Raw genomic sequence first — 57,671 nt, forward strand, 5'->3', positions numbered from 1 at the left:
CCCCGGGTCCCATTGGACCCGGGGCGCCGCCCTCGTACGCGTACGGAACGACCGGACGATCAGCCCTCGCTGACGCCCAGCTTCTCCAGGATCAGGTCCTTCACGCGCGCCGCGTCCGCCTGGCCGCGGGTGGCCTTCATGACCGCGCCGACCAGGGCGCCGACCGCCGCGACCTTGCCGCCGCGGATCTTGTCGGCGATGCCCGCGTTGGCCGCGATGGCCTCGTCGACGGCCGTGCCGAGCGCGCCCTCGTCGGAGACGACCTTCAGGCCGCGCTTCTCGACGACCTCGTCCGGGCCGCCCTCGCCCGCGAGCACGCCCTCGATGACCTGGCGGGCCAGCTTGTCGGTGAGGTCGCCGGAGGCCACCAGCTCGGCCACCCGGGCGACCTGCGCCGGGGTGATCGGCAGCTCGTCCAGGGCGGTGCCCGACTCGTTGGCGGAACGGGCCAGTTCGCCCATCCACCACTTGCGCGCCTGGTCCGACGGAGCGCCCGCGTCCGTGGTCGCGACGATCAGGTCGACCGCGCCCGCGTTGAGGATCGACTGCATGTCGTGCTCGGAGACGCCCCACTCCTCACGGAGCCGGTTGCGGCGCACGCGCGGCAGCTCGGGCAGTCCGCCGCGCAGCTCCTCGACCCACGCGCGCGCGGGTGCGATGGGCACGAGGTCGGGCTCCGGGAAGTACCGGTAGTCCTCGGCGTTGTCCTTGATCCGGCCCGAGGTGGTGGAGCCGTCGTCCTCGTGGAAGTGACGGGTCTCCTGCACGATCGTGCCGCCGGAGGTCAGCACGGCCGCGTGGCGCTGGATCTCGAAGCGCGCCGCCCGCTCCACCGAGCGGAGCGAGTTGACGTTCTTCGTCTCCGAGCGGGTGCCGAAGGTCTTGGTGCCGTTGGGGCGCAGCGACAGGTTCACGTCGCAGCGCATCTGGCCCTGGTCCATCCGCGCCTCGGAGACGCCCAGCGCGCGGATCAGCTCGCGCAGCTCGGCGACGTACGCCTTGGCGACCTCGGGGGCCCGCTCGCCCGCGCCCTCGATGGGCTTGGTGACGATCTCGATGAGCGGGATGCCGGCGCGGTTGTAGTCGAGCAGGGAGTGGGACGCGCCGTGGATACGGCCGGTGGCGCCGCCGACGTGCAGCGACTTGCCGGTGTCCTCCTCCATGTGGGCGCGCTCGATCTCCACGCGGAAGATCTCCCCGTCCTCCAGCTGGACGTCCAGATAGCCGTTGAAGGCGATCGGCTCGTCGTACTGCGAGGTCTGGAAGTTCTTCGGCATGTCCGGATAGAAGTAGTTCTTCCGGGCGAAGCGGCACCACTCGGCGATCTCGCAGTTCAGCGCGAGACCGATCTTCACGGCCGACTCGACGCCGATCGCGTTGACGACCGGGAGCGAGCCGGGCAGACCGAGACAGGTGGGGCAGGTCTGCGAGTTGGGCTCGGCGCCCAGCTCGGTCGAGCAGCCGCAGAACATCTTGGTCTTCGTACCGAGTTCGACATGGACCTCAAGGCCCATGACGGGGTCGTACGCGGCCAGCGCCGCTTCGTACGACAGCAGTTCAGTGACAGTCACGGTGGAACTTCCCTCTCAGCCCAGCAGGACGTCGTCGTCGCCGAGGCGCTTCAGCTCGCGGTACAGGATCGCGAGGCCGGTGACGATGGCGGCGGCGGACACGACGGCGTCGACGAGCTTGAGCGTGTCGTGCTCGGCTCGGGCCTTCTTGACCTGCTTCATCACGGTGACGGCGCCGAAGGCGGTGGTGCCCATGGACAGGTACGTACCGGCCTTGGACTTCTTGAAGCCCTTGGCCTTCTGCAGTGCACTGGTACTCACAGCGACGGAGCCTCCTCGAGCAGCGGGTGTCCCCACTTTTCCACGAAGGCGGCCTCGACGGCGGCTCCGACCTTGTACAGCCGGTCGTCCTTCATGGCGGGGGCGATGATCTGCAGGCCGACCGGCAGGCCGTCCTCCGGCGCGAGGCCGCAGGGCAGCGACATGGCGGCGTTGCCGGCCAGGTTGGTCGGGATGGTGCACAGGTCCGCGAGGTACATCGCCATCGGGTCGTCGGCGCGCTCGCCGATCGGGAAGGCGGTGGTGGGGGTCGTCGGGGAGACGATCACGTCCACCTGCTCGAAGGCCTGCTCGAACTCGCGGGTGATGAGGGTGCGGACCTTCTGCGCCGAGCCGTAGTACGCGTCGTAGTAGCCGGAGCTGAGCGCGTACGTACCGAGGATGATGCGGCGCTTGACCTCGTCGCCGAAGCCGGCCTCACGGGTGAGGGCGGTGACGTCCTCGGCCGACCGGGTGCCGTCGTCGCCGACGCGCAGGCCGTAGCGCATGGCGTCGAAGCGGGCCAGGTTGGAGGAGCACTCGGACGGCGCGATCAGGTAGTACGCCGACAGGGCGAGGTCGAAGGTCGGGCAGTCCAGCTCGACGATCTCGGCGCCCAGCTCCTTGAGGAGCTCGACGGACTCGTCGAAGCGCTGCACGACACCGGCCTGGTAGCCCTCGCCGCGGAACTGCTTGACGACACCGACGCGCATGCCGGCGACGGAGCCGTTGCGGGCGGCCTCGACGACCTGCGGGACCGGGGCGTCGATGGAGGTCGAGTCCAGCGGGTCGTGCCCGGCGATGGCCTCGTGCAGCAGGGCCGCGTCCAGGACCGTACGGGCGCAGGGGCCGCCCTGGTCGAGGGAGGAGGAGAAGGCGACCATGCCGTAGCGGGAGACGCCGCCGTAGGTCGGCTTGACGCCGACGGTGCCGGTGACGGCGGCGGGCTGGCGGATCGAGCCGCCGGTGTCCGTGCCGATGGCGAGCGGGGCCTCGTACGCGGCGAGCGCGGCCGAGGAGCCACCGCCGGAGCCGCCGGGGATCCGGGTGAGGTCCCAGGGGTTGCCGGTGGGGCCGTAGGCGCTGTTCTCGGTGGAGGACCCCATGGCGAACTCGTCCATGTTGGTCTTGCCGAGGATGACGACGTCGGCGGCCTTCAGGTTCTTGACCAGGGTCGCGTCGTACGGCGGGAGCCAGCCTTCGAGGATCTTCGAGCCCACGGTCGTCGGCATGCCGGCGGTGGTGAAGATGTCCTTGAGCGCGAGCGGGACGCCGGCGAGCGGGCCGAGCTTCTCGCCCTTGGCGCGCTTCTCGTCCACGGCGCGGGCCTGGGCGAGGGCGCCCTCGCGGTCGACGTGCAGGAAGGCGTGGACCTTCTCGTCGACGGCCTCGATCCGGGCCAGGTGGGCCTCGGTCACCTCGACGGCGGTGAGCTCGCCGGAGGCGATCTTCGCGGCGATCTCGGCGGCCGTGAGCTTGATGATGGTGCTGTCCGTCATGTGATTAGTCCTCCCCCAGGATCTGCGGCACCTTGAAACGCTGCTGCTCCTGGGCCGGGGCGCCGGAGAGCGCCTGCGCGGGGGTGAGCGACGGACGGACCTCGTCCGCGCGCATGACGTTCGTCAGCGGCAGCGGGTGGGAGGTCGGCGGTACGTCTTGGTCGGCGACCTCGGAGACGCGGGCGACCGCGCCGATGATGTCGTCGAGCTGACCGGCGAAGTGATCGAGCTCTTCGCCCTTCAGCTCCAGACGCGCCAGCCGTGCGAGGTGGGCGACCTCCTCGCGCGTGATGCCAGGCATGCGATCCTCACGGGGTGAGTTTGATGGTGTTGGGCCCAATCCTATGGGGCCCGCACCGCCACCCCCCGCACCGGACCGCCCGGGGCCGGTGCACCGGACCGCCCAGGGCTACTGCACCACCTGGCCCGAGGGGTGGTCGAGGTCCACGGGCGAGGCGGCCTGAGCGGCCTCCAGGGCCTGGAGGGCGGCCGCCTCCTCGGAGGGGCGGCGCCAGCCGTGCTCGCCGCGGGCACGCAGCCAGGCGGTGGTCTCGGCGGGCGGCATCGCGGCGGCGACCAGCCAGCCCTGGACGGCGTCGCAGCCCATGTCGCGCAGCCGCTCCCAGGTCTCGTCGTCCTCGACGCCCTCGGCGACCACGAGCAGGCCGAGCGAGTGGGCCAGGTCGAGCGTGCAGCGGACGATCTCGGCGTCCTCGGCGTCGACGGCGAGCCTGGCGACGAAGGAGCGGTCGATCTTCAGCTCGCTCACCGGGAGGCGGCGCAGGTGGACGAGGGAGGAGTAGCCGGTGCCGAAGTCGTCCAGGGACATCTTCACGCCGTGGCCTGTCAGGCCGGCCATGGTGTCGGCGGCGCGCTGGGGGTCCTCCAGGAGCACGTGCTCGGTTATCTCCAACTGGAGCGCCCCGGCCGGGACGCCGTGGCGGGCGAGCCGGGCGGCGACGGCGCCCGCGAAGCCGGGGGTGTGGACGTCGCGGGGCGAGACGTTGACGGCCACAGGAACGTTCAACCCCTGGGCCCGCCACCGGGCGACCTGCGCGAGCGCGGTCTCCAGGACGTACTCGGTGAGGTGCGGCATCAGACCGGAGGACTCGGCGATGGCGATGAACTCGTCCGGGGAGACCCGGCCGCGCTCCGGGTGCACCCAGCGGACCAGGGCCTCGAGGCCCGCGACCTGGCCGTCGAAACGGACCTTGGGCTGGTAGTGCAGTTCGACCTCGCCGGCGTCCAGGGCACGGCGCAGGTCGCCGAGGAGCCCGAGCCGGTCGGGGGTGTTGGAGTCGCGCTTCGACTCGTACACCTCCACGCCCGTACGGTCCCGCTTCGCCTGGTACATGGCGACGTCGGCGCGGCGCAGCAGCCCCTCGGCGTCGAGCGCGTGGTCGGGGAAGACGGCGACGCCCGCGCTGGCCTCCAGGACGAGGGTGAGCCCGTCGAGGTCGAGCGGCGAGGAGAGTTCGGCGACCAGATGGCGGGCGACGCGCTGGGCGCTGGTGGTGGAGTCGGCGGTGGGGAGCAGGACGGCGAACTCGTCGCCGCCGAGGCGCGCGGCCTCCGCTCCGCGGGGCAGGGCGAGCTTGAGCCGCTCGGCGATCTGGAGGAGCAGCCGGTCTCCGGCGAGGTGCCCGAGCGTGTCGTTGACCGACCGGAAACGGTCGAGGTCGATCAGGACGAGCGCGGAGCGGGCGCCCTCGCCCTCGGCCTGCTCCAGGGCGGTCCAGGCCCGCTCAAGCAGCCACTGCCGGTTGGGCAGGCCGGTGAGCGGGTCCTTCAGCTGCTCCTCGGCGCGGGCGCGGGCGATCCAGAGCGTGGAGTCGAGGGCGATGAGCGGGACGGCGAAGAGCGGCAGCAGCAGCGGCTGGGAGACGGCGACGACGCAGATCAGCGGGGCGATGCCGAGCAGCGCGACGGCGACGAGGCCCTGGCGGAGCAGGGCGGTCCGGGCGACCGTCGGCAGCCCGCCGCCCTGCGGCGCGAGGGCGTACCACAGGAGCAGCCGGGTCACCACGAGGTAGGTACCGGCGGCCAGCGCGACTTCGGGGATGTCGGCGATCCCCCAGGCGGGGGGATGCCAGGGGGTCTCGACGGTCGGTACGTCTCCGAAGGCGGCGAGCACAAGCGCTGCCGCGCCGACGCCGAGGACGTCCACGGAGCCGTGCAGGAGGCCCTGGCGCCAGCGGTGGCGGCGGGCGGCGCCGACGAGGACGACGACGGCCATGGAGACGAGTCCGGCGGGCACCCAGCCGTAGAGGAGCAGGACGGCGAGGGTGAGGGCGGCGCCGGAGCCGGTGCCGCCCCACCAGCGGTCCCGGCCGAGGGCGACCAGGTGTCCGACGATGAGTCCGGTGAGGACGGCGAGGGACCAGCCCTCGGCGCCGCCGGGGAAGAGTCCGTGGCCGGTGCTCACGGCCCGGGCGATCCCGGTGACGAGCACGACGGCGGCGAGGGCGGCCACGGCGCCGGGGAGCCCGGTGGTGATCGCCACGCAGGCCGCGCGGCCGCGCGCCCGGGAGAGCGGGGCGGCGGCACTCTCGGTCGGTTTCATTCCGTCCCTCTCACAGCCGGCGGTGCCGTCGCAACGCGGTGGGCCGTTGTCATGCCGCCACGACCGGCAGAGCCCACTCGGCCGCGCGACAGACGCACGGTCTCAACAGTAGGCCGCGGAGGGCTCCGACGGGCAGCGCTCTCCATCTCTTGCCCGAATGCGACCTGCCCACCCGTAACGATCTGGTATGCGCCGAACGGGTGACGCCGACGGGTCTCCCGTCGGCGTCTCCCGGGCTATGCCTCGGCCGGGACGGCCGCCTCCCGAGCGGCTTCGGGCCCCTGTTCGAGCAGGACGGCGAAGCCGTCCTCGTCCAGAACCGGAACCTTCAGCTGCATCGCCTTGTCGTACTTGGATCCGGGGTTCTCGCCCACGACGACGAAGTCGGTCTTCTTCGAAACGGAACCGGTCACCTTCGCACCACGGCTCTGGAGGGACTCTTTTGCGCCATCCCTGGTGAAGTTCTGCAGCGTGCCGGTGACGACGACCGTCATCCCCTCCAGCGGACGCGGCCCCTCGTCATCGCCCGCGCCCTCCTCTTCGAGGAGGACCCCGGCGGCGCGCCACTTGCGCACGATCTCGCGGTGCCACTCCTCGGAGAACCAGTCCTTCACGGCGGCGGCGATGATCCCGCCGACCCCGTCGACGTCGGCCAGCTCCTGCTCGCTCGCCTGCTCGATGCGGTCCAGCGAGCGGAACTCGCGGGCGAGCGCCTGGGCGGCGACCGGGCCCACGTGCCGGATCGAGAGCCCGTTGATGAACCGGGCCAGCGGACGGGTCTTGGCGGCCTCGATGTTGGCCAGCATGGCAAGCGCGTTCTTCTTCGGCTCGCCCTTCTGGTTGGCGAAGACGGTGACGACCTTCTCCTCGCCGGTCTTCGGGTCCCGCTTGGGCAGCCCGCTGTCCGGGTCGAGGACGTACGCCTTGATCGGCAGCAGCCCCTCGATGGTGAGGTCGAAGAGATCGCCCTCGTCGACCAGCGGCGGCTCCGCCGGCTCCAGGGGGCGGGTGAGGGCGGCGGCGGCCACCGAGCCGAAGTTCTCGATGTCCAGGCACTCGCGGCCGGCCAGATAGAAGAGCCGCTCCCGCAGCTGGGCGGGGCACGTCCGCGCGTTCGGACAGCGCAGATCGATGTCACCCTCCTTCATGGCCCGCAGCGGCGTCCCGCACTCGGGGCACTCGGCGGGCATCACGAACTCCCGCTCGGAGCCGTCCCGCAGGTCGGCGACCGGGCCGAGGATCTCCGGGATGACGTCACCGGCCTTGCGCAGCACGACCGTGTCGCCGATGAGCACGCCCTTGGCCTTCACCACCTCCTGGTTGTGGAGCGTGGCGAACTCGACCTCGGAACCGGCCACCGTCACCGGCTCGACCTGCGCGTACGGCGTGACCCGGCCGGTCCGGCCGACACCGACCTTGATGTCGACCAGCTTGGTGTTGACCTCCTCCGGCGCGTACTTCCAGGCGATCGCCCAGCGCGGGGCGCGCGCGGTGGAGCCGAGCCGGCCCTGGAGCGGGATCTCGTCCAGCTTGACGACGACCCCGTCGATCTCGTGCTCCACGGAGTGCCGGTTCTCACCGAAGTACGCGATGAACTCCCGTACCTCCTCCAGGGAGTCGACCACCTTGTTGTGCCGGGCGGTCGGCAGGCCCCACTCGCGCAGCAGCTCGTACGCCTCGCTGAGCCGGTCGATGGCGAAGCCCTCGCGGGCGCCGATGCCGTGGACGACCATGCGGAGCGGGCGCGTCGCGGTGACCTTCGGGTCCTTCTGGCGCAGCGAACCTGCCGCCGCGTTGCGCGGGTTGGCGAAGGGCTTGTCACCCGCCTCTACAAGGCGGGCGTTGAGGCCCTCGAAGTCCTTCATCGGGAAGTAGACCTCGCCGCGGATCTCGACCAGTGCCGGGACGCGGTCGCCGTGCAGCCGGTCCGGGATGTCGGCGATCGTACGGACGTTGGGCGTGATGTCCTCGCCGGCCCGGCCGTCGCCGCGGGTGGCGGCGCGGGTCAGCCGGCCGTCCTCGTACGTGAGGTTGACCGCGAGGCCGTCGACCTTGAGCTCGCACAGCAGGTGGTGGTCGGGGGTGCCGACGTCACGGGCGATCCGCTCGGCCCAGGCCGCCAGTTCCAGGTCGTCGAAGGCGTTGTCGAGCGAGAGCATGCGCTCCCGGTGCTCGACGGAGGTGAACTCCGTCTCGTACTGCCCGGCGACCTTCTGCGTCGGCGAGTCCGGCGTGCGCAGCTCGGGGTACTCCTCCTCCAGCGCCTCAAGGGCGCGCAGGAGCTTGTCGAACTCGCCGTCGCTGATGACCGGCTGGTCCTTCACGTAGTACCGGAAGCGGTGCTCCTCGACCTGCTCGGCCAGCTCCGCGTGCTGCTCCCGTGCCGCGGCGGGCAGGGCCCCCTGTTCGACTGCCACCGTTACTCGTCCTCCCGTTGCCTCAGACCCCGTCACTCAGGGTTGTCCGCGAGCGATCTCGCCGCCCGGGCGCAGTGGGCGAGGGCCGCGCGGGCGTAGGCGGGCGAAGCGCCCGCGAGCCCGCACGTCGGGGTGACCACGACGGACTCGGCGAGAGTCCCCGGATTCAGCCCCAGCCTGCGCCACAGCGTCCTGACACCCATGACGCTACCGCCCGGGTCGGACAATGCCGTGTCGGTGGACGGCACCACGCCCACGAAGAGCCTGGTGCCGGCCTCGACGGCCTCGCCGATCGGCTCCTCGTCACGTTCGGTGAGCAGCCCGAAGTCGAACGAGACCGCGTCGACGCCGGCCCGCCGGAGCAGCCCGAACGGCACGTCGGGGGCGCAGGAGTGGACGGCGACCGGGCCGTCGTGGACCGCGAACACCTCGCGCAGGGCGCTCTCGACGACCTGCCGGTCGACGGCCCGGTACGTGCGGTAGCCGCTGGCGGTACGGACATGGCCGCGAAGGACGGCGGTGAGGGAGGGCTCGTCGAGCTGGAGGGCGATCCTGGCGCCGGGGATCCGCTTGCGGAGCTCGGCGAGGTGGACGCCGAGACCCTCGGCGAGGGAGCCCACGAGGTCCCGGCAGGCGCCGGGGTCACCGAGGGCGGCCTCGCCGCCGTGCAGTTCGAGCGCGGCCGCGAGCGTCCAGGGGCCCACGGCCTGGACCTTGAGGGGACCTTCGTACCCCTGGGTGAACTCCTCCAGGGCGTCGAGGTCCTCGCCGAGCCAGGAGCGGGCTCGCCGGGTGTCCCGGCCGGGCCGGTCGCTGATCCGCCAGCCGCTGGGCTCCACGTGCGCGTACATGTCGACGAGCAGCCCGAGGGTCCGGCCGATCATGTCGGCGCCGGGTCCGCGGGCGGGCAGCTCGGCGAGGAAGGGGAAGTCCTCGAAGGCGCCCGTGGCGGTCTTGGCGGCCTCCCGGGCGTCACCGCCGGGGAGGGAGCCGACGCCGGTGGCGGGCCCCCAGACGAACGCGTTCGTCTCGCTGGTCTCGGTCACTGTTCTACGTCCCTACCGTCTCTAGGTCCCTATCGTCCCGGACGGACCGTCAGGTCGTTGATCTCCGCGTCGCGCGGCAGATCGACGGCCGTCAGGATCGCGGTCGCGACCGACTCGGGGTCGATCCAACGGGAGGGGTCGTACTCCTTGCCCTCCTGGGAGTGGACCTTCGCCTGCATCGGGCTGGCGGTGCGGCCCGGGTAGACCGAGGTGACCCGCACTCCGTTGGCGTGCTCCTCGTTGCGCAGGGAGTCGGCGAGGGCCTTCAGGCCGTGCTTGGACGCGGCGTAGGCGCTCCACTCGGCGTGGGCGTTCAGCCCGGCGCCGGAGTTCACGAAGACCACGTGGCCCTGGGAGACCCGCAGCTGGGGCAGGAAGTGCCGGGTGAGCTCGGCGGGGGCGATCAGGTTGACGTTGAGCTGGTGGCGCCAGGTCTTGGGGGTGAGGTCGCCGACCGGCCCGAGGTCGACCACGCCCGCGATGTGCAGGAGCGTGTCGACCCGTTCGGGCAGGCTCTGGTGCGAGAAGGCCCAGGAGAGCCGGTCGGGGTCGGCGAGGTCGCCGACGAGCGTCCGGGCGCCGGGGAACTCGGCGGCGAGCTCCTTGGCCCGTCCGGCGTCGCGCGCGTGGAGCACGAGGTCGTCCCCGCGCGCGTGGAGCCGGCGGGCGACCGCCGCGCCGATGCCGGAACCCGCCCCGGTGATCACATGAGTAGCCATGGGGACCATGCTCGCATCACCGGGCGCGGACGCCCGCGGCGGCAGCCGCTGATGTCTCAGCCTCCAGGTGGGCGAGAGCGGACACGCCGTCCTCGGCGAAGAAGACCAGGTCGGTGAGGGGAATGGGGAGGAAGCCCTCGGCCTCCATGCGGTGGAACTGGGTCTTCAGGCCGTCGTAGAACCCGGCCGTGTTCAGCAGGACCACGGGCTTCGTGTGCTTGCCGTGCTTCCGCAGCTCGAGGACCTCGGTGGCCTCGTCGAGCGTGCCGGTGCCGCCGACCATGATCACGACAGCGTCCGACCTGGCCAGGAGCAGGGCCTTGCGCTCGGCGAGGTCCTTGGCGAAGACCATCTCGTCCGCGCCCGGGCGGGCCTTGGCGGCGAGGAAGTCGACGGAGACACCGACGAGCCGGCCGCCCGCCTCCTGCACCCCGTCCGCGACGACCTTCATCAGACCGGAGTCCGAGCCGCCCCACACCAGGGTGTGGCCCGCCTTGCCGAGGCGCTCGGCGAAGTCGCGGGCGGGGGCGGTGTAGCGCTCGTCGAGGTCGGCGGCGGAGAGGAAGACGCAGATGTTCATGGCGCCCACGGTAACTCTCGCCTCCCGGGTGCCTCCGGGTCCCTGCTCTCAAGATCTTCTCGTAATTTCCGTGCCTCACCGATGAGTTCGGCGCACGGGGTCGGTCAGCACTGCCATGGACGAGACGAGCGGCACATTGGGCAGGGTCCGGGGGCGGGTGCGCTCCGCCGACGGGACACCGGTCGCGTACGAGCTGCGCGGGGAGGGGACGCCGGTGATCCTGGTGAGCGGCGCCCAGGGCACGGCCGAGAGCGGGCGGCCCCTGGCCGATCTCCTCGCGCCTCGGTACGCGATCCTGACGTACGACCGGCGGGCGTCGGGGGTCGAGCAGGACGAGATCGACGATCTGGCGGCCCTGATCCACGAGGTGGGCGGCCAGGCCTTCGTGCACGGGGTCGGGTCCGGCGGGGTGCTCGCGCTCGCGGCGGTGGCCGCCGGGCTGCCGGTGGAGCGGCTCTCGGTCTTCGAGCCGCCGTTCTCGGCGGAGGCGGCCGCGCGGCTCGGCCGGGTCCACGCGCGCGTGCTGGTCGTGGACGGCGGCGCGAGCCCGTCCCGGACGCGCCGGGCGGCCGTGGCGCTCTCGACGGCCCTCCCCCGGGGCCGCCACCGCACCCTGACGGGCCAGACGCACGAGGTGGCCCCGCACGTCCTGGCGCCGGTCCTGGAGGGCTTCTACGAGGAGGAATGAGCCGGTCGGTCGTCGAGCCGTCAGGCCGTCGAGCCGTCAGGCCTTCAGACCGTGGCCGCCGTCTCCGTACTCCGTACCGTCGTCGCGATCGTCGCCGAGCCCACCACGCGCGTGCCGTCGTACAGCACGATCGCCTGCCCCGGGGCCACGCCCCGGACCGGCTCGTCGAAGGTGACCGTCAGCTCGCCGTCCTCCAGGGCCGCCGTGACCGGCGTCTCGCCGCCGTGGGCGCGCAGCTGGGCGGTGTAGCGGCCGGAGCCCTCGGGGGCCGTGCCGCACCAGCGGGGCTTGATCGCGCTCAGGCCGGTGACGTCGAGCGCCTCGACCGGGCCGACCGTGACCGTGTTGTCGACGGGCGAGATGTCCAGGACGTAGCGCGGCTTGCCGTCCGGCGCCGGGTGGCCGATCCGCAGGCCCTTGCGCTGGCCGATGGTGAAGCCGTACGCACCCTCGTGGGTGCCCACCTTCTCCCCCGACTCGTCGACGATGTCGCCCTCCGCCTTGCCGAGCCGGGAGGCCAGGAAGCCCTGGGTGTCGCCGTCGGCGATGAAGCAGATGTCGTGGCTGTCGGGCTTCTTCGCCACCGCGAGCCCGCGCCGCTCCGCCTCCGCCCGGATCTCGTCCTTGGTGGTGAGGGTGTCGCCCAGCGGGAACATCGCGTGCGCGAGCTGCTTCTCGTCCAGGACACCGAGGACGTACGACTGGTCCTTGGCCATGTCGGAGGCCCGGTGCAGCTCGCGCGTACCGTCCTCGTTCAGGACGACCGTGGCGTAGTGGCCGGTGCAGACCGCGTCGAAGCCGAGCGCGAGCGCCTTGTCGAGCAGCGCCGCGAACTTGATCTTCTCGTTGCAGCGCAGGCAGGGGTTGGGCGTGCGGCCCGCTTCGTACTCCGCGACGAAGTCGTCCACGACGTCCTCGCGGAAGCGCTCGGCGAGGTCCCAGACGTAGAAGGGGATGCCGATGACGTCGGCGGCCCGGCGGGCGTCCCGGGAGTCCTCGATGGTGCAGCAGCCGCGCGCACCGGTGCGGAAGGACTGCGGGTTCGCGGAGAGCGCGAGGTGGACGCCGGTGACGTCGTGCCCGGCTTCGGCGGCCCTGGCCGCGGCGACGGCGGAGTCGACGCCGCCGGACATGGCGGCGAGGACACGGAGGCGGCGCGCGGGAGTCTCGGTCTGCTGGGAAGTCTCAGTCATAGCCCTACCAGGGTACGGGGCCCGGGAACCAGGGTCGCCTGAGTAAGCGTTGTTCTGGACATGGGGAGCGAGAACAAGAAGCGGGGGGTGGGACGGCGAGCCGTCCTGCTCGGCGGCGGCGCGGCCGTCCTCGGTACGGCGGCGCTGGCCCGCGAGGAGCTGGCGCGTGCCTGGTGGCGGCTGCCCGGCACGGAGCAGGACCGGGTCGACGGCGTGCTCGACCACAAGGGCGCGGACTGGACGGCGGCGTCCCGGGCGAACTGGCGGCGGGCCGACCGGCCGGCCGACTTCACGATCGACCGGGTCGTGATCCACGTCGTGCAGGGCAGTTACGCGACGGCCCTGAAGGTCTTCAAGAACCCGGGGCACGGCGCCGCCACGCACTACGTCGTCCGTAAGGACGGCCATGTGGCGCAGATGATCCGCGAGCTCGACGTGGCCTTCCACGCCGGGAGCCGTGACATGAACGAGCGGAGCGTCGGCATCGAGCACGAGGGCTTCGTCGACCGCCCGCAGGACTTCACGGCGGCCATGTACACGTCCTCGGCGCGGCTGACGGCCGGGATCTGCGCGCGGTACGACATACCCGTCGACCGGGAGCACATCATCGGGCACGTCGAGGTGCCGGGGACCGACCACACGGACCCCGGTCCGCACTGGGACTGGGACCGGTACATGAAGCTGGTCAGGGAGGCTTCGAAGAAGCCGGCGTGAGGTTCCGCGTCCCTAGACGAGGCCCGCGGTCCTCGCCCGTTCCACCGCCGGGCCGATGGCCTCGGCGACGGCCGCCACGTCCGCCTCGGTGGAGGTGTGGCCGAGGGTGAAGCGCAGGGTGCCCCGGGCGAGGTCCGGGTCGGTGCCGGTGGCGAGCAGGACGTGGCTGGGCTGGGCGACGCCGGCGGTGCAGGCGGAGCCGGTCGAGCACTCGATGCCCTGGGCGTCGAGGAGCAGGAGCAGGGAGTCGCCCTCGCAGCCGGGGAAGGTGAAGTGCGCGTTGGCGGGGAGCCGGTCGTCCGGGTCGCCGCCGAGGATCGCGTCGGGGACGGCGGCGTGGACGGCCGCCACCAGCTTGTCGCGGAGGGCGCCGACCTCGGTCGCGTACTCCTCCTGGCGCTCGGCGGCGAGCCGGCCGGCGACGGCGAACGCGGCGATGGCGGGCGCGTCCAGGGTGCCGGACCGGACGTGGCGCTCCTGGCCGCCGCCGTGCAGCACGGGGACGGGGCTGTACTCCCGGCCGAGGAGCAGCGCGCCGATGCCGTAGGGGCCGCCGATCTTGTGGCCGGAGACGGTCAGGGCGGCGAGCCCGGACTCGGCGAAGTCGACCGGGACCTGACCGAAGGCCTGGACCGCGTCGGAGTGCAGGGGGACGCCGAACTCGCGGACGACCTCGGCGAGTTCGCGTACCGGCATGATCGTGCCGATCTCGTTGTTCGCCCACATGACGGTGGCCAGCGCGACGGTCTCCGGCGCGCGTTCGATCGCCTCGCGCAGCGCGTCCGGGTGGACGCGGCCGTACCGGTCGACCGGGAGGTACTCGACGGTGGCGCCCTCGTGCGTGGCGAGCCAGTCGACGGCGTCGAGGACGGCGTGGTGCTCGACGGGGCTGGCGAGGACGCGGGTGCGGGCCGGGTCGGCGTCGCGGCGGGCCCAGTACAGGCCCTTGACGGCGAGGTTGTCGGCCTCGGTGCCGCCGGAGGTGAAGACGACCTCGCTGGGCCGTGCGCCCAGGGCGGCGGCGAGGGTCTCGCGGGCCTCCTCGACGGTCCGCCGGGCGCGCCGCCCGGCCGCGTGCAGGGAGGAGGCGTTGCCCGTGACGGCGAGGTGGGCGGTCATCGCCTCGATCGCCTCGGGGAGCATCGGCGTGGTCGCGGCGTGGTCGAGGTAAGCCATGATTTCTCGATTCTACGAGGGCGCGCGCGCACCTCTGCCGCCTGGCCTGCCTACGCCACCACCGCACGCCTCCGCATCCCGGATCCCCACGGGTCTCTGACCCGCCGAACAGGCCTTAGCCGCGCGGAGCGCGGGCCAGTTGGCGGGACTGGGCCACCAGGCGGTCCGCGCTGTCCCAGACCTCGGCGTCCTCCTCCAGGAAGCCGCCGGCGAGGTTACGGGTGGTGATGGCGACCCGCAGCGGGCCCGGGGCCGGGCGGCAGCGGACGTGGGTCGTCAGTTCGACGGTCGGGGTCCAGCCCTTGAGGCCCAGCTCGAAGGAGGTCGGCGGGAGCGCGTCGACGGTGAGGAGCAGGGAGAGCGCGTCGGGCTCGCGGCCGTCGGCGAGGCCGAACCACGCGCGCATCTCGCCCTTGCCGGAGGGCGCGCCGATCGCCCAGCCGACGGTGGCCGGGTCGAGCTTGAGGGCGAGGCGGTCGGTGATGGCGCTGGAGCCGGGGATCGGCGGCCGGGGGCCGTCGGAGGCGCCGAAGCACTGCTCGATGGGGGCGAAGGCGGGCGGCGTGGCGGTGGTGCGGACCTCGTCGGTGAGCGCGTCGAGGTCGCCGTAGGAGGCGAGGACCCGGATGCGCTCGACCTCGGTGCCGTCCTCGGCGTACTGGAAGAGGGACGCCTGGCCGGTGGAGAGGGTGCGGCCGGTGCGGACGGTCTCGGTGCGGATCACCGCCGGGCCCGGCACGGACGGCGTGAGGTAGTGCGCCGAGATCGTGAACGGGTCCGGGTGCGGGAGGTGGTCGCCGAGGGCGCGGCCGAGCAGGGCGAGGAGGTAGCCGCCGTTGACGGCGCTGATGATCGTCCAGCCGGCGGAGAGGTCGGCGTCATAGACGCCGGGGGCGCGGAGGGTGACGGCGGTGTCGCGGTCGAACTCGCTGACCGTCGTCGTCTCCGCCATCGTCTCGATGCTCGTGCTCATGGTTCCGACGGTACCGCAGGAGGCTACTGAGCGGTAGCTTTTTCTGGCTCCTCGCGGGCGGAGGACCGGCGGTTCCAGGCGCGGGGCGCGCGCCAGTGGTAGCGCATGGCGAGCAGCCGCATCACGAAGGCGGTGAGGACGGCGGCACCGCTGGTGTACGCGTTGAGGGCCTCGAAGCGGATGCAGAGCACGACCATCGTGGCGCCGACGATGGCGGGCACGGCGTAGAGGTCGCGGTCCCAGCGGAGCAGCGAGGGCACCTCGTTGGCGAGCACGTCGCGCAGGACACCGCCGCCGACGGCGGTCGCGAGGCCCAGGGCGGCGGAGGAGGTGAGGCCGAGGCCGTACTCGTACGCCTTGATGGTGCCGGTGACGGCGAAGAGGCCGAGGCCTGCGGCGTCGAAGACGTTGACGGCGGTCTGGGTGCGCTCGACCTCGGGGTGCAGGAAGAAGACCAGCACGGTGGCGACGAGCGGCATGAGGAAGTAGCCGAGATCGGTGAAGGCGGCGGGGGGTACGGCGCCGATGACGATGTCGCGGAGCAGGCCGCCGCCGAGGGCCGTGACCTCGGCGAGGACGGCGATGCCGAAGACGTCGAAGTTCTTGCGGACGGCGAGGAGGGCGCCGGAGATGGCGAAGACGAAGATGCCGACGAGATCGAGGGCGTGCTGTACGTCGGGACTGAACAGATCGTGAACCACGGCGACCATTGTGACGGGTGCGGCGGGGCCCTGACGGGCACGGCGGCCGGGTGCGGGTGGGGGGACGGGGTGAGTTCCCCCACCCCGCCCCTTCCCGAAACCCTGACGGGACCGGGGGCTCCGCCCCCGAACCCCCGTGCTGCGGCAGCTTCGCGCCGCAGGGTTCGGCCGCCTGTCGGGCCCGCCCGGCATGCGCGAGACCCCCGCTGCCGTGGGGCGGCGGGGGCCTCGTCGGGTGTTACGCCTTCGGGTCGTCGCCCTCGGCGGGTTCCGCCTCGGGGGCCGGGGTCGGCTCCGGAGTCGGTTCCGGGGCGCGCTTGGTGATCGTGACCTCCACCGACTCGCGCGCCGTCGGGACCGTCACGCCCTCCGCGTTCTCCGGGTGGTGGCAGGCGACGCGCTGGCCCGGGCGGAGTTCCACGAGCGGGGGCTCGACCGTCTTGCAGAGGTCCGTCGCCTTCCAGCACCGGGTGTGGAAGCGGCAGCCCGGCGGCGGGGCGATCGGGGACGGGACGTCGCCGGTGAGCAGGATGCGGTCGCTCTTCGCGCCCTTGCGGCGGGGGTCCGGGATCGGGACCGCCGACATCAGGGCGCGGGTGTACGGGTGCATCGGGGACTCGTACAGCGACTTGCGGTCCGCCAGCTCCACGATCTTGCCCAGGTACATGACCGCGATCCGGTCCGAGACGTGCCGGATCACCGACAGGTCGTGGGCGATGATCACGTACGTCAGACCCAGCTCCTCCTGGAGGTCGTCCAGGAGGTTCACCACCTGCGCCTGGATCGACACGTCGAGCGCCGAGACCGGCTCGTCCGCGACGACCAGCTTGGGCTTGAGGGCGAGCGCCCGCGCGATGCCGATGCGCTGGCGCTGGCCGCCCGAGAACTCGTGCGGGTAGCGGTTGTAGTGCTCCGGGTTCAGGCCGACCAGGCCGAGCAGGCGCTGGACCTCCTTCTTGACCCCGCCCTCGGGCTCCACGCCCTGGAGCTTGAACGGCGCCGAGACGATCGAGCCGACCGTGTGCCGCGGGTTCAGCGAGCCGTACGGGTCCTGGAAGATCATCTGGATGTCGCGGCGCAGCGGACGCATCTTGGCCACGCCGAGGTGCGAGACGTCCACGCCCCCGAACTCGACCGTGCCGCCCGTCGGTTCGAGCAGCCGCGTGATCAGCCGGCCCATCGTCGACTTGCCGCAGCCCGACTCGCCGACGACGCCCAGCGTCTCGCCCGGGTAGACCTCGAAGTCGATGCCGTCGACCGCCTTGACCGCCCCGACCTGGCGCTGCAGCAGCCCCTTCTTGATCGGGAAGTGCTTCACCAGGCCGTTGACCTTGAGCAGGGGCTCAGTGCTCTTCTTGTCGCTCACGGCGTTGCCGCTCACAGCGTTGTCGCTCACAGCTTCGGCGCAATCTCTTCGGTCCAGATCCGGGTCCGCTCCTCGCGCGGCAGGTGGCACGCGGAGTGGTGGCGGCTGCCCGTCTCCTTCAGATCGGGGCGCTCGGTGCGCGTGATGCCGCCCTTGGGCACGTCCGCGTACGGGCAGCGCGGGTTGAAGGCGCAGCCGCTGGGGACGTTGATCAGGCTGGGCGGGTTGCCCTTCACGGGGATGAGCCGCTCGGTCTGCTCCCGGTCGATCCGCGGCATCGAGCCGAGCAGGCCCCAGGTGTAGGGGTGCTGCGGCTCGTAGAAGACCGCCTCGGCCGGTCCGCGCTCCACGCAGCGGCCGCCGTACATCACGAGGATGTCGTCGGCGACCTCGGCGACGACGCCGAGGTCGTGCGTGATGATGACGACCGCGGAGCCGAACTCCTTCTGCAGGTCCCGGATCAGGTCCAGGATCTGCGCCTGGACCGTGACGTCGAGCGCCGTGGTCGGCTCGTCGGCGATGAGCAGTTCGGGGTTGTTGACCAGCGCCATCGCGATCATCGCGCGCTGACGCATGCCGCCGGAGAACTCGTGCGGGTAGTTCGAGAAGCGCTTGGCCGGCTCGGGGATGCCGACCCGGTCGAGGAGTTCGACGGCCCGCTTGCGGGCGGTCTTCTTGTCGACCGGGTGGTGGACCCGGTACGCCTCCGCGATCTGCGCGCCGACCGTGTAGTACGGGTGCATCGCGGACAGCGGGTCCTGGAAGATCATCGCCATGTCGCGGCCGCGCAGCTTGCGGACCTCTTCGGGGTCGGCCGTGAGCAGCTCGCGGCCGTTCAGCCAGATCTCGCCGGAGATCCGGGCCTTCTGCCGGCCGTACTGGCCGACGGTGTGCAGGCCCATGATGCCGAGCGAGGTCACGGACTTGCCGGAGCCGGACTCGCCCACGATGCCGAGGGTCTTGCCCTTCTCCAGCTGGAAGCTGAGCCCGTCGACGGACTTGACCAGGCCGTCGTCGGTCGGGAAGTGGATCTTCAGGTCGCGGACGTCGAGGAAGGCGTCGGACGGGGCGTTCGAAGCGGCGACCGGTTCACCCAGGGCCGCGCCGGTCTTGGTCAGCTTGTCCGTCATGCGAGCCTCACTCGGGGGTCGATCACCGCGTACAGAAGGTCCACCACGAGGTTGGCGATGACGACACAGGTCGCTGTGATGAGCGTGACCGCCAGAATCAGCGGCAGGTCGCGCTCGGTCACTCCCTTGATGGCCATCCAGCCGAGGCCCTGGAGGTTGAAGGTGCTCTCGGTCAGGATCGCGCCGCCGACGAGAGCACCGAGGTCCATGCCGAAGATGGTCAGGATGGGGGTCATCGTGGAGCGCATGGCGTGCTTGCCGAGCACGACCCGCTCCGGAAGGCCCTTGGCCCGTGCCGTACGGATGTAGTCCTCGCCGAGGACCTCCAGCATGGTGGCGCGGGTGAGCCGCGCGTACATCGCCGCGTACAGGAACGCGAGGGTGACCCAGGGCAGCAGCAGTCCGCCGAACCAGCTGCCGAAGGACTCGCTGATGGGCGTGTACGAGGCGTTGAGCCAGCCCAGTTGGGTGCGGAAGACGAACATCGACAGCATGCCGGTGAAGAAGATGGGGAGCGAGACACCGGCGAGCGCGGTGATCATCGCGGTCCGGTCGACGACCGTGCCCCGCTTGAGCGCGGAGATCACGCCCGTGGTGACGCCCATGAGCAGCCACAGCGCGGCGGCTCCGACGACCATGGAGAGGGTCACGGGGAACGCGTCGACCAGCATCGTCGAGACGTCCTGCTCGGTACGGAACGAGTAGCCGAAGCAGGGTGCCTCGCAGTGGATGGTGCTGCCACCGCCGGTGTAGTCACGTCCGACGAAGATGCCGGAGACGAAGTGCCAGAACTGCACCAGGATCGGCTCGTCCAGGCCCAGCTTCTGCCGGACAGCTTCGATGGAAGCCGGATCCGCCTGCTTGCCGACGAACATCGCGGCAGGGTCGCTGCCGGTCATCTTGGGGATGAGGAAGAAGATGCTGAGCGTCGTCAGGGTGACGACCATCAGCATCACTGCGACGGCGAACAGCCGTCGGACGAGATATGCAAGCATGCGGTCGGCCGACCGGCGGCCGGGGATCCCGATCGGGTCCCCCGGCCGCCGTGCGCGGCCATCACCTGCCCTTCGGACCTAGCGGCGGGTGGTGCGCCGTTGGAGCGGGTGGATTGACTCTCGGTTACTTCACGACGCCGAGCGACGAGTAGTCGTAACGGCCGTTGTAGGCGTCGGCCGTGTAGACGTTGGTCAGTCGCGAGGAGCGCCAGATGATGTTCTTCTCGTGCGTGAAGGGCAGGTAGACCGCGGCGTCGGAGACCTTGGTGTTGATCTGCTTGTAGAGCTCGCCGGCCTTGACCGGGTCGGTCTCCTTCAGCGCCTGGTCGAACAGGCCGTTGACGGCCGGGTCGTTCAGCTCCGAGAAGTTGTTGTTACCGCTCTGGAGGATGAAGCGGCCGTCGACCAGCGGCTGCAGGAAGCCCTGGCCCGACGGGAAGTCGGCGCCCCAGCCCATGATGATGATGCCGTAGCCCTTCTCCTTGACCACCTTCGGCGAACCGATGATGCCCGAGGTCTGGGCGCCGTCGAACTGGTCGATCTGGGCGTCGATGCCGACGGCCTTCAGCGACTGCTGGAGGGACTCGGCGGTCGCGATCTCGATCTTCTTGTTGTTGCGGACCGCGATCGTGGTCTTGAAGCCGTTCGGCTTGCCGCACTTGGCCAGGGCCTCCTTGGCCTTGGCCACGTCCGCCTTGCCGGCCAGCTTGCCGTACGGGTCGGCCTTCGGGTCGGCACCCTTGATCGCCGGCGGCAGCATGTTGGAGGCGATGTCGCCACCGGCCTGCGGGCCACCACGGGCGGTCTGCAGGGACTTGGAGTCGGCCGCGTAGATGATCGCCTTGCGGCACTCGACGTTGTCGATGACCGTCTGCGGGAAGACCGCGTAGCGGATGAAGCCGGTCTGCGGGTTGTCCGCGTTCTCCTTGTGCTGCTGGAGCACCTTGGCGCGGGCCGCGGCGCCGACACCCGTGGCGTTGAGGTCGAGGTCGTACTCGCCCTCGACGAGACGGTTGTCCATGTCGTCGGCGTTGGTGGTGAACTTGACGCTGATCTTGTCCGGCAGCGCCTTGCGGATGGTGTCCGTCTTGGCGTCCCACTTGTCGTTGCGGACGAGCAGCATCGACTTGTTGGGGGTGTACGACTGCCACTTGTACGGGCCGGAGGAGAAGGGCTTCAGGCCGTACTGGGCCTTGGTGTCCTTGTCCTGGCGGACCGGGGAGGCGGCGGGCATGGCCAGCATCTGCAGGAAGTCACCGTTGGCGACCGGCAGCTTGAAGATGATGGTCTTGTCGTCCGGGGTCTCGATCGCCTTCAGGCCGAGCTTGTCCGGGGTGGTGTCCTTGTAGGGACCCTTGTACTCGCCCTTGGGGTCGAGGACCTGCTGGAGGTAGATCGGGCCGCCGGAGATGACGTCCTGCGCCCAGATGCGCTCGATGCCGTACTTGATGTCCTTGGAGGTGATCGGCTTGCCGTCCTCCCAGGTCACCCCGTCCTTCAGCGTGAAGGTGTAGGTGAGGCCGTCCTCCGAGACCTTGCCGGTGTCGGTGGCGAGGTCGGACACCAGCTCGGTGGAGGCGGCGCCCGGCTCGGCCTTGAAGCTGACCAGCTGGCGCGTGTAGTAGCGGGCGAAGTCCCACACGAAGCCGTAGTAGCCGCGCTGCGGGTCCCACGAGTCGGCCTCCTGCGAACCGATGAACTTCAGCTCGCCGCCCTTCTTGTCGGAGGGGTTGGCGACCTTGTTCACCGCGGCGTTGAAGCCGGGTGCGCCGGTCTTGCTCTTGCCGTCGCCGGTGCCGCCGCCACACGCGGTGGTGACGACCATCGTGGCCGCGGCGAGGAGCGCGCCGGCGGCGATTCTGCGCCGCGAAGAGCTGTTCAGAGTCATGGTCTCGCAACCTCCGGAATAGTGGCGGCCGCTACGGCGGTCCGCCGGTGTTGATTGCCTCCTGTCAACAGCGGCAGGGGCGGGTCTGTACGGGCGTGCGGGCGGTCAGCGGGCGGTCAGCGAGCTGCCTTCGGGTCGAGCGCGTCACGCACGCCGTCGCCGAAGAGGTTGAACGCCAGAACGGTGATGAAGATCGCGAGGCCGGGGATCACCATGAACAGGGGGTCCGACTCATAGGTGGAGATGGCCGTCGACAGCATCTGGCCCCAGGAAGCGGTGGGCGGCTTCACACCCGCGCCGAGGAAGCTCAGGGCCGCTTCGGTGAGGATGTTGGTGGGGATCATGAGCGTCGCGTAGACCATGATCGGGGCGACCAGGTTGGGCAGCAGCTCCCGGCGCAGGATGTAGAGCCGGCCGGCGCCGAGCGAGCGGGCGGCCTCCACGTACTCGCGGTTGCGCAGCGAGAGGGTCTGGCCGCGGACGATCCGGCCGACGTAGGGCCAGCCGAAGAAGCCGATCACGATCACCAGCGCGCCGATGCGGACCCCCGAACCGGAGAAACCGAGCAGATCGTTGGGGAGCACGGAGACCAGGGCGATGGTGAAGAGCAGCTGCGGGAAGGCGAGCATGACGTCCATGACGCGGCTGAGCGCCGCGTCGACCCAGCCGCCGAAGTAGCCGGCGACGACGCCGAGGATCGTGCCGAGGACGACCGCGAACATCGCCGCGAGGAAGGCGACGAGCAGCGAGATCCGGGCCCCGTAGACGATCCGGCTGAAGACGTCACGGCCGTTGACCGGCTCGACGCCGAGCAGGAAGTCGGAGGTGATGCCGCCGTAGGGGCCGATCGGGGTGCCGAAGAGCGGGTCGATCTGGTCCTCGTGGAACTCGTCCGGCGGGTGGCCGAGCAGACCCACGATGACGGGCGCGAGAACCGCGACGACGACCAGGAAGACCACGATCGCGCCGCCGGCCAGCGCGAGCTTGTCGCGCTTGAGCCGGGTCCAGGCGATCTGCCAGGGGGAACGGCCCTCGATCGTTTTGCCGGGCGGCGCTGGGGGCACGGCATCGACGGTGGCGGTCGACTCGGCCGCACTCGTCTCGTGCAGTGGTGCCGTCATCGTGGTGAGGACCCCTCTCGGCCGCCGGTAGCCGGCCCTTGCCCGCCGCGGGTAGCGGCTTGGTGGAACAACTGCGGGGCTTTGGCCAGGAGGCCGAACGCCCGGTGTTCCGGGGAGTCTTCAATGTGGTCGCGATCACCCGCCAGACCTCACGGTGAATGTTTGCTCAACCGTGATGCGGTTCGTTGCCTTCCGTTATCCGGACGCTGTGATCGTGCCAGCGGACCATCTCGCCCACTATTCGGCCAGAACGGACATGCATCCCAACACCCACGTGACAGGGGTGAATTGGGGTGACATACGGGTCGCCGGACGGACGTATCAGTACGTACGCGGTACAGCCGGCGGGTAGCCGTAGCCGGGGGCGGGCGGAGCGGGCGCCGCGTGCGCGTCGCGGTCGTAGAACGGCCGCGCGTTGGCGCGCAGCCACATCGCGACGGGGTCGTACGCGTCCGACATGGCGACCGTCGAGACGGGCAGGCCGTCGGGGACGGCGGAGACCGACTGGCGCATCATCGCGCGCACCGACTCGACCGAGGCGGCGGAGGTGTCGTACAGGTCGAGACCGATGGCGAGGTACGGGGTGCCGAGCGCGGGCTGCACCCAGGCCCGGCGCAGCGCCCGTACGGCCGGGGTGCGATGGGCGTTCTGGGTCAGCAGGGCGTAGAACTGCGGGATCTCCAGAGCGGGTTCGGAGAGCCTGAGCGGTCCGGCGGGCATCCGGTCGAGACCGGTGGCGATCCGGCGCAGGTCGGCCCAGGGGATGCCGACGCCGCCGTTCTGGTCGTGCGGGTTGAGCCAGAGGCCCACCCGGTCGGGGAAGAGCGCGCCGGCGATCTCGCGGCCTGTCACGACCTCGTGGGCGCGGTTCCAGCCGGAGGCGGCGAGCTCGTGGGCGGAGGTGACGCACGGGGCGTACCCGAAGCCGTCGGCCTCGATGTTTCCGTACTGGGCGTCGGTCGAGCCGGGCGTGCCCTGCCAGAGCAGCATCCAGACGCCGCCGTCGGCGAGGGCGCGCAGCAGGTCCTCGTACGCCTCGTAGCGTCCGGGTGTGACCTGGCGCAGCATGTGCTCGACCTGACCGGCCGCCGCGGTGCCTGACGCGCTCACGCTGTTCTCCGCCCCTCTTCCGTAGACCCCATCAGCTTAGTTATCAGGAGGCCCGCTGGTAGAAGGGGCGCACCCGCTCCAGCATCCAGTCGCCGACCGGGTCCCGCGCGACGTCGAGCAGGATGAGGTTGACCGGCCAGGCCACCTCGATCCGGCCCAGCGCGCGGCCGAGGGCGTCCAGCGGGGCGTTCCGGTCGACGCCGTCCCAGGTGACGAGCTCGACGCCGACGAAGAGGGCCGGTTCGGTGCCCTCGACGCTGGCCAGGGCGCGGCGGGCGGAGAGGACGACTCCGGTGGCCTCGAACTCGGCGGCCGCGGCGGAGAGGAAGTCGACGGGGTCGTCCTGCCAGTCGGGCTCGAAGAGCCGGACCCGGCCGCCGCTCGCGGGGCCGTCCAGCGGGGTGCGGCCGGTCCGGCAGAGCTCGGCGACGGCGGGCGGGGGCAGCGGGGCGCCGACGGTGCCGCCGGGGTTCACGGCGATGCCGAGCTGCGGGGGCAGGCCGCGGGCGAAGTCGCGGGCGGGGGCGACGGTGAACGACATGTGGCTGCCGACGCAGGCCAGGAACTGCTGCTCGGAGCTGAAGACAGGGACGTACGGGAGTCCGTCGATCTCCATCGTGGGCAGGTCGAGGTCGCGGCTCTCGGGGCTGCCGCCGTTGGGCAGCGGCACCCAGACGGGGCTCCGGCCGAGGACCTCGACGAGGCGGCCTCCGGCGGAGGGGTTGCCGAGCGAGGCCGCGAGGACCTCTTCGAGCTCGTTGCCCGGCCACGTAACGTCCACGGTTCCCGCTTCCCCTGTCCCACGCGTCCTGATCACGCGTCTCACGCGTCCTGGTCACGACGCCCTCGGGGCAGAACCCTAACGCCGCCCTGGCACGCCCGTGGCCAAAAGCGCTCAGTGGACGGAGCGGAAGGCGATGGTTCGCAGGGCGCCGGCGGCGTCCCGGTCGAGCAGGGTCGCCGAGGCGCAGCCCCGGGGCAGCCGGCCCGACTCGACCGAGCCGAGGAGCCGGCCGACGGCCCGGCGGTGCCGGGCGAAGGCGTACCCCGAGACGCCCCGGCCGCGCTCGCGCTGGCCGGCGCGGGCGGTGTCGGGCGTGACGTCGAGCAGGACCAGGTGGAGGGCGCTGCCGCGGCGGCGGGCCTCGCGGGCCAGCCAGTTCCGCACCCAGGACTGGGTGCCGCAGTCGTGGACGACGACGCTCCGCCCGGAGCGCAGCGCGCGCCAGAGCCCGGCGTAGTGCGCGACCCGGGCCAGCGGGCGGTAGACCGCGTACGGCAGGAAGGCGGGCAGCCGGGCCTCCCAGCGCTCGCGGGCATCCTGGGAGTCGATGCCGAGGCCGTCGGCGGCGCGCCGCATCAGGGTGGACTTGCCGCTTCCGGGCAGCCCGGAGACCACCACGAGGTCCCCCGCGGCGAAGGCGAGCGTCCGGGGGCCGCGGCCGCCGCGCTCGCGCAGGTCGCGCAGCAGGGGCGCGGCGCGGCGCCTGCGGGTCCGGGCGCGGGAGCGGGGGGCCGGTATCCCCGTGCCCGTGGCGTAGGCGCCGGTGCGCTGGATCGTCATCGTCACTCCCCCTGTCGGGTCCCCAGGACCCCTTTCCCACAAAGTGTAAAGAAGGGGTAATCAGTCACAAGCGATTTGCCGATCGGACACCGCGTGCAATGATGTCCGCGCCAAGCGCACACAACCTCATACCGGCCGCTCGAATCCGCGCGGGAGAGTCCCGGAACCACCACGGTGGGCCCCGGGCGCCGAAGGAGCAAGACCCTCCCTTGAATCTCTCAGGCCCCGTACCGCGTGGATGAGGCAGATCTGAAAAGCGAACCGTTCCGGCGTGCCCGGTGCGGCTCCACCCAAGGTGCAAGCCGACGTCTCGGTGACGAGATGCTCTCGGTGAACCTCTCAGGTTCCATGACAGATGGGGAGGACGTCCTCGCCCGTCATGTTTTCCGCCCTTGGGATCCGGGAGCCACCTCATGAGCACGTCTGCCCCCCGTCTGACCGCCCTCGATGCCCTGCATCGCTCCCTGGGCGCGACCATGACCGACTTCGCCGGCTGGGACATGCCGCTGCGCTACGCCAGCGAGCGGGACGAGCACATCGCCGTCCGCACCAAGGCGGGCCTCTTCGACCTCTCCCACATGGGCGAGATCACCGTCACCGGTCCGCAGGCCGTCGAGCTGCTCGACCACGCGCTGGTCGGCAACATCTCCACGGTGGGCGTGGGCCGGGCGCGGTACACGATGATCTGCCAGGAGGACGGCGGGATCCTCGACGACCTGATCGTGTACCGGCTCCAGGACCAGGAGTACATGGTCGTCGCGAACGCCTCCAACGCGCAGATCGTCCTCGACGCGCTCGTGGCGCGTGCCGGGGGCTTCGACGCCGAGGTCCGCGACGACCGTGACGCGTACGCCCTGCTCGCCGTCCAGGGCCCCGAGTCCCCCGGCATCCTGAAGTCGCTCACCGACGCCGACCTGGACGGTCTGAAGTACTACGCCGGCCTCCCGGGCACGGTCGCCGGGGTCCCCGCGCTGATCGCCCGTACCGGCTACACCGGCGAGGACGGCTTCGAGCTGTTCCTGAAGCCGGAGCACGCCGAGGGCGTCTGGAAGGCGCTGACCGAGGCCGGCGCGCCCGTCGGCCTGATCCCCTGCGGCCTGTCCTGCCGTGACACGCTCCGCCTGGAGGCGGGCATGCCGCTGTACGGGCACGAGCTGACGACCTCGCTCACCCCGTTCGACGCGGGCCTGGGCCGGGTCGTGAAGTTCGAGAAGACGACGAACGAGGGCCGCTTCGTCGGCCGCGAGGCGCTGGAGAAGGCCGCCGAGCGCGCCGAGACCGCCCCGCCGCGCAAGCTCGTCGGCCTGATCGCCGAGGGCCGCCGGGTCCCGCGCGCCGGGATGGCGGTCGTCGCGGACGGCCAGGTCATCGGCGAGGTCACCTCGGGCGCCCCGTCGCCGACGCTCGGAAAGCCGATCGCGATGGCGTACGTGGACGCGGCACACGCCGCGCCCGGCACCCAGGGTGTAGGTGTGGACATCCGCGGCACCCACGAGCCGTACGAGGTCGTGGCGCTGCCCTTCTACAAGCGCCAGAAGTGACGTTTCCCACCCCCTCGCGTCTCACTCCTCGTCTCATCCCGTAAGACCCGCGTACATCAGCACTCCCCCGATCCAGGAGAATCACGACATGAGCAACCCCCAGCAGCTCCGCTACAGCAAGGAGCACGAGTGGCTGTCGGACGTCGTCGACGGCGTCGCGACGGTCGGCATCACCGAGCACGCGGCCAACGCCCTCGGTGACGTCGTCTACGTGCAGCTCCCTGAGGTCGGTGACACGGTGACCGCGGGCGAGTCCTGTGGCGAGCTGGAGTCCACCAAGTCCGTCAGCGACCTGTACGCCCCGGTGACCGGCGAGATCGTCGAGGCCAACCAGGACGTCGTGGACGACCCCTCGCTGGTGAACACCGCCCCGTTCGAGGGTGGCTGGCTGTTCAAGGTGCGCCTCGCGGGCGAGCCGGACGACCTGCTTTCCGCCGACGAGTACACCGCCTTCACCGCCGGCTAACCGAGACCCGTAGGGATCGATTCATGTCGCTTCTGAACACCCCTCTCCACGAGCTGGACCCCGACGTCGCCGCCGCCGTCGACGCCGAGCTCCACCGCCAGCAGTCCACCCTCGAGATGATCGCCTCGGAGAACTTCGCTCCGGTCTCGGTCATGGAGGCCCAGGGCTCGGTCCTCACCAACAAGTACGCCGAGGGCTACCCGGGCCGCCGCTACTACGGCGGCTGCGAGCACGTCGACGTGGCCGAGCAGATCGCCATCGACCGGGTCAAGGACCTGTTCGGCGCCGAGTACGCCAACGTCCAGCCGCACTCCGGCGCCTCCGCGAACCAGGCCGCGCTCTTCGCGATCGCCCAGCCCGGCGACACGATCCTGGGCCTGGACCTGGCGCACGGCGGTCACCTGACCCACGGCATGCGCCTGAACTTCTCGGGCAAGCAGTTCAACGTGGTCGCGTACCACGTGGACGAGGCCGGCCTGGTCGACATGGCCGAGGTCGAGCGCCTCGCCAAGGAGCACCGCCCGAAGGTGATCATCGCGGGCTGGTCCGCCTACCCGCGTCAGCTGGACTTCGCCGAGTTCCGCCGGATCGCCGACGAGGTCGAGGCGTACCTGTGGGTCGACATGGCCCACTTCGCGGGCCTGGTCGCGGCCGGTCTGCACCCGAACCCGGTCGAGTACGCGGACGTGGTCACCTCGACCACGCACAAGACGCTCGGCGGCCCGCGCGGCGGCATCATCCTCGCGAAGAAGGAGTTCGCGAAGAAGCTGAACTCCTCGGTCTTCCCCGGTTTCCAGGGCGGCCCGCTGGAGCACGTGATCGCGGCCAAGGCCGTCTCGTTCAAGATCGCGGCCTCGAAGGAGTTCAAGGAGCGCCAGCAGCGCACGATCGAGGGCGCCCGGATCCTCGCCGAGCGCCTGGTCCAGGACGACGTCACCACGCACGGCGTCTCGGTCCTGTCCGGCGGCACGGACGTGCACCTGGTCCTGGTGGACCTGCGCAACTCCGAGCTGGACGGCCAGCAGGCCGAGGACCGTCTCCACGAGGTCGGCATCACGGTCAACCGGAACGCGATCCCGAACGACCCGCGTCCGCCGATGGTCACCTCGGGCCTGCGCATCGGTACGCCGGCGCTCGCGACCCGCGGTTTCGGCACCGAGGACTTCACCGAGGTCGCCGACATCATCGCGGAGACCCTGAAGCCCGGCTTCGACGCGGACGCCCTCAAGGCCCGCGTGACCGCTCTGGCCGAGAAGCACCCGCTGTACCCCGGCCTGAAGTAATTTCGTACCCTTTTGTTCGTACGAAGCTCCGGGGCACCGCGCACACTGGAAGTGAGCGGTGCCCCACCCCTTTTCCTCCGTTCCTCCCCATCCTGCTCTGCTCTGTTCTGCACCACCCCGGCAGACAACGGCGTCAGCCCCCACAAGGAGTCCCCCGTGGCCATCTCGGTCTTCGACCTGTTCTCGATCGGCATCGGCCCGTCCAGCTCCCACACGGTGGGCCCGATGCGAGCGGCCCGGATGTTCGCGCGCCGGCTGAAGAACGAGGGCCTCCTCGCGCACACGGCGTCGATACGGGCCGAGCTGTACGGCTCGCTGGGCGCGACCGGCCACGGGCACGGCACGCCGAAGGCGGTCCTGCTCGGCCTGGAGGGCAGCTCTCCCCGCACGGTGAACGTGGAGACGGCCGACGAGGAGTTCGAGCGGATCAAGTCGAGCGGCCGGATCAACATCCTCGGCGCGCACGAGATCCCCTTCGACTTCGACGAGGACCTGATCCTGCACCGCCGGAAGGCCCTGCCGTACCACGCCAACGGCATGACGGTCTTCGCGTACGACGCGGAGGGCGCGCTGGTCCTGGAGAAGACGTACTACTCGGTCGGCGGCGGCTTCGTCGTCGACGAGGACGCGGTGGCGGGCTCGGACCCGATCATCCCGGACGACACGGCCCTGAAGTACCCGTTCCGCACGGGCGACGAGCTGCTCCGCCTCGCGAAGGAGACCGGCCTGTCGATCTCCGCGATGATGATGGAGAACGAGAAGGCCTGGCGCACCGAGGAGGAGATCCGCACGGGTCTCCTGGAGATCTGGCGGGTCATGCAGGCCTGCGTCTCGCGCGGCATGTCCCGCGAGGGCATCCTGCCCGGCGGCCTGAAGGTCCGCCGCCGCGCCGCGAACACGGCCCGCAAGCTGCGCTCCGAGGGCGAGCCGGCGGCGCTCGCGATGGAGTGGATCACGCTCTACGCGATGGCCGTGAACGAGGAGAACGCGGCGGGCGGCCGCGTGGTCACCGCCCCGACGAACGGCGCGGCGGGCATCATCCCGGCGGTCCTGCACTACTACATGAACTTCGTGCCGGGCGCCGACGACGAGGGCGTGGTCCGCTTCATGCTGGCGGCGGGCGCGGTCGGCATGCTCTTCAAGGAGAACGCCTCGATCTCGGGCGCCGAGGTCGGCTGCCAGGGCGAGGTCGGCTCGGCCTGCTCGATGGCGGCCGGCGCCCTCGCGGAGGTCATGGGCGGCTCCCCGGAGCAGGTCGAGAACGCGGCCGAGATCGGCATGGAACACAACCTGGGCCTGACGTGCGACCCGGTCGGCGGCCTGGTCCAGATCCCGTGCATCGAGCGCAACGGCATGGCGGCCGTCAAGGCGGTCACGGCCGCGAAGATGGCCCTCCGCGGCGACGGCAGCCACCTGGTCTCCCTGGACAAGGTCATCAAGACGATGAAGGAGACCGGCGCGGACATGTCGGTCAAGTACAAGGAGACGGCCCGGGGCGGGCTCGCGGTGAACATCATCGAGTGCTGAGGGTCTGGGCCCTTGGCGGGACCGGCGATCCGAGCGTCACCTTCGTGCGGCCAAGAGCCAGAGCCATGGCGGCCGCACACCGCGTAGGTGTTTCAGTCGCTCCTCGGAGGCCTGGCTGCGGATCCGGTTGATGAGCTCCTTCGGATTCCGACGGGCCGCTTCACGGAGAGCCGCGGGGGAAGCGGCATCCACTGCGATGAGCAGGTGGAGCATGCCGGGCTCGCTCAGGTCCCGATGGACCTGAGCGAGCATTCCGACCTCGCGGAGCCGGTCGACCATCACGCGGGAGACCTTCAGATAGGCCGCCAGCTGGTCCCGCTGCGCGGTGCTCCCCGTCCTGCGAACGAGGTCGAAGGCGGAGGTGATGCCGGCCTTCGTCAGCGGCTCCTTGTACGAGGCGAACACCTGAAGGTCCAGGAAGTGTGCCGGCGGGGTACCCACCAGACGCTTGAACCCGTCGACGGCCCGAAGGTCGCTGAAACAGGGATCGGTGACCGCGGAGCTCTTGTCTTCGTCGGTGGCGAGTGCGAACTCCAGGTCCTCGATCGCCTCGCGCAGCCGTAGCGCACGGTCCTGACCCGGGAGGTCCGCCAGAAAGCAGTCCAGGCAGGCGTGGTCGTAGGTCAGCCGTGGTGAGGGAGAGGCCTTCTCATGGGGGTGCAGCCATGCCGCGCCCGCCCGGGGGGCGCGTCCGCACAGCACCTCGACGCAGTACTTCAGGCTATCGGCGAAGGGCCGCATCTGTTTGGCCTGCCAAGCCAGCTCCTCTCTCTTCCAGGGGAAGTTGCACAGACGGTTGAGCTCCGCGACGGACCGCGCTGCTTCCTGCAGCGCGGTCACGTTCTTCTTGCCGCCGGCCACATAGCCGTTGAGCCATTGCGTGGCACTGCTGTACATGACCCGGATCCGCAGCGGGGCCCAGCCCTCGGCCGCGTCTCCCTTGCCCGCCAGGCCCGAACTGACGTACTGCTGATCGAGCGACTTCGCGAACCTGGCGTGATCCGTATTCTCCGCGGGAATGCGCTTGTAGGCCGCCCACATGTACTCGAAGCGCGCCAGCAGGAAGTCGGGGTCCTGATCCATCGCTCGGCTCAGCAGGCCCACGCGTTCCGCACCCTCGTCCTCGACCTCGTCGATGAGCGACTTGCTCCGGGCGATGACCTGCAAGGCGACGCTCTTCCAGTGCTCTGCCCCACACAGATCGTCCTGGAGTTCCCGATGCGCCTTGCTGAGCCGCACCAGGATGAAGGCGGCAGCGCCGGTGAGCATCTGTGCAGAGGCACGATCCCGTGCGGCGGTGCTTTCCGTCTCCTCCGATCCGGCGGGGATCGCCGCCAGGCCGAGATCGGGTCTGCTGAAGACCACACTCTGGGCATGGCGGCCGTTGCGGGACAGGCTGATGGAGACGCGGTCGTCGTCCACGAGCGTGACCCGTGCCCTCCAGGTGAGGTCCGGTCTGAGCACGAAGAAGAGACGGGACAGCGCACCCACGACCTTCCCGGCGGGCAACGCGCTCAGCTCCTCACTGGTGATCTTGCTCAAGGGCGTGGTGGTCAGCGCCGAGGTGGCACGGTCGAGTGCCTTCGGCGACTCGGTACCGAGCCCCTTCATCCGGGCGAGCAGGTAATCGGTGGCGGCCGCGCTCACCGCGCCGTCGGCCTTCTGCACCTCGACCTGAAGTCGCAGGTTCTGCCCCAACGCGGCCCCCGTCAGCACGACGCCGACGAACGCGAGGACGATGTGGTCCACCATGAGGCGTGTCTCGTGGCCCAGGGGGACCACGAGCAGCGCGCACGCCACAACGACCGCGGCAACCAGGGAGATCAGCAGGCCCAGCCAGTGCTTCCAGTCGTACGGACGCTTGCTGGTCGTCCCCAGGACCAGCACGACCGCGACGAGCGCGATCACCACGATCACGGCGGCCGCGCATCCGATCAACGGCCCTCCGGCGGTGAACGGCTCGAACATGGCGAAGATCGGCAGCATCACCCCCGCGCCGAAGACCAGGAAGCAGCCGACGCCACCCACGGTCCATCGCAGAGGAGTCGGCCACACGACCGCATTGACCCTCACGAGGGCCCGCGAGGCCAGGCCGGCGAGCGCGTACAGGACTGCCAACGCGACCGCGCTGAACAGCAGCAGCCGGCCGAGAGGCTTCACCCAGTCGTCGTAGAAGCGATCCCAGTTACTCGATGCGGTGGGGTGCGGACGTTCCTTGAGCCTTGCCACCTGCGCGATACCCGCCGCAGCCTTTGCGTTGCCCCGGTCCTTCTCAAGCGCGGATCGGAAGGTGAAGTGTGCACCGTCAAGATCTCCGACACGGATCAGTCTCTGTCCCTTGGCGACCCACACCGCCGCCAGTTGACGTTGCTCCGCGACGGCCCTCAAGCCCTCGACGGCGCAGTTCCTCTCCCCGTCGCCCGCCTTCACCGTGGTGTAGAGCGCCTTCGCCCGATCGAGCGTTCCGGCTTCCCGATGCGCCTTCGCCGTGGCGCAGATCTCCTCCGCTGGAACACCGACCGGAGGTGACGGGGAGACCGCTGCTGCGGGCGCGACGACGGCCAGGGCGATGACCGAGCCGGCTGCAGCGGCCTGCGCGACGGGTCTCCACATGGCCAGCACCTCGCAAGAGATCGGACAGCCCCGCCCTCGATGCAGCCGACCCTAGGACGCCGTCCGACGCCACGCACTGGCACGCGGTCCGGGTGGGGCCACCCGGAGTAGAGCCGGGTCAACGGTGCGAACGCGGCGTGCAGCTCCTATTCGAGCCACCACCCAGCCGGCCGCCGCGCCCCGTGCGCACAGCGGCACACGGGCGGGCGGCAACTCGGGTGCGTCCGCACGGAGTACACGCCGCCCGCCCTGCCCCGGAGGGTCAGGCCTTGCTGAGGTGGGCCCAGAACTCGTCCCACGACAGCTTGCCGTCGCTGTTGGCGTCCCGCTGCTTGATGAGCGCCTCGGCGACCGTCTCGGTCACGTTGAAGTCACCCAGCTGGGCCATGACGCTCTTGTACTCGGAGGCGGTGATGAAGCCGTCCTTGTCCATGTCGAACCGCTCGAACGCCGTGCGTGCCGACTCGATGTCCGCCACTGTTTCCGCCCCTTCTCGATGCTGCGATGACGGGGGTCAGGTTATCGGGCCACCCGCCTGGGCCGGGCGCCGGGCCTTGGCCGATCATGGGGGTATGAGCGACGACGTGGCACGGATCCTGGCGGCGGCGGCACGGGGGCAGTTCCCTCCGCCGGACGGTTCGACGACGGTCGTCCCCCAGCCGAGCACCCGGGACGCGGGGGTCCTCGCCTTCACCGCGCACTCGGTCGTCTTCACGGACCAGGATCCGGAGTGGGTACGGGCGGAACTGGCGGCCACGCCGAGCGATCCGCTGGCCGCCGCGATGAACCCCCGGTTCCTGCTGGCCCTGATGGCGCGTACGGGCCGTCGCATGGACTGCGTCGACCTGCTGACGGTCGCCACGGCGCTGCCCGGTGAGCCCGAGCTGCCGCTGCGGGAGATCGAGGACGCGGAGTACGGGCGCGTGGCGCGGGCGAGGAAGTACCGCGACGACGTACGGGTGTGGGCGGCCGACGGCGGCGTGCTGATCCTGGGGCGCGGGGTGGCGGGCCGCTGGGAGGCGGCGATCGAGGTGGACGAGGACGCCAGGCACCGTGGCATAGGCAAGGCCCTCGCGCTCGCCGCCCGGCACCTGACGCCGGACGACGTGGTCTGGGCGCAGCAGGCCCCGGGCAACGCCCGCAGCGTCCGGGTCTTCCAGGCCGCCGGCTTCCGCCCCGTCGCCTCCGAGGCCCTGCTGGTCGCCGGGTGACCGTCAGCCGGGCCTCCGACGGCTGACCGTCAGCCGGGCCTCCGAGGCCCTGCTGGTCGCCGGCTGACCCGTCCCGTCAGCGCAAGCTCAGGGACGCCGCTCGTCGCCGGCTGACCCGTCGCCGGGGCCTCAGCGCGGGGCCTCCGGGGCCCCGCTCGTCGCCCGCCGGCCGTCAGCGGAAGACGCCTGTGTGGCCCAGGGAGTAGCGGCCCGGTTGCGGGTAGACCGCCAGGCCGTGTGGGCCGCCGCCTACCGGGATGCGGGCCAGTTGCTTTCCGGTCCTCGTGTCGATCGCGTACACCTCGGCGTCGTAACGGCCCGACAGCCACAGCACCTTGCCGTCGGCCGAGACGCCGCCCATGTCCGGGGAGCCGCCGTCCGGCAGCCGCCACTTCTTCGTCAGCTTGTTCTGCCCGAAGTCGAAGACCGAGATCGAGCCCTCGCCGCGGTTGGGGACGTACATCTCCTTGGAGTCGCGGGAGACGTAGAGGCCGTGGGCGCCCTTGCCGGTCGGCATCAGCTGCGGGGTGGTGAACTTCTCGCCGTCCAGGACCCACATGCCGTGGGCCATCATGTCGGCGATGTAGAAGGTCTTGCCGTCCGGGGAGAGCTTCACGTCCTGCGGCATGGCGCCCTCGAACGGCAGCCTCTGCTGGCCGACGACCTTCATCTTCTCCGTGTCGACCTTCAGGAGCTCGCCCGAGAACTCGCAGGAGACGACGAAGTACCGGCCGTCGGCGGAGAAGTCGGCGTGGTTGACGCCGTAGCAGGAGACCGGGACGGTCTTCTTCCGCTCCATCGTGTGCGGGTCGCGGAAGACCAGCTCCCGGTCGAGGGAGGCCATGACGACGGCGTACTTCCCGTTGGGCGTGAAGTACAGGTTGTACGGGTCGTGGACCTCGACCGGCTTGCCCGCGACGCCGGTGGCCGGGTCGATCGGGGTGAGCGTGTGGCCCCGGTTGTTGTTGACCCAGAGGGTCTTCAGGTCCCAGGAGGGCACGACGTGCTGCGGCTGGATGCCGACCGGGATCGTCTCGACGACCTTGTACGTCGCCGGGTCGATGACCGAGACCGTGTTGGAGTTGGTGTTGGGGACGTAGATCCGGCTGGGGAAGCCCTTCACCACGGGCGACAGCTTGCCGGGGCGGTCGGCCGCGTAGACGTCGTTCGGGTCCAGGACCGGCGGCATGCCCGGCAGCCCCGCAGGGGTGGCCTTCTTCGGTACGGCGGGGAGCGCGGCGGCCTCCTCCTTGCCGCCGCCCCGGGGCTCGGGGGCCCGGTCGGCGGTGCCGCACCCGGCGAGCGCGGCGAGCAGCGCGGCGGCGAGGAGGCTCTTCGTACGCGTGGTGATCGTGCGCGTGGTGAGAGGCAGCATCAGGTCAGCAGCTCCGTGGTCGTCACCGCGCGCAGGCCGCGGCGGTCGAGGTCGGCGAGGAGGGGCGGCAGCGCGGCCAGGGTGTCCGCGTAGCCGAAGTGCAGGCTCACCACCGAGCCGGGCCGGACCCGTGCGGTGACGTTGCGGACGACAGCCGGGGCGCCGGGCGAGGTGTGGTCGAGGGAGTCGACGTCGTACGAGAGGACGTGCGGGTAGCCGGCCCGGCCGGCGGCCCGCTGGACGGCCGCGCCGGCGTGCTGGGTCCTGGAGGGCCGGAACCAGGTGCCGATGGAGCCGGTGAGGCGGCGCAGCCGGGTGGCGCAGGCGGCGATCTCGGCGTGCGCCTCGTCCTCGGTCATCGCGTTGACGTCGAGGTGGCGCTGGGTGTGGTTGCCGAGGTCGTGGCCGCCGTCCAGGACGCGGCGGGCCACGTCGGGGTACGAGTCGAGCCACTCCCCCACGGCGAGGACGGTGACCCGGGCCCCGCCCTTCTCGGCCTCGGCGAGCACGGCGCGGGCGAGGGCGGGGTCGCCCTGGCCGTGGAAGGTGAGGGCGACCCGGGGGCGGTCGCGCGGGCCGCTCGCGATCTCGACCGGCAGCCCGGGGAAGCGGCGCGGGGCCGGCGCGTCGGGCGGCCTGGGGGCGGGCGCGGGGCCCCGAGGCGCGGAGCCTCCGCGCGCGGCGTCAGGTTCCGTGCCGCAGGCGTTCGTGAGGAACCCGGCGGCGGCTCCCGCGAGGGCGGCCGCCGCACCTGCCCGGAGCGCGCCACGGCGGTCGGTGAGGGTCACGCGCCCATTAAAGAGGTGGTCTGTCCGGAAAATTACGATTGAGCCAATTCAGGACGTTTGCCAGCCCCCGCATGGCGTCCGACATGCGGACAAGTCGAGGAAACACCCGATGAACGCCATACTTATTCACCATTTACAAGGTTGGTGCTCCAGGTCACCAATGATTCATCGGCGAACCGTACCGGTTTGACCGATTTTGAACCGATAGGGACTTTTGGCGGCAAGGCCACCTGTCTGCCATAGTCGGAACCACGACCCCCATTGACCCGGGCCAGGTCGTCGAGCACCGTGGATTACACCCCCCCGATCCACGGCGCCATACACGGAAGCCCCCTCACGGGGGCTTTTGTGTATCCGGGGCCGAGAACCCTCAGCGGTCCGACACCCGCATCTCGAACCAGGTCGTCTTGCCGCGCGGCTGCAGGTCCACGCCCCAGCGGTCGGAGAGTTTGTCGACGAGGAAGAGGCCGCGGCCGCTTATGTCCAGCTCCTGCACCGGCATCAGACAGGGCAGACCGCGCGAGGGGTCTCGGACCTCGATCCGGATCCAGCCCCGGCGGCGCAGCAGCCTCAGGGCGAAGACGCGCGCACCGGTGTGCCGGACGGCGTTCCCGACGAGTTCCGAGACGAGTAAGACCGCGTGCTCCGCGATCTGCGGCGTCAGGGCCCACTGACGGAGCACCACGCACTGCGTGAGCCGGCGGGCGACGGCGGCGGACTCCGGACGGGACGGCAACCGGACGTCATCCTCGGCCGGGTTCCCGTACAACTCCAGCGCCTTCAGGGCCTGTTCGTCCTCGGCGGTCGGTACCCACCGTGCGGCGGTCGCACCGCCGTGCTGCCGCGGTTGTTCCACACCCTCCAGGCCCGCCATGCCCCCATCATGGCCGCACGGACGGAACCGCGTGGCCGTTCCGGAGGAATCCGTACACCGGAATCGACAATTCCGGGAGATTCCTCCGGCATACGCCAGCGGCAGGCGGGCTCGGCGGGCGTCAGGCGAACTTGGCCTTGCCCGGGCCCTCCTCGACGAAGCTCCGCATCCCGGTCTCCCGGTCCTCGGTCGCGAACAGGCCCGCGAACCAGGTGCGTTCGATCGCGAGGCCGGTGTCGATGTCGGCCTCCAGGCCCTGGTCGATCGCCTCCTTGGCGGCGCGCAGCGCGATGGCCGGACCCTGGGCGAGCTTCGCGGCCCAGGCGTGCGCCTGCTCGTACACCTCGGCCGCCGGGACGACACGGTCCACCAGACCGAGTGTCAGGGCCTCCTCGGCCTTGACCATACGGCCGGTGAAGATGAGGTCCTTCGCCTTGGACGGGCCGACGAGCCGGGAGAGCCGCTGGGTGCCGCCTGCGCCGGGGATCAGGCCGAGCAGGATCTCGGGCTGGCCCAGCTTGGCGTTGTCGGCGGCGATCCGGTAGTCGGCGCAGAGCGCCAGCTCGCAGCCGCCGCCCAGGGCGTAGCCGGTGATCGCGGCGACGACGGGCTTGGGGATGCGGGCGATCGCGGTGAAGGAGTCCTGGAGCGCGCGCGACCGCTTCACCATGGCCGCGTGGTCCATGACCTGCATCTCCTTGATGTCCGCGCCGGCCGCGAACACCTTCTCGCCGCCGTAGAGGATCACCGCGCGCACGTCGTCGCGGTCGGTCGCCTCCTGGGCCAGCTCGCGCAGCCGGTCCTGTACGGCGATGTCGAGGGCGTTCATCGGGGGGCGGTCGAGGCGGATCGTGCCGACGCCGTCCGCGACTTCGAGGTTCACAGTCATGGGGGCAGGTTAGTCGTGGGGGGCCTGGGGGGTGTCCCCCCAGAGAGCACAGCACGGCAAGAGGCCCGGTGCCGTTGGTCACAGCACCGGGCCCCTTGAAGAGGGAGCTACTTGATCCACTCCGACCAGGACATGTTCCAGCCGTTGAGGCCGTTGTCCGGCTGGATCTGCTTGTCCTTCGAGTTCTTGACGACGACCACGTCACCGATGAGCGAGCGGTCGTAGAACCAGGCCGCCGGGGTGGTGCCGTCGCCCGCGCCCCGCGCGTCGCGCAGGCCGACGCAGCCGTGGCTGACGTTGGCGGAGCCGAACGTCCCGGACGAGGCCCAGTAGTTGCCGTGGACGAAGGTGCCCGAGGTGGACAGGCGCATCGCGTGCGGCACGTCCTTGATGTCGTACTCGCCGCCGAAGCCGACGGTGGCGCCGTTCATCCGGGTCACCTTGTACTTCTCGCTGATGACCATCTGACCGTTGTACGTGGTCGTGGACGGCGCGCCCGCGGTGATCGGGATGGTCTTGATGATCTTGCCGTCGCGCTCGACCTTCATGGTCTTGGCGCTGGCGTCGACCGTGGAGACCTGGCGGCGGCCGATGGTGAAGGAGAGCGTCTTCTTCTGCTTGCCGTAGACACCCGGGCGGCCCTCGACGCCGTCCAGGTTCAGCTCGACCTTCACCTTGGTGCCGGCGGCCCAGTAGTTCTCCGGGCGGAAGTCGAGGCGGTCGTTGCCGAACCAGTGGCCCTCGATGTCGACGGCGGGCGTCGCGGTGACCTTGATGGCCTTCTCCACGGCCTCGGGGTCGGTGATGCCCCGGGTGAAGCGGATGGAGACCGGCATGCCGACGCCGACGGTCGAACCGTCCTCGGGCGTGTAGTGGCCGATGAAGGTGTTCTTCGGGGTCAGCGTGGTGAAGGTGGTGTCCTTGGCCGACTCGCGGCCCTCGGAGTCCTTCGCGATCGCGTGGACCTTGTACTGCGTACCGGCGGACAGGTGTCCGACGGGCTGCCAGCTGGCGCCGTCCGCCGCTATCTTGCCCTCGATCTCGGCACCCTTGGTGTCCGCGACCGTGACCGTCGTCAGCTTGCCCTGCTCGGCCGTGACCTTCAGCGCGCCGCTGGTCGCGACCGAGACGGCGCCGTCCTTCGGGGCGATCGTGACGACCGCCTGCGAGGCCGCGATCTCCTGCTTGCCGCCGCCGTCCTTGCCCGGCTCCTGCCCGCCGCCCTTGGCGCCGCCGGCGTCACCGCCACCGCACGCGGTCAGGACGAGGAGCAGCGCCCCCGTCGCCAGCGCCCCCAGGCGGGTGCCGCGGCGCCTGCGTCCGGTGGTCGCTCCGGATATCGGCTGCCCGTTCACTATGGTGTTCTCCCCTCGCACGACCCGGCTATGCCTGGGCCCCACCCCCGTGCACATCCTCTCGCGCACACAGCGTTAGATAATCACACCGGAAGACACGAAAGTTCCACGCGGATGTCACCGTTCAGTCCCAGTTCGCACGGGGTTCGGGCACTTGCCCGGGTCATCGCAGGGCCGACCCCGCCTTCCACTCCTCCCAGTCCATGTTCCAGCCTCCGAGGCCGTTGTCGGGAGCGACCTTTCGGTCACGGGAGTTGACCACCTCGACCACGTCGCCGATGAGCGTACGGTCGAAGAACCAGCCCGCCGGGGAGTCCGGGCTGCCACCCTTCTCGTCCCGCAGGCCCACACATCCGTGGCTGACGTTGGCCGAGCCGAAGGTGGCGGGCGTGGCCCAGTAGTTGCCGTGCAGGAAGGTCCCGGACTCGGTAAGACGCATCGCGTGCGGCACGTCCTTGATGTCGTACTCCCCGCCGAAGCCGACGGTCCGGCCGTCCATCCGGGTCACGTCGTAGAGCTCCGTGACCACCATCTTCCCGTTGTACGTCGTGGTCTTCGGCGCCCCGGCCGTGATGGGGATCGTCGCGAGCAGCTCGCCGTCCTTGCGCACCTCCATGGTGTGCTCGGCCGCGTCGACGAGGGAGACCTGGGAGCGCCCGACCGTGAAGCCGACGCGCTTGCTCTGGATGCCGTACACGCCCGGAGCGCCCTCGACGTCGCGCAGGGCGAGGTCGACGGTCACCTTGGTGCCGGGCCGCCAGTACTCCGCCGGGCGGAAGTCGAGCCGCTCCTTGCCGAACCAGTGGCCGACCACGTCGACCGGCGGGTCGGAGGTGACCGTGATGGCCCGCTCGACGGCCTCGCGGTTCTCGACGGCGCGGTTGAAGGAGAAGGAGACGATCATTCCGGTGCCGACAGTGGAACGGTTCTCCGGCTTGAAGTAGCCGATGAACCGGCTCTCGGGGACGACGGTGGTGAACGTGGTGTGCCGGGCGGAGCGCCGGCCGTGCGCGTCGAGCGCCACGGCGTCCACGCTGTACTTGGCCGCGAGGGCGAGCCGGGAGTCCGGCTTCGGCCGCCAGCGCAGCCCGTCCTCGCTGATCTCGCCGGTCACCTCGGCCCGCTGGGCGTCCTCGACCCGGACGACGGTGACCCGTTCGAGCCGTCCGCTGTCGACCCTGACCTCGATCGGGCCCTCGGCCGGTACGCCCTTGCTGCCGTCCTCCGGACTGACCCGGATGACATCGCCCGGGGCCCGCGCCTTCCCGGGCAGGGAGAGGTCGATCCCACCGCCGCCCTCGCCCGTGGCGGTGCAGCCCGCCACACCCGCCACCAGTGCCGCCACCGCGAGCGCGCGGCCCGCCCGCTTCCATACGTGTCTCACGACCGGCCCAACGACAGCCACCCTCCAGGGGAAACGTGCGTGCGGGTCATGTTGGGAGTACGGCCGTACGGGCAGAACAGGTGGGAGGCCCCACACGAGGAGCCGCGGCCGGGACGCCGCGGGTCCGCGCCGCGCGGGGCCCGACGAGCCGCGGGAGGCCGACAGGTGTCGAGCGCAGCCGAGCAGAAGGCGGAGGCGGTACGGGACGGAGGGGGGCCCTCCCCTGCCCCGGAACGGGCCCGGCCGCCCACGGTGTGGCAGGGCGCGGTGCGGCCGGACGCGGTGTGGCCGGGCGCGCCCACGCCCTTGGGGGCGCGCTGCCGGAGCGGGCCCGACGGGGTCACCGGCACCAACTTCGCGCTGTGGGCCGGCGGGGCGGAGGCCGTCGAGCTCTGCCTCTTCGACGCGGACGGGACCGAACGGCGGCTGCCGCTGACCGAGCTGACCCACGAGATCTGGCACGGCTTCGTGCCCGGGGTGGGCGCCGGGCAGCGGTACGGATTCCGGGTGCACGGCCGCTGGGACCCGTGGACGGGCGCCCGCTGGAACCCGGCCAAGCTGCTCCTTGACCCGTACGCGCGGGCGGTCGACGGCGACTTCACGCTGCCGCCGGAGGTGTACGGGCACGTCCGCGACTGGCCGCAGCAGCACGTGGCCGACACCGTCCGGGACGGCCGGGACTCCGCCCCGCACGTGCCGAAGGGGGTCGTCGTCCTGGACGACGACGACTGGGCGGACGACCGCAGGCCGAAGACGCCGTGGCCGGACTCGGTCATCTACGAGCTGCACGTGAAGGGGTTCACCAAGCTCCACCCGGGCATCCCCGAGGAGCTGCGCGGCACCTACGCGGGGCTCGCGCACCCGGCGGCCGTCGAGCATCTCGTACAACTCGGGGTGACGGCGGTGGAGCTGCTGCCGGTGCACCAGTTCGCGCACGAGGACCATCTGCTGCGGCGGGGGCTGCGCAACTACTGGGGGTACAACTCCATCGGCTACTTCGCCCCGCACGCCGGCTACTCCTCCTCGGGGACCACCGGGCAGCAGGTCGGCGAGTTCAAGCGGATGGTGCGGGCGCTGCACGCGGCCGGCATCGAGGTCATCCTCGACGTCGTCTACAACCACACCGCCGAGGCGGGCGAGCTGGGGCCGACGCTGTCCCTGAAGGGCATCGACAACCGCGGCTACTACCGGCTCCAGTCGGACGCCCGCCGGTACGCCGACTACACCGGCTGCGGCAACACCCTGCACGTCGTCCAGCCGCAGGTGCTACGGCTGATCACCGACTCGCTGCGGTACTGGGTGACGGAGATGGGCGTCGACGGCTTCCGCTTCGACCTGGCGGCGGCGCTCGCCCGCTCGATGCACGACGTCGACATGCTCTCCCCGTTCCTCGCGGTCATCGCCCAGGACCCGGTGCTCCGACGGGTGAAGCTGATCGCCGAGCCCTGGGACGTCGGCAACGGCGGCTATCAGGTGGGCGCGTTCCCGCCGCTGTGGACGGAGTGGAACGACCGCTACCGCGACGCGGTACGGGACTTCTGGCGCGGCGCCCTGCCCGACGTACGCGACCTCGGCTACCGCCTCTCCGGATCGAGCGACCTGTACGCGTGGGGCGGGCGGCGGCCGTACGCCTCGGTCAACTTCGTCACCGCGCACGACGGCTTCACGCTGCGGGACCTCGTGACGTACGAGCGGAAGCACAACGAGGCCAACGGGGAGGGCAACCGGGACGGCACGAACGACAACCGCGCCTGGAACTGCGGGGCGGAGGGCGAGACCGACGACCCCGTCGTGGAGGGGCTGCGGCTGCGGCAGCTGCGGAACCTGCTGACGACGCTGCTCCTGTCGACCGGGGTGCCGATGCTGGTCGCGGGCGACGAGATGGGGCGCACGCAGGGCGGCAACAACAACGCGTACTGCCAGGACAACGAGACGAGCTGGCTGGACTGGTCGCTGCCGGAGGACCCGGGGCGGCGCGAGCTGCTCGCCCTGACCCGGCGGCTGCTCGCGCTGCGGCACCGGCATCCGGTGCTGCGCCGCCGCGCGTTCTTCTCGGGCCGTCCGCAGGGCGCGGACGGGCTGCGGGACCTGGCGTGGTTCACGGCGGACGGCACGGAGATGACGGAGTCCGACTGGTACGCGCCGGCGGCCACGCTGGGCCTCTACCTCTCGGGCCGGGACATCCCGGGGCGGGACGCGCGCGGCGCCCAGGTCACCGACGACAGCTTCCTGGCGATCCTGCACGCGGGTCCGCGCCCGGCGGAGTACCGGCTGCCGGGCCCGCCGTGGGCGGAGTCGTACGAACTGGTCCTGGACACCGCACTGGAGGACCAGACGCACGCCCCGGAGACCGTGTACGAGGGCGGGGCGACGGTGACGGTGGGGGCCCGGTCGGTGTGGCTGCTGCGGGTCGGGGGGTGAGGGGGGGCGCCTGCGATCGCGGTGCGCCCGGGTGGCCGGAAAACCACATGAGCGGTGTCAGTGGTGAACCGTAGGCTCGCCCGTGATGCCCGGAGAAGATGCAGTCACCAAGAAGTCAGCCGTACGGAACCTGCTGCGCCTGTGGCCGTACGTGCGCCCCGTCCAGGGGCGGTTGGTCACGGCCGCCGTGGTCGCGATCGTCGCCTCATGTCTGTCGCTCGTCTTTCCGCTCGTCCTGAAGTGGATGGTGGACGGGCCCGTCGCCGCCGGGGATCCGGGCGGGGTGTGGCTCGGCGCGCTGTACCTGCTGCTGCTCGGGATCGCGGAGGCCGTGCTCTTCGGGCTCCGGCGGTGGCTCGTGGCGCGGCCGCTCGCCGGGGTCGAGGCGCGGATGCGGGAGGATCTGTACCGACGGCTGCAGCGGCTGCCGATCGCCTTCCACGACCGCTGGGCCTCGGGCCAGCTGCTCTCGCGCGGCACGACCGATCTGATGCTGCTCCGGATGTTCCTCGCCTTCCCGCTGACCTTCCTCGTCGTCAACGGCGTCACGATCCTGGCCGGTTTCGTGCTGCTGCTCGCCCAGGACTGGACGCTCGGGCTCCTGCTCCTGACTCCCGTGATCCCGCTGGTGGTCCTCTGCTCGCTCTTCGAGACGAAGTACTCGGTCGTCGCGCGCCGCGCCCAGGACCAGGTCGGCGATCTGACGACCGTGGTCGAGGAGAGCGTCCTCGGCATCCGGATCGTCAAGGGCTTCGGGCGCCACCGCAGCCAGGCCCTCGCGTTCCACGCGCTCGCCGAGCGGCTGCGCGGCACGGAGCTGGTCAAGGCGCGGCTGCTCGCCGGGATCTGGGCGCTCATCACGATCATCCCCGAGCTGGCGATCGGCGCCGCCCTCGTGCTCGGCACCGTCCAGGTGGCCGACGGGCAGCTGTCGGCGGGCACGCTCGTCGCCTTCCTGTCGACCGCGCTCGCGCTGCGCTGGCCGGTGGAGTCGATCGGCTTCCTGCTCGCGATGAGCCAGGAGGCGGCGACCGCGACGGAACGGTACTTCGAGGTGATGGACGAGCCGGAGGAGACGCGGGGGTCCGCCGATGTGGAGGGCCCGGCACCGGGACCGCGTGACGGGGTCCGGTTCGAGAACATCACCTTCCGCTACCCCGACGCGCCGCCGGACTCCCTTCCCGTGCTCGACCGCGTCGACCTCCACATCCGGCCGGGCGAGACCCTCGCCCTCGTCGGCGCGACCGGTTCCGGCAAGACGACGCTCACCGCCCTCGTACCGCGTCTGCACGAGGCGACCGGCGGGCGGATCCTGCTGGACGGCGAGGACATCGCGCTGATGGAGCGCGAACGGCTGCGCGGGCTCGTCGCGGTGGCCTTCGAGGAGCCGACCCTCTTCTCGTCGAGCGTCGGCGCGAACGTCCTGATGGGCGGGACGTCCTCCGGTACGGAAGCGGAGGCCGGTGAACCCGAGCTGTGGCGGGCACTCGCCGTGGCCCAGGCGGACGGCTTCGTCACGGCGCTGCCCGAGGGCGCGGACACCCAGGTCGGCGAGCAGGGGCTGAGCCTCTCCGGCGGCCAGCGCCAGCGCCTCGCCCTGGCCCGCGCGGTCGTCGGACGGCCCCGCTTCCTGGTCCTCGACGACCCGCTCTCCGCGCTCGACGTCCACACGGAGGCCCTGGTGGAGGCCGCCCTCCGCGAGGTCCTGCGCGACACCACGGCCCTGGTCGTGGCCCACCGGCCGTCGACGGTCCTGCTCGCGGACCGGGTGGCGCTCCTGTCGGAGGGCCGGGTCGCGGCGGTGGGCACCCACCACGAACTGCTCCGGAGCAACGCCGAGTACGCCTGGCTGATGTCGGGCGAGGGGGCTGAGACGCGATGACGGATCCGAAGAAGTCCGTGAACAGCAACGACTCCGGTGGCGGCGACCCCTTCGACCGGGACGACCTCCCGACCGCCCCCGGCGCCACCGGTGCCCTGCTGCGGTCGCTGCTCTCCGCGCACCGGGCGCGGGTGGCCGTCGCCGCGCTTCTGCTGCTGCTCCAGCAGGCCGCCCTGCAGGCGGGTCCTTTGCTCGTCGCGTACGCCATCGACCGGGGCGTGCCGGCCTTCCGGGACGGGGACTACGGGCCCGTCGTGGCCGTCGCCGTCGGGTACCTGATCTGTGCCGTGGCCGGCGGGCTCCTCCAGTACGCCTTCCTGCGCCGCGCCGCCCGCGTCAACCAGGACGTGCTGCTCGATCTGCGCGGGCGGATCTTCCGGCACGCGCAGGTGCTGAGCGTCGACTTCCACGAGCGGTACACCTCCGGCCGGCTCATCTCCCGCTCCACCACCGACGTGGAGTCCCTGCGGGAGCTGCTCGCCGAGGGGCTCCAGGAGCTGATCGGGGTCGTCCTCGCGTTCGTGTACATCTCGGCGATGCTGCTCTGGCTCGACCTGGGCATCGGCGCGGTCGCGGTCGCCTCCTTCGTACCGCTGTATCTGCTGGTCCGGCTCTACCAGCGGCGGGCGGCCGTCGTCTTCGCCGACCGGTCCACGGCCATCGCGGGCGTCATCGTGAAGTTCGCGGAGACGATGAACGGGATCCGGCCGGTGCGGGCGTTCCGCAGGGAGCGGGCCAACGACGCCGAGTTCGCCGGGCTCAACCAGCGGCACGAGCGCTCCAACGGCGACGCGCTCCTGGAGATGGCCCGCTATGTCATCGGCTCCCGGCTCGTCGCGAACACGGCCGTGGCGGGCATGTGCCTCTGGGGCGCGTACCGGGTCGCGGGCGGGACGCTGGAGCTGGGCGTGCTCGCGGCGGCGGTGCTCTTCATGCGGCGGCTCTACGACCCGATCGACCGGCTCGGGATGTTCCTCAACTCGTACCAGTCGGCGGCCGCCTCCCTCGGCAAGATCGCGGGGCTGCTCGCGCAGGAGCCCGGCGTCCCGGAGGCCGCCGCACCGAAGGAGCTGCCGGCGAGCGCGGGCGGGCGCCCCGGCCGCGAGGTCGTCTTCGACGGGGTGAGCTTCGCGTACCGGACCGGTGGCGAGGTGCTCCCCCGCTTCGACCTGACGATCCCGGCGGGGCAGACGGTCGCGGTGGTCGGCTCCACGGGCGCGGGCAAGTCGACGCTCGCGAAGCTCCTTGCCCGGTTCTACGACCCGACGCGGGGACGGGTGCTGCTCGACGGCGTCGATGTCCGCGAGCTGGCGACGCCCGAGCTGCGGCGGGGTGTGGTGATGGTGACCCAGGAGGCGTTCCTGTTCTCCGGGACGGTCGCCGAGAACATCGCGATCGGTCGGCCGGACGCGAGCCGCGAGGAGATCGAGCGGGCGGCGAAGGCGATCGGCGCGCACGACTTCATCGCAAGCCTCCCGGACGGCTACGACACGGACGTACGAAAGCGGGGCGGGCGGATCTCGGCGGGCCAGCGGCAGTTGGTGGCCTTCGCCCGTGCCCTGCTCGCGGACCCGGCGGTGCTGATCCTGGACGAGGCGACCAGCTCGCTGGACGTGCCGGGGGAACGGGCGGTGCAGCGGGCCATGGACACGGTGCTCGCGGGCCGCACGGCCGTCGTGATCGCCCACCGCCTCTCGACGGTCGAGATCGCGGACCGGGTCCTGGTGATGGAGGCGGGCCGGATCGTGGAGGACGGCACACCCGGCGAACTCAGCGACGGCGAGGGCCGGTTCGCGGGGCTGCACCGGGCGTGGCGGGACAGCCTGGTGGGGTGAGACGCTCTTCGTAGGGTCTGCTTCGGCACGGACGGCGGGGGCCGTGGTGACGGGGACGAGCTGGGCGACGCACGAGTGCCGGTGCGGTCATCCGCGGTTCCGGCACCGGGAGCCGACGTTCTCGGGCGCCTGCCGGACGTGCGACGACTGCCGCCGCTTCTCGACGGCGCCCCGCCGCGCACGAGGAGTCGTGCCGCTGCGGCTGGTGTTCGCACGAGGGGCTGGCGGGGCGTGAGGTGCGCAAGCCGCACCCGAGCTGCCCGAACCAGGACCCCGACTGCATCGGCGTGCACCACCTCGACGGCTGACGGACCGTCACCCGGACCGCCGGGGCAAGGGGGCGGAACGAGCCACGCCGCTACGGGATCTCGGGGCGTGGCTCGGATTCGCCCCCGGACGGTCCGAGCGAGGGCGGGGGTTCGTTCTCAACCCGTGGACGCCCTTTGAATTCGGGCCACCGCGAACACCAGGCAACCGCGTCACCATGATCGATGAAACGTCCGGTTAACGAACGCCGGGTTTCGGGCTCCGGACGATTTCCGGCCAAGTTGTTGACGCGCTCCTGACAGATTGCCGTCACGGCTGCCACTCTCTCCCCGACTCGTATGAGAGTTCGCGCTCCACAGCTCTGTTTGCACCGCCCGGACGACCCACCCAGCCGTCCGGTACCCCCCTCGCAAAAGGAGTCTGCGTGAGATCCACGCCCAGCCGTCGCGCCACCGCGACCGGCGCCCTGATCGCCGCCGCCGCCATGATCGCGGTCGGCGTCCAGTCCGGTTCCGCCACCGCCGACGACCCCGGCTTCCCCGTCGCCCCCAAGGCGCAGGCCGCCGGCCAGGCCAACCCCGGCAAGCTCCCGGCGGACCTCTCCCCCGCCCAGCGCACCGCGCTGATACGCGCGGCCGACGCGGACAAGGCGGCCACCGCCAAGTCCCTCGGGCTCGGCGCCCAGGAGAAGCTCGTCGTCCGTGACGTGGTCCAGGACCGCGACGGCACGACCCACACGCGCTACGAGCGCACGTACGCCGGACTCCCGGTCCTCGGTGGCGACCTGGTCGTCCAGGAGACCAAGGCCGGCGTCACGCAGGGCGTCACCAAGGCCTCCCGGTCCGAGCTGAAGAACGTCGACACCACCGCCGACGTCGCCCCGGCCGCCGCCGAGAAGCAGGCCGTCGCCGAGGCCAAGGCGGAGGGCTCCAAGGAGACCGCCGCCGACCGCGCCCCGCGCAAGGTCGTCTGGATGGCGCAGGGTTCGCCCGTCCTCGCGTACGAGACCGTCGTCGGCGGCCTCCAGCACGACGGCACCCCGAACGAGCTGCACGTCGTCACCGACGCCAACAGCGGCGCGAAGCTGTACGAGTGGCAGGCCGTCCACACCGGTACCGGCAACACCCAGTACAGCGGCCAGGTGACCCTCGGCACCGCGCCGTCGTACACGCTGACCGACACCGGGCGCGGCAACCACAAGACGTACAACCTCAACCGCGGCACGTCCGGCACCGGGACGCTGTTCTCCGGCGCCGACGACATCTGGGGCGACGGCACCCCGCAGAACGCGGAGACCGCGGGCGCGGACGCGCACTTCGGCGCCGGGGTCACCTGGGACTACTTCAAGAACGTGCACGGCCGCTCCGGCATCCGCGGTGACGGCGTCGGCGCGTACTCCCGGGTCCACTACGGCAACGCGTACGTCAACGCCTTCTGGCAGGACTCCTGCTTCTGCATGACGTACGGCGACGGCGCGGGCAACACCAAGCCGCTCACCTCGATCGACGTGGCCGCGCACGAGATGTCGCACGGTGTCACCTCGAACACCGCCGGCCTGGTCTACAGCGGTGAGTCCGGCGGTCTGAACGAGGCCACCTCCGACATCTTCGCGGCGGCGGTCGAGTTCTACGCCAACAACGCCTCGGACAAGGGCGACTACCTCGTCGGCGAGAAGATCGACATCCGCGGCAACGGCACCCCGCTGCGGTACATGGACAAGCCGAGCAAGGACGGCTCGTCCAAGGACGCCTGGTACTCGGGCATCGGCGGCATCGACGTCCACTACTCCTCGGGCCCGGCGAACCACTGGTACTACCTGCTCTCCGAGGGCAGCGGCGCCAAGACCGTCAACGGCGTCAACTACGACTCGCCGACCTCGGACGGCCTGCCCGTCACCGGCATCGGCCGGGACAAGGCGTCGCTGATCTGGTTCAAGGCGCTCACCACGAAGTTCAGCTCGAACACCAACTACGCCGGTGCCCGCACCGGTACGGTCGCGGTGGCCACCGAGCTGTACGGCGTCGGCAGCCCCGAGGTCCTGGCCGTCGAGCACGCCTGGGCCGGCATCAACGTGGGCTCGCGCCCCGGCGGCGGCAACCCGGGCGGGAAGGTGTTCGAGAACGCCGCTGACGTGTCCGTCCCGGACAACGGCGCCGCGGTGACCTCCACGGTCAACGTCACGGGCATCACCGGCAACGCGCCGGCCGCCCTCAAGGTGGACGTGGACATCGTCCACACCTACCGCGGTGACCTGATCGTGGACCTCGTCGCCCCCGACGGTTCGGTCTACAACCTGCACAACCGCTCGGGCGGCAGCGCGGACAACATCGTGCAGGCCTACACCGTGAACGCCTCCTCGGAGGTCGCCAACGGTGCCTGGAAGCTCCGCGTCCAGGACAAGGCCGCGATCGACACCGGTTACATCAACAGCTTCAAGCTCACCTTCCCGTAACGGCTCCCGTAACGGCGAAGTGAGTGACGGAAGCCCCGGGGGCAGCGCCCCCGGGGCTTCCCCGCGTCTGCGTAGGGTGGAACGCATGATCAGGGTGCTGCTCGCGGACGACGAGACGATGATCCGGGCCGGGGTGAAGGCGATCCTCGCCGCCGATCCGGGGATCGAGGTGGTCGCGGAGGCGGGTGACGGGCGGGAGGCCGTCGAGCTCGCGCGGCGGCATCTGCCGGACGTGGTCCTGCTCGACATCCGGATGCCCCGGCTCGACGGGCTCGGGGCGGCGGAGGAGCTGCGGCGGCTGGTGCCGGACGCGGCGGTCGTGATGCTCACGACGTTCTCGGAGGACGAGTACATCGCCCGGGCCCTCGGCTCGGGCGCCGCCGGTTTCCTGCTCAAGTCCGGTGACCCGAGGGAACTGCTCGCGGGGGTACGGGCGGTGGCGGCCGGGGCCGCGTTCCTCTCCCCCGAGGTCACCCGGCGGGTCATCGCGCACCTGCCGACCGGCCGGCTCTCCCGGGCGGCGGAGGCGCGCGAGCGCCTCGACCCGCTGACGGGCCGGGAGCGCGAGGTCGTGGCCCTGGTCGGCGCGGGCCTCTCGAACGCCGAGATCGCGGCCCGGCTGTACGTCGTCGAAGGCACCGTGAAGGCGCACGTGAGCGCGGTCCTGTCCCGGCTCGGCCTGAAGAACCGGGTCCAGCTGGCGATCCTGGCGTACGAGGCGGGGCTTGTGGAGGCGGAGAGCTGAGGGGGTTGCGGCCTCGGGCTGCCCGCCGTCATCCCGCCCTGAGGCCCTGAGCAGCCGGGCCGCAGGCCCGCGCGGCCGGGGGCGTGCACGGCGCGGGGGCGTGCACGGCGCGGGGGCGTGCACGGCGCGGGTCGGGCGTGACATGGCGGCGCCACGGTCGACGTACCTCGCGCCCACGCCGCCCCGACTTTCGTCCGGGGCGCCCGGTCTTCGTCGTCCGGCAAGCTGGGCGGATGCGCCGTGAACGACTCCGGGACCTGTTGCTCGATCTGGGCCTGTGGGGGCTGCTCGCCACCCCCGTGCTGCTGCGGCTCGACCCGAACGACGGCGGCTCCTGGGGGCAGGTCGTCGTGGGCGTCGCCGTGCTCGGTGTGGCCGTGGCGTGCTGCCGGTTCCTTCCGCTGGTCTCGCTGGGCCTCGCCGTCGCGCTGAGCCTGGCCACGTCACCGGAGCTGTTCACCCCGGCGTACGCGCTCGCGCTCGTCGTCTTCGGCTACCTCGCGGGGCGGCGGCAGCAGCGACCCGACTGGGCCGCGCCGGCCCTGTTCTCGGCGGTCGCCGCGCTCGGCTTCGCGCTCGTCCCGCTCTCGGACGGGAACGTCTCCCAGGGCTTCACCGTCGTCCTCGTCCTCGCGCTCGCGATCGTCGCGCCCTGGCTGACGGGCCGGTACGTGCGCCAGTACGCCCGGCTCGTCCGGGCCGGCTGGGAGCTGGCCGCCCGCATGGAGCGCGAGCAGGAGGCCGTCGCGGACCGGGAGCGGCTGCGTGAACGTTCCCGCATCGCGGGCGACATGCACGACTCGCTCGGCCACGACCTCGCGCTGATCGCCCTGCGGGCCGCCGCCCTGGAGGTCGATCCGGCGCTCGCGGATCGGCAGCAGGCGGCGGCCGGGGAGTTGCGGGTGGCCGCCGCCGACGCGACGGCCCGGCTGCGGGACATCATCGGGGTGCTGCGCGAGCCGGGGGCGCCGACCACGCCTGTCGGGGAGACGGTCGAGGAGGTCGTGGAGCGGGCCCGCGCGTCCGGTCTCGGCGTGGAGCTGACGCGGCGCGGGCCGGACGGCGCGACCCCGCCGATGGTCGACCGCGCGGTCCACCGCCTGGTGGTGGAGTCCCTCACGAACGCGGCCAAGCACGCACCCGGCGCCCCGGTGCGGGTCGCCTTGGAGCGCACGGCGGGAACGGTGACGGTCGCCGTCTCGAACGGGCCCGGCGCAGGAGCGAACGACGGCGCGCCACGCCGCCCGGGCGCAGGCCCCGTCGGCTCCGTTGGCGGCACCGGGCTCGTCGGGCTCGACGAGCGGGTGCGGCTGGCCGGCGGGCGGTTGAGTCATGGGGCGCGGGCGGACGGCGGGTTCGTCGTACGGGCGGTGCTGCCTCTGGAAGCCGGGGCAGCCGCGCCCGTACCGGTCCCCGCGCCCGCCTCCGTACGGGAACGGGACCGGGCGCGGCGGGAGGTGCGGCGTGGGCTCGCGCGGGCGATCTGGATCCCGCTCGCGCTGGTCGCCGCGCTCGGCGTCGTCATGCTGGCCTTCGGCCTGTGGACGCAGTCCCGGTCCTTCCTGGACCGGGACGACTACGCCGGCCTGCGTGTCGGCGCACCGCTCGCCGCCGACTCCGACGAACTCCCGCCGCATCCCCTGGACGGGCCGCCCGCCGACGCCCCGTCCGAGCCGCCCGGCATGGACGCCTGCCTGTACTACCGGGCGGCGATGACGGCCTCGGTGCCCGTCTACCGTCTCTGTCTGGTCGACGGGCGCCTCGCCGACAAGGCGATCGTGGGGTGAGCCCGCGACGGACCGGTCAGCTCGGGTTCCCCGCGTGGGTCAGGGTCTCCCAGGAGACGAAGTAGTTGTCGGTGCCGGAGGGCCGGTGGGACTCGGTGTAGGTCTTGGTGTTGGTCATCGCTGTCCCCATGCGGCCGTTCAGCGCGTTGTACCCCATCTCCGTCACCCGCCCGAGGCCCGGCTTCACCGTGCCGCCGCAGAGCCAGGACGGGACCGCCGTGCCGTTCTCGTACTTGGTGTGGAAGCCCAGCGCGTGCCGCAGCCGCTCGGAGACCTGGGGGTAGAGGTCCGCGCCCTGGATCCGGCTGGTCTCGGCGGTGTGGACGGCGGCGGCGAGGCCCCAGCCGGTGTGGCCGAAGTCCCGGCAGGTCTCCTGGGAGATGCCGTCGGCGAAGGTCGACTGGCCCTGCCAGTACTTCACGATCTCGTCGCGGGTGTCGATCGAGCTGTTCGGCGGCGGCTTCGGCGTGGAGCCGTCCGAGGCCAGGTAGATGTAGGCGGGGACCCGGCCGAGGTACGTCTTGACGGCCTTGTCGTAGGCCGCGCGGTCCTCCAGGTGGACCGCGATGCCGATCGCGGCCTCGGTCATGATGAGTTCCCAGTTGCCGTTCTTGGTCGCGGCGCCGTTGATGACCTCGGGCAGGTAGACGTTGCGCAGCATCGTCGCGAAGCGGCCGGAGTTGGCCCAGCCGCCGGTGTACGTGTGCTTGATGATCTCGGCGGCCCGGGGCCAGGAGGAGCCCGCCCAGCCGGTCTGGAGCGGGGCGTTGGAGTTGGTGTGGTCGGTGATCACGGCCGACCAGGCGTCCATGATCTCGATCGCCTTGCGGGCGTGCCGGTCGTCCCGGGTGATGTACCAGGCCAGCGCCTGCGTGTACGCGGCGACCGCGTCCTGCCGCTCGTCCGTGCAGCCGTTGTTCGGGTTGGAGGACGAACCGCACTCGACGATCGCGCGGGGCTTGGGCGCGCGGCTCAGGGAGGCGTACGGGCTCGCCGTCATCTGGTCGTACGCTGCCTTCCAGGGCTGCGCGCCCGCCTGCACCTTCGCGCGTACGAAGTCGAGTTGGGGTCGGGAGACGACGACGCCGGGGTGGGTGAAGGCCGCCGGGGCGGCGACCTTCACGGGAGCGTCCGCCTTCGCGGGCGCGGGCGCGGCTTCCGCCTGCGGCGGGCCTGCGACGGCCGTCGACGTGACGGTGACGGCGACGGCCGCCGTGAGGGCGAGGACCAGGGCTTTGAGGCGCATGTGGGGGGTGCCTTTCGTTCCTGTATGTGAACGCCGGGCGGAGGATTGAACTCCGCGTCGAGCGTGGAACTTAGGGACACCCCCATGGACACGTCAAGACCCTGGTCCGGACCAGCTCACCTCAGGAGCACCCCCGCACCCTCCCCCGTGCACTCCGTCGGCAGGGTCACCAGACCCAGCTCCGCCGCCGACGCGAGCAGCGGGTGGGCCGGAAGGACCCGGACCGTACAGCCGAAGCAGCCCGTGCGGTCCAGGACGAGCGAGCCCTCGTAGAGCTGCCTGCCCTCCAGGTCGGGGCCGCCCACCGGCTTCAGGGCGCAGATCCGGGTCTCCACGAGCGCGTCGTCCGGGGTGACCCGGCCGGCCACCGCCTGCACCTCCACGTCGTCCGGGCCCAGTTCGCCGAGCGCCACCCGGACCCGTACCGCCGTCGTCGCGCCCAGCTCCGCGTCGGCCAGGTCCTCGTCGAGCTCGCCGACCTCGATGTGGTCGAGGGCGACCTTCGGCCAGCCGCCCCGCACCCGGGACTTCCACGCCGCCAGCTCCCGCGCGGCCGCCGGGGCGAGCGCGCGGTGGGCCAGGGCGGCCGGGGCGTACAGCTTCTCGACGTACTCGCGCACCATGCGGTCGGCGAGCACCTTCGGGCCGAGGTCCCGCAGTGTCCTGCGGACCATCTCCGTCCAGCGGACCGGCACCCCGTCCGGGCCCCGGTCGTAGAAGCGGGGCGCGACCCGGCGCTCGATCAGCTCGTAGAGCGCGGCCGCCTCCAGGTCGTCGCGGCGCTCCTCGTCCGTCGCCGCCGCCCCGTCGGCCGTGGGGATCGCCCAGCCGAAGTCGGGCTCGAACCACTCGTCCCACCAGCCGTCGAGGACCGAGAGGTTGAGGCAGCCGTTGAGGGCGGCCTTCATCCCGCTGGTGCCGCAGGCCTCCAGCGGGCGCAGCGGGTTGTTGAGCCAGACGTCGCAGCCGGGGTACAGCTTGCGGGCCATGGCCATGCCGTAGTCGGGCAGGAAGACGATCCGGTGCCGCACCCGGGGATCGTCGGCGAACCGCACCAGCTCCTGCACCAGCCGCTTCCCGCCGTGGTCGGCCGGGTGCGCCTTGCCCGCCACCACGAGCTGCACGGGCCGCTCCGGGTGCAGCAGCAGCGCCCGCAGCCGGTCGGGGTCGCGCAGCATCAGCGTGAGCCGCTTGTACGAGGGGACCCGGCGCGCGAACCCGATGGTGAGCACGTCCGGGTCGAGGACCGAGTCGGTCCAGCCGAGTTCGGCGGCACCGGCCCCGCGCTGCCTCCAGGAGCCCCGCACCCGTTCCCGTACCTCGGTCACGAGCTGTTCGCGCAGGGTCCTGCGCAGCTCCCACAGCTCCCGGTCGTCCGCCCCCTCGGCCCGGCGGCCGACCTCGGGCGCGGTCCAGGTCGGCGCGTGGACGCCGTTGGTGATGGAGCCGATCGGCACCTCCTCCGGGTCGAAGCCCGCCCACAGGCCGCCGAACATCGCCCGGCTGACGGAGCCGTGGAGGGTGGAGACGCCGTTGGCCCGCTGGGCGAGGCGGAGGCCCATGGCGGCCATGTTGAAGAGCCCGGGTTCGCCGCCGAGCGGGGTCTCGTCGCCGAGGGCGAGGATCCGGCCGACGTCGACGCCGGGCAGCTCGCCGTCCTCGCCGAGATGGCGGGCGACGAGGCTGCGCTCGAAGCGGTCGATGCCCGCGGGGACGGGGGTGTGGGTGGTGAACACCGTCCCGGCCCGTACGGTCTCCAGGGCCGCGTCGAAGTCCAAGCCCGTACCAGCGAGTTCGCGGATGCGTTCGAGGCCGAGGAAGCCCGCGTGGCCCTCGTTGGAGTGGAAGACCTCCGGCGCCGGGGTGCCGGTGAGCCGGCAGTAGGTGCGGACGGCGCGGACGCCGCCGATGCCGAGCAGCATCTCCTGGAGCAGCCGGTGCTCGCTGCCGCCTCCGTACAGCCGGTCGGTGACCTCGCGCTCGGCCGGCGCGTTCCCCTCGACGTCGGAGTCGAGCATCAGCAGCGGTACGCGGCCGACCTGCGCGGTCCAGATGTGGGCGTGCAGGCCCCGGCCGCCGGGCAGCGCGAGGGTGACCCGGGCGGGCGTGCCGTCGCCCTCTCGGAGCAGGGTGACGGGCAGCTCGCCGGGGTCGAGGACGGGGTAGTGCTCCTGCTGCCAGCCCTCGCGCGAGAGCGACTGGCGGAAGTAGCCGTGCCGGTAGAGCAGGCCGACGCCGACGAGCGGGACGCCGAGGTCGCTCGCGGCCTTGAGGTGGTCGCCGGCGAGGATGCCGAGACCGCCGGAGTACTGGGGCAGGGCCGCCGCGACCCCGAACTCGGGTGAGAAGTACGCGACGCTCGCGGGCAGCCGCGCGCCCTGCCCCTGCTGCTCCTGGTACCAGCGGGGGGCGCGCAGATAGTGGTCGAGGTCCTCGGCCGCGGCGCGCAGCCGGGCCAGGAACTCCTGGTCGCCGGCGAGCGCGGCGAGCCGGGCGGCGGAGACGGAGCCGAGCAGCCGGACCGGGTCGAGGTCGTCGGCGCTGCGTTCGCCCGCGCGGCCGGCCTGGTCGGCGTGGTCGGGGTCGACGGAGCTGAAGAGCTCCCGTGTGGGGTCGTGCCACGACCAGCGCAGGTTCCGCGCCAGGTCGGTGAGGGGTCGAAGGGAGTCGGGGAGGACGGGACGCACGGTGAATCGACGGATTGCCTTCACGCGTTCCACCTTCGCAGGCGAGTACGGAGCGGAGCCGACGCACCACGCTGTGCAGTCGGTCTGTGCATCCACCGAAGGTAGGCCACCCCGCTCTCCCGGGCCACGGCGCGCGGGGGTGGTGCCGTGGCCCGGGAGGGGCGTCAGCGCGGCGCGCCGACCGGAAGTGCCGGGCCGCCGGGCTTCACTTCGTACGGTGAGCCCAGGTTGACGGTGGTCGGATCGGCGGCGCCGGTGGCGGCGTAGCGCTCGGCGATGTCGGCCAGTTCGGCGGCGGGGATCACCTGGTGGATGTCGGTGAAGCCGTGCGGGGCCCGCTGGTGCGCCAGGTCGATGACGACCTCGGGGCCGAGCCGTCGGCCCGCGCACTGGAGTTCGGTGGTGACGGGCCTGCGGGCCGCTTCGTAGGCGGCGAGGGCCTCTGCCGGGTCGCGATGGAGCGCGAGGGAGTGCGCGAGGGCGCGCGCGTCGAGGATGGACTGCGAGGCGCCGTTGGAGCCGATCGGGTACATGGCGTGGGCCGCGTCGCCGATGAGGGTGGTCCTGCCGTGGGTCCACCGGGCGAGCGGCTCGCGGTCGACCATGGGGTACTCGTGGGCGGCGGTGGCGGCCCGGAGCACGTCGGGGACGCTGATGCCGGCGAACTCCCAGCCCTCGTAATGGTGCAGGAACGATTCGACAGGGACCGGCCGGTTCCAGTCGCCGAGGTACCGGTCGTCCGTCTCGTCGGCGGGCCGGGCGAGCGCCCAGTTGACGAGGACCTCACGGAAGGGGCCCGAGGGCCCGCTCATCGGGTAGACGACGGCCTTCTGCCGGTCGTCGCCCGCGATGAGCATGAAGGTGCCGACGGACCGGGCGGGCAGCCGGGAGACGCCCCGCCAGATCAGCGTCCCGTTCCACGGCGGGGCGCCCTCCCTGGGGTTGAGCGCCGCCCGGACCGCCGAGCGGATGCCGTCGGCGCCGACGAGGACGTCCGGTTCGAGGGAGGCCCGGCCCCGGACGGCGCCGTCGCGGTGGACCAGCTGGATGCGGGGGCGGCCGTCGCGCAGCGGCTCCACGCCGGTCACCCGGACGCCGGTCACCAGGGCGGCGGCGCCGAGCCGTTCCCGTACCGCGTCGGCCAGGACCTGCTGGAGGTGGGCGCGGTGGACGGAGAGCTGGGGCCAGCGGTAGCCGGCGCCGAGGCCTCGGGGTTCGCGGGAGATCAGGCCGCCCGAGCGGTGGTAGTAGCGCAGTTCGCGGGTGCGCAGCGCCCCGGCTTCGAGGCGGGGCAGCAGGCCGAGGGCGTCCAGCTCGCGGACGGCGGGCGGCATCAGGTTGAGGCCCGCGCCGACGGACCGGCTCTCGCGGACGGACTCCACGACGGTGACCCGGTCGAATCCGGCGGCGTGCAGGGCGAGGGCCGCGGTGAGCCCGGCGATGCCGCCGCCCGCGACGACCACGTGGAGCAGCCCGCCGCCGGGGTACGGGGGTGGGAGGGTCATCGGATCCCCCCTCGCTGCGCGGCGGCGTGCGCGCCGTGACCGGGCGTCCCCAACGCGCCCTGCGCCGCGCGCCGTACCAGCGTGTCGTTGTCCCGGGTCAGGTCGAGTATCGAGCGCAGCAGCGCGACGGGCGCGCCGCCGCTGCCCTCCTCGTACAGCCGGACGTCCTCCGCGTAGGCCTTGCGGGCGATGCCGATGTGGCGGGCGCGGAAGGTCTTGAGGATCTTCAGGACCCGGCCGAGCGCGAGGGCGGAGGCGGCCAGTTG

The 57,671-nt window shown here is 71.6% G+C and carries 46 protein-coding genes and 1 riboswitch (1 of these 47 running past the window's edge); of the genes, 13 read left to right on the forward strand and 33 right to left on the reverse strand.

Annotated features, from left to right (window positions below):
- Window positions 1-59 precede the first annotated feature (59 nt).
- From gatB to ACFWRO_RS11795, 9 genes are all read right to left on the reverse strand, one after another.
- Window positions 60-1,571 (reverse strand): Asp-tRNA(Asn)/Glu-tRNA(Gln) amidotransferase subunit GatB, encoded by a 1,512-nt coding sequence (gatB, locus tag ACFWRO_RS11755; RefSeq protein WP_384507926.1) that lies wholly within the window; start codon window positions 1,569-1,571, stop codon window positions 60-62.
- A gap of 15 nt (window positions 1,572-1,586) precedes the next feature.
- Entirely contained in the window at window positions 1,587-1,832 is a 246-nt protein-coding gene (locus ACFWRO_RS11760; RefSeq protein ID WP_384507929.1) for a hypothetical protein, read from the reverse strand.
- On the reverse strand, window positions 1,829-3,328 hold the full coding sequence (gatA, locus tag ACFWRO_RS11765) for an Asp-tRNA(Asn)/Glu-tRNA(Gln) amidotransferase subunit GatA (protein WP_384507932.1): 1,500 nt from the start codon (window positions 3,326-3,328) through the stop codon (window positions 1,829-1,831). The genes ACFWRO_RS11760 and gatA overlap by 4 nt, the downstream gene beginning before the upstream one ends.
- Window positions 3,329-3,332: 4 nt before the next feature.
- Complete coding sequence (gatC, locus tag ACFWRO_RS11770; RefSeq protein ID WP_003966094.1) at window positions 3,333-3,629, reverse strand: Asp-tRNA(Asn)/Glu-tRNA(Gln) amidotransferase subunit GatC; 297 nt, start codon at window positions 3,627-3,629, stop codon at window positions 3,333-3,335.
- A 108-nt stretch (window positions 3,630-3,737) separates the two neighbouring features.
- Window positions 3,738-5,891, reverse strand: coding sequence for a putative bifunctional diguanylate cyclase/phosphodiesterase (locus tag ACFWRO_RS11775; RefSeq protein WP_384507935.1), 2,154 nt, complete (start codon window positions 5,889-5,891; stop codon window positions 3,738-3,740).
- Window positions 5,892-6,127: 236 nt separating this feature from the next.
- Entirely contained in the window at window positions 6,128-8,308 is a 2,181-nt protein-coding gene (gene ligA / locus ACFWRO_RS11780; protein ID WP_384507938.1) for an NAD-dependent DNA ligase LigA, read from the reverse strand.
- 32 nt (window positions 8,309-8,340) lie between these two features.
- Window positions 8,341-9,354 carry a methionine synthase gene (locus ACFWRO_RS11785; RefSeq protein ID WP_384507941.1) on the reverse strand — a complete coding sequence of 338 codons (1,014 nt, stop codon included), beginning with the start codon at window positions 9,352-9,354 and terminating at the stop codon, window positions 8,341-8,343.
- 29 nt (window positions 9,355-9,383) lie between these two features.
- Entirely contained in the window at window positions 9,384-10,082 is a 699-nt protein-coding gene (locus ACFWRO_RS11790) for an SDR family oxidoreductase (RefSeq protein ID WP_384507944.1), read from the reverse strand.
- Between the two features lie 7 nt (window positions 10,083-10,089).
- A complete protein-coding gene (locus ACFWRO_RS11795; RefSeq protein WP_384507947.1) occupies window positions 10,090-10,653 on the reverse strand; it encodes a TIGR00730 family Rossman fold protein in 564 nt (187 codons plus the stop codon).
- Window positions 10,654-10,768: 115 nt separating this feature from the next.
- On the opposite strand from ACFWRO_RS11795, the gene ACFWRO_RS11800 reads away from it, so the two are divergent.
- Window positions 10,769-11,341 (forward strand): alpha/beta fold hydrolase, encoded by a 573-nt coding sequence (locus tag ACFWRO_RS11800; RefSeq protein ID WP_384507950.1) that lies wholly within the window; start codon window positions 10,769-10,771, stop codon window positions 11,339-11,341.
- 44 nt (window positions 11,342-11,385) lie between these two features.
- Here the strand turns inward: ACFWRO_RS11800 and mnmA are convergent, their stop codons facing one another.
- Window positions 11,386-12,534 carry a tRNA 2-thiouridine(34) synthase MnmA gene (gene mnmA / locus ACFWRO_RS11805; protein WP_384507953.1) on the reverse strand — a complete coding sequence of 383 codons (1,149 nt, stop codon included), beginning with the start codon at window positions 12,532-12,534 and terminating at the stop codon, window positions 11,386-11,388.
- A 60-nt stretch (window positions 12,535-12,594) separates the two neighbouring features.
- Here mnmA and ACFWRO_RS11810 point away from each other — a divergent pair, with 60 nt between their 5' ends.
- Window positions 12,595-13,248, forward strand: a complete 654-nt coding sequence (locus tag ACFWRO_RS11810) for an N-acetylmuramoyl-L-alanine amidase (RefSeq protein ID WP_384507956.1) — start codon at window positions 12,595-12,597, stop codon at window positions 13,246-13,248.
- Window positions 13,249-13,260: 12 nt separating this feature from the next.
- On the opposite strand, the gene ACFWRO_RS11815 is transcribed toward ACFWRO_RS11810, so the two are convergent.
- From ACFWRO_RS11815 to ACFWRO_RS11865, 11 genes are all read right to left on the reverse strand, one after another.
- Complete coding sequence (locus tag ACFWRO_RS11815) at window positions 13,261-14,424, reverse strand: cysteine desulfurase family protein (protein WP_384507959.1); 1,164 nt, start codon at window positions 14,422-14,424, stop codon at window positions 13,261-13,263.
- Window positions 14,425-14,539: 115 nt separating this feature from the next.
- Window positions 14,540-15,397: a thioesterase family protein gene (locus tag ACFWRO_RS11820; RefSeq protein ID WP_384507961.1), complete on the reverse strand. Its 858-nt coding sequence runs from the start codon at window positions 15,395-15,397 to the stop codon at window positions 14,540-14,542.
- A gap of 23 nt (window positions 15,398-15,420) precedes the next feature.
- Window positions 15,421-16,098 (reverse strand): trimeric intracellular cation channel family protein, encoded by a 678-nt coding sequence (locus ACFWRO_RS11825; RefSeq protein WP_384507964.1) that lies wholly within the window; start codon window positions 16,096-16,098, stop codon window positions 15,421-15,423.
- A 238-nt stretch (window positions 16,099-16,336) separates the two neighbouring features.
- On the reverse strand, window positions 16,337-17,494 hold the full coding sequence (locus tag ACFWRO_RS11830; RefSeq protein WP_384507967.1) for an ABC transporter ATP-binding protein: 1,158 nt from the start codon (window positions 17,492-17,494) through the stop codon (window positions 16,337-16,339).
- The gene (locus ACFWRO_RS11835) at window positions 17,491-18,594 is read right to left on the reverse strand and encodes an ABC transporter ATP-binding protein (protein WP_384507969.1); all 1,104 of its coding nucleotides are present in this window, start codon (window positions 18,592-18,594) and stop codon (window positions 17,491-17,493) included. The genes ACFWRO_RS11830 and ACFWRO_RS11835 overlap by 4 nt, the downstream gene beginning before the upstream one ends.
- Entirely contained in the window at window positions 18,591-19,589 is a 999-nt protein-coding gene (locus ACFWRO_RS11840) for an ABC transporter permease (RefSeq protein WP_384507972.1), read from the reverse strand. Before ACFWRO_RS11840 ends, ACFWRO_RS11835 begins: the two co-directional genes overlap by 4 nt.
- 124 nt (window positions 19,590-19,713) lie before the next feature.
- Complete coding sequence (locus ACFWRO_RS11845; RefSeq protein WP_384507975.1) at window positions 19,714-21,477, reverse strand: ABC transporter substrate-binding protein; 1,764 nt, start codon at window positions 21,475-21,477, stop codon at window positions 19,714-19,716.
- Between the two features lie 116 nt (window positions 21,478-21,593).
- Window positions 21,594-22,598, reverse strand: coding sequence for an ABC transporter permease (locus ACFWRO_RS11850; RefSeq protein WP_384507978.1), 1,005 nt, complete (start codon window positions 22,596-22,598; stop codon window positions 21,594-21,596).
- Window positions 22,599-22,919: 321 nt separating this feature from the next.
- Window positions 22,920-23,708, reverse strand: a complete 789-nt coding sequence (locus ACFWRO_RS11855; protein WP_384507981.1) for an enhanced serine sensitivity protein SseB C-terminal domain-containing protein — start codon at window positions 23,706-23,708, stop codon at window positions 22,920-22,922.
- Between the two features lie 43 nt (window positions 23,709-23,751).
- A complete protein-coding gene (locus ACFWRO_RS11860; RefSeq protein WP_384507984.1) occupies window positions 23,752-24,489 on the reverse strand; it encodes an enhanced serine sensitivity protein SseB in 738 nt (245 codons plus the stop codon).
- Window positions 24,490-24,603: 114 nt separating this feature from the next.
- Window positions 24,604-25,272, reverse strand: coding sequence for an AAA family ATPase (locus ACFWRO_RS11865; protein WP_384507987.1), 669 nt, complete (start codon window positions 25,270-25,272; stop codon window positions 24,604-24,606).
- Between the two features lie 140 nt (window positions 25,273-25,412).
- Window positions 25,413-25,515, forward strand: a riboswitch (glycine riboswitch).
- Between the two features lie 170 nt (window positions 25,516-25,685).
- Here ACFWRO_RS11865 and gcvT point away from each other — a divergent pair.
- From gcvT to ACFWRO_RS11885, 4 genes are all read left to right on the forward strand, one after another.
- The gene (gene gcvT / locus ACFWRO_RS11870) at window positions 25,686-26,813 is read left to right on the forward strand and encodes a glycine cleavage system aminomethyltransferase GcvT (protein ID WP_384507990.1); all 1,128 of its coding nucleotides are present in this window, start codon (window positions 25,686-25,688) and stop codon (window positions 26,811-26,813) included.
- A gap of 88 nt (window positions 26,814-26,901) precedes the next feature.
- A complete protein-coding gene (gene gcvH, locus ACFWRO_RS11875) occupies window positions 26,902-27,279 on the forward strand; it encodes a glycine cleavage system protein GcvH (RefSeq protein ID WP_384507993.1) in 378 nt (125 codons plus the stop codon).
- Window positions 27,280-27,302: 23 nt separating this feature from the next.
- A complete protein-coding gene (gene glyA, locus ACFWRO_RS11880; RefSeq protein ID WP_384507996.1) occupies window positions 27,303-28,562 on the forward strand; it encodes a serine hydroxymethyltransferase in 1,260 nt (419 codons plus the stop codon).
- Window positions 28,563-28,718: 156 nt separating this feature from the next.
- Window positions 28,719-30,089 (forward strand): L-serine ammonia-lyase, encoded by a 1,371-nt coding sequence (locus ACFWRO_RS11885; RefSeq protein WP_384507998.1) that lies wholly within the window; start codon window positions 28,719-28,721, stop codon window positions 30,087-30,089.
- Between the two features lie 36 nt (window positions 30,090-30,125).
- On the opposite strand, the gene ACFWRO_RS11890 is transcribed toward ACFWRO_RS11885, so the two are convergent.
- Window positions 30,126-32,702: a DUF4332 domain-containing protein gene (locus ACFWRO_RS11890; RefSeq protein ID WP_384508001.1), complete on the reverse strand. Its 2,577-nt coding sequence runs from the start codon at window positions 32,700-32,702 to the stop codon at window positions 30,126-30,128.
- A gap of 262 nt (window positions 32,703-32,964) precedes the next feature.
- A complete protein-coding gene (locus tag ACFWRO_RS11895) occupies window positions 32,965-33,180 on the reverse strand; it encodes an EF-hand domain-containing protein (protein ID WP_384508004.1) in 216 nt (71 codons plus the stop codon).
- Between the two features lie 94 nt (window positions 33,181-33,274).
- Here ACFWRO_RS11895 and ACFWRO_RS11900 point away from each other — a divergent pair, with 94 nt between their 5' ends.
- Window positions 33,275-33,913, forward strand: coding sequence for a GNAT family N-acetyltransferase (locus ACFWRO_RS11900; RefSeq protein ID WP_384508007.1), 639 nt, complete (start codon window positions 33,275-33,277; stop codon window positions 33,911-33,913).
- A 172-nt stretch (window positions 33,914-34,085) separates the two neighbouring features.
- Here the strand turns inward: ACFWRO_RS11900 and ACFWRO_RS11905 are convergent, their stop codons facing one another.
- The 6 genes from ACFWRO_RS11905 to ACFWRO_RS11930 all read right to left on the reverse strand — a co-directional run bounded on the left by ACFWRO_RS11905 (window position 34,086) and on the right by ACFWRO_RS11930 (window position 40,578).
- Window positions 34,086-35,288, reverse strand: coding sequence for a YncE family protein (locus tag ACFWRO_RS11905; protein WP_384508010.1), 1,203 nt, complete (start codon window positions 35,286-35,288; stop codon window positions 34,086-34,088).
- The gene (locus tag ACFWRO_RS11910) at window positions 35,288-36,076 is read right to left on the reverse strand and encodes a polysaccharide deacetylase family protein (protein ID WP_384508013.1); all 789 of its coding nucleotides are present in this window, start codon (window positions 36,074-36,076) and stop codon (window positions 35,288-35,290) included. The genes ACFWRO_RS11905 and ACFWRO_RS11910 overlap by 1 nt, the downstream gene beginning before the upstream one ends.
- Window positions 36,077-36,446: 370 nt before the next feature.
- Window positions 36,447-36,950 carry an ATP-binding protein gene (locus ACFWRO_RS11915; RefSeq protein ID WP_384508016.1) on the reverse strand — a complete coding sequence of 168 codons (504 nt, stop codon included), beginning with the start codon at window positions 36,948-36,950 and terminating at the stop codon, window positions 36,447-36,449.
- 121 nt (window positions 36,951-37,071) lie between these two features.
- Complete coding sequence (locus tag ACFWRO_RS11920; protein ID WP_384508019.1) at window positions 37,072-37,839, reverse strand: enoyl-CoA hydratase/isomerase family protein; 768 nt, start codon at window positions 37,837-37,839, stop codon at window positions 37,072-37,074.
- Between the two features lie 107 nt (window positions 37,840-37,946).
- Window positions 37,947-39,194 carry an Ig-like domain-containing protein gene (locus tag ACFWRO_RS11925; protein ID WP_384508022.1) on the reverse strand — a complete coding sequence of 416 codons (1,248 nt, stop codon included), beginning with the start codon at window positions 39,192-39,194 and terminating at the stop codon, window positions 37,947-37,949.
- A gap of 163 nt (window positions 39,195-39,357) precedes the next feature.
- Window positions 39,358-40,578, reverse strand: a complete 1,221-nt coding sequence (locus tag ACFWRO_RS11930) for an Ig-like domain-containing protein (RefSeq protein ID WP_384508025.1) — start codon at window positions 40,576-40,578, stop codon at window positions 39,358-39,360.
- Window positions 40,579-40,743: 165 nt separating this feature from the next.
- On the opposite strand from ACFWRO_RS11930, the gene glgX reads away from it, so the two are divergent.
- The 6 genes from glgX (at window position 40,744) to ACFWRO_RS11960 (ending at window position 51,967) form a co-directional block, all read left to right on the forward strand.
- Window positions 40,744-42,999 carry a glycogen debranching protein GlgX gene (glgX, locus tag ACFWRO_RS11935; RefSeq protein ID WP_384508028.1) on the forward strand — a complete coding sequence of 752 codons (2,256 nt, stop codon included), beginning with the start codon at window positions 40,744-40,746 and terminating at the stop codon, window positions 42,997-42,999.
- Between the two features lie 85 nt (window positions 43,000-43,084).
- Complete coding sequence (locus ACFWRO_RS11940) at window positions 43,085-44,881, forward strand: ABC transporter ATP-binding protein (RefSeq protein ID WP_384508031.1); 1,797 nt, start codon at window positions 43,085-43,087, stop codon at window positions 44,879-44,881.
- Window positions 44,878-46,716 carry an ABC transporter ATP-binding protein gene (locus ACFWRO_RS11945; protein WP_384508034.1) on the forward strand — a complete coding sequence of 613 codons (1,839 nt, stop codon included), beginning with the start codon at window positions 44,878-44,880 and terminating at the stop codon, window positions 46,714-46,716. Before ACFWRO_RS11940 ends, ACFWRO_RS11945 begins: the two co-directional genes overlap by 4 nt.
- 691 nt (window positions 46,717-47,407) lie before the next feature.
- Window positions 47,408-49,435, forward strand: coding sequence for a M4 family metallopeptidase (locus ACFWRO_RS11950; protein WP_384508037.1), 2,028 nt, complete (start codon window positions 47,408-47,410; stop codon window positions 49,433-49,435).
- 85 nt (window positions 49,436-49,520) lie between these two features.
- On the forward strand, window positions 49,521-50,180 hold the full coding sequence (locus tag ACFWRO_RS11955; protein WP_384508040.1) for a response regulator: 660 nt from the start codon (window positions 49,521-49,523) through the stop codon (window positions 50,178-50,180).
- Between the two features lie 233 nt (window positions 50,181-50,413).
- Window positions 50,414-51,967, forward strand: coding sequence for a sensor histidine kinase (locus ACFWRO_RS11960; RefSeq protein WP_384508043.1), 1,554 nt, complete (start codon window positions 50,414-50,416; stop codon window positions 51,965-51,967).
- A gap of 16 nt (window positions 51,968-51,983) precedes the next feature.
- On the opposite strand, the gene ACFWRO_RS11965 is transcribed toward ACFWRO_RS11960, so the two are convergent.
- The 4 genes from ACFWRO_RS11965 to ACFWRO_RS11980 form a co-directional block, all read right to left on the reverse strand.
- Window positions 51,984-53,213, reverse strand: a complete 1,230-nt coding sequence (locus ACFWRO_RS11965; RefSeq protein ID WP_384508046.1) for an alginate lyase family protein — start codon at window positions 53,211-53,213, stop codon at window positions 51,984-51,986.
- A 116-nt stretch (window positions 53,214-53,329) separates the two neighbouring features.
- Window positions 53,330-55,924: an alpha-glucan family phosphorylase gene (gene glgP / locus ACFWRO_RS11970; RefSeq protein WP_384508049.1), complete on the reverse strand. Its 2,595-nt coding sequence runs from the start codon at window positions 55,922-55,924 to the stop codon at window positions 53,330-53,332.
- A 140-nt stretch (window positions 55,925-56,064) separates the two neighbouring features.
- Entirely contained in the window at window positions 56,065-57,405 is a 1,341-nt protein-coding gene (locus ACFWRO_RS11975) for an FAD-dependent monooxygenase (RefSeq protein WP_384508052.1), read from the reverse strand.
- A protein-coding gene (locus tag ACFWRO_RS11980; RefSeq protein ID WP_384508055.1) for a monodechloroaminopyrrolnitrin synthase PrnB family protein crosses the window boundary here: on the reverse strand, window positions 57,402-57,671 show its final stretch. Its footprint extends 891 nt past the window's final position; 270 of the gene's 1,161 nt are visible here — the last part of the coding sequence; its start codon lies off the right edge, out of view; the stop codon is at window positions 57,402-57,404. The genes ACFWRO_RS11975 and ACFWRO_RS11980 overlap by 4 nt, the downstream gene beginning before the upstream one ends.

The sequence above is a fragment of the Streptomyces sp. NPDC058579 genome (assembly GCF_042718575.1).
GTDB lineage: Bacteria > Actinomycetota > Actinomycetes > Streptomycetales > Streptomycetaceae > Streptomyces.

What these genes read in the sequence shown, in the direction of transcription:
- ACFWRO_RS11775 (WP_384507935.1), bottom strand. Translation starts at nt 5,891, where the DNA reads ATGAAACCGACCGAGAGTGCCGCCGCCCCGCTCTCCCGGGCGCGCGGC.
- ACFWRO_RS11790 (WP_384507944.1), bottom strand. Translation starts at nt 10,082, where the DNA reads ATGGTCCCCATGGCTACTCATGTGATCACCGGGGCGGGTTCCGGCATC.
- ACFWRO_RS11800 (WP_384507950.1), top strand. Translation starts at nt 10,769, where the DNA reads ATGGACGAGACGAGCGGCACATTGGGCAGGGTCCGGGGGCGGGTGCGC.
- ACFWRO_RS11905 (WP_384508010.1), bottom strand. Translation starts at nt 35,288, where the DNA reads ATGCTGCCTCTCACCACGCGCACGATCACCACGCGTACGAAGAGCCTC.
- ACFWRO_RS11815 (WP_384507959.1), bottom strand. Translation starts at nt 14,424, where the DNA reads ATGGCTTACCTCGACCACGCCGCGACCACGCCGATGCTCCCCGAGGCG.
- ACFWRO_RS11820 (WP_384507961.1), bottom strand. Translation starts at nt 15,397, where the DNA reads ATGAGCACGAGCATCGAGACGATGGCGGAGACGACGACGGTCAGCGAG.
- ACFWRO_RS11945 (WP_384508034.1), top strand. Translation starts at nt 44,878, where the DNA reads ATGACGGATCCGAAGAAGTCCGTGAACAGCAACGACTCCGGTGGCGGC.
- ACFWRO_RS11835 (WP_384507969.1), bottom strand. Translation starts at nt 18,594, where the DNA reads ATGACGGACAAGCTGACCAAGACCGGCGCGGCCCTGGGTGAACCGGTC.
- ACFWRO_RS11890 (WP_384508001.1), bottom strand. Translation starts at nt 32,702, where the DNA reads ATGTGGAGACCCGTCGCGCAGGCCGCTGCAGCCGGCTCGGTCATCGCC.
- ACFWRO_RS11915 (WP_384508016.1), bottom strand. Translation starts at nt 36,950, where the DNA reads ATGGCGGGCCTGGAGGGTGTGGAACAACCGCGGCAGCACGGCGGTGCG.
- ACFWRO_RS11920 (WP_384508019.1), bottom strand. Translation starts at nt 37,839, where the DNA reads ATGACTGTGAACCTCGAAGTCGCGGACGGCGTCGGCACGATCCGCCTC.
- ACFWRO_RS11865 (WP_384507987.1), bottom strand. Translation starts at nt 25,272, where the DNA reads ATGACGATCCAGCGCACCGGCGCCTACGCCACGGGCACGGGGATACCG.
- gcvT (WP_384507990.1), top strand. Translation starts at nt 25,686, where the DNA reads ATGAGCACGTCTGCCCCCCGTCTGACCGCCCTCGATGCCCTGCATCGC.
- ACFWRO_RS11955 (WP_384508040.1), top strand. Translation starts at nt 49,521, where the DNA reads ATGATCAGGGTGCTGCTCGCGGACGACGAGACGATGATCCGGGCCGGG.
- mnmA (WP_384507953.1), bottom strand. Translation starts at nt 12,534, where the DNA reads ATGACTGAGACTTCCCAGCAGACCGAGACTCCCGCGCGCCGCCTCCGT.
- ACFWRO_RS11850 (WP_384507978.1), bottom strand. Translation starts at nt 22,598, where the DNA reads ATGACGGCACCACTGCACGAGACGAGTGCGGCCGAGTCGACCGCCACC.
- ACFWRO_RS11940 (WP_384508031.1), top strand. Translation starts at nt 43,085, where the DNA reads ATGCCCGGAGAAGATGCAGTCACCAAGAAGTCAGCCGTACGGAACCTG.
- ACFWRO_RS11960 (WP_384508043.1), top strand. Translation starts at nt 50,414, where the DNA reads ATGCGCCGTGAACGACTCCGGGACCTGTTGCTCGATCTGGGCCTGTGG.
- ACFWRO_RS11810 (WP_384507956.1), top strand. Translation starts at nt 12,595, where the DNA reads ATGGGGAGCGAGAACAAGAAGCGGGGGGTGGGACGGCGAGCCGTCCTG.
- ACFWRO_RS11845 (WP_384507975.1), bottom strand. Translation starts at nt 21,477, where the DNA reads ATGACTCTGAACAGCTCTTCGCGGCGCAGAATCGCCGCCGGCGCGCTC.
- gatC (WP_003966094.1), bottom strand. Translation starts at nt 3,629, where the DNA reads ATGCCTGGCATCACGCGCGAGGAGGTCGCCCACCTCGCACGGCTGGCG.
- ACFWRO_RS11795 (WP_384507947.1), bottom strand. Translation starts at nt 10,653, where the DNA reads ATGAACATCTGCGTCTTCCTCTCCGCCGCCGACCTCGACGAGCGCTAC.
- gcvH (WP_384507993.1), top strand. Translation starts at nt 26,902, where the DNA reads ATGAGCAACCCCCAGCAGCTCCGCTACAGCAAGGAGCACGAGTGGCTG.
- ACFWRO_RS11900 (WP_384508007.1), top strand. Translation starts at nt 33,275, where the DNA reads ATGAGCGACGACGTGGCACGGATCCTGGCGGCGGCGGCACGGGGGCAG.
- ACFWRO_RS11975 (WP_384508052.1), bottom strand. Translation starts at nt 57,405, where the DNA reads ATGACCCTCCCACCCCCGTACCCCGGCGGCGGGCTGCTCCACGTGGTC.
- ACFWRO_RS11840 (WP_384507972.1), bottom strand. Translation starts at nt 19,589, where the DNA reads ATGCTTGCATATCTCGTCCGACGGCTGTTCGCCGTCGCAGTGATGCTG.
- gatA (WP_384507932.1), bottom strand. Translation starts at nt 3,328, where the DNA reads ATGACGGACAGCACCATCATCAAGCTCACGGCCGCCGAGATCGCCGCG.
- ACFWRO_RS11965 (WP_384508046.1), bottom strand. Translation starts at nt 53,213, where the DNA reads ATGCGCCTCAAAGCCCTGGTCCTCGCCCTCACGGCGGCCGTCGCCGTC.
- glyA (WP_384507996.1), top strand. Translation starts at nt 27,303, where the DNA reads ATGTCGCTTCTGAACACCCCTCTCCACGAGCTGGACCCCGACGTCGCC.